Source organism: Ruminococcus sp. RTP21204st1_B2_RTP21204_210225, assembly GCF_040914135.1.
Classification (GTDB): Bacteria; Bacillota; Clostridia; order Oscillospirales; family Ruminococcaceae; genus Hominimerdicola; species Hominimerdicola aceti.
In genome coordinates this window covers 1-57,671 of the sequence record NZ_JBCPGA010000011.1, presented here as the reverse complement: position 1 = coordinate 57,671, position 57,671 = coordinate 1, and the positions used below count along the sequence as shown (strand labels likewise).

The 57,671-nt window shown below is 41.1% G+C and carries 54 protein-coding genes and 2 riboswitches (1 of these 56 running past the window's edge); of the genes, 42 read left to right on the top strand and 12 right to left on the bottom strand.

Annotated elements, in window-relative coordinates; translation table 11 throughout:
• From AB5123_RS06125 to AB5123_RS05985, 29 genes are all read left to right on the top strand, one after another.
• Positions 1 to 2,291: the 3' portion of a PD-(D/E)XK nuclease family protein gene (locus tag AB5123_RS06125; protein ID WP_368364615.1), read on the top strand. 1,066 nt of this gene lie to the left of the window's left edge; 2,291 of the gene's 3,357 nt are visible here — the last part of the coding sequence; the start codon falls outside the window, past its left edge; the stop codon is at positions 2,289 to 2,291.
• Positions 2,292 to 6,002 (top strand): UvrD-helicase domain-containing protein, encoded by a 3,711-nt coding sequence (locus AB5123_RS06120; RefSeq protein WP_368364614.1) that lies wholly within the window; start codon positions 2,292 to 2,294, stop codon positions 6,000 to 6,002.
• Between the two features lie 210 nt (positions 6,003 to 6,212).
• Entirely contained in the window at positions 6,213 to 6,767 is a 555-nt protein-coding gene (infC, locus tag AB5123_RS06115) for a translation initiation factor IF-3 (RefSeq protein WP_368364613.1), read from the top strand.
• Positions 6,768 to 6,789: 22 nt separating this feature from the next.
• Positions 6,790 to 6,987, top strand: a complete 198-nt coding sequence (gene rpmI / locus AB5123_RS06110) for a 50S ribosomal protein L35 (RefSeq protein ID WP_022286867.1) — start codon at positions 6,790 to 6,792, stop codon at positions 6,985 to 6,987.
• Positions 6,988 to 7,035: 48 nt separating this feature from the next.
• Positions 7,036 to 7,389: a 50S ribosomal protein L20 gene (gene rplT / locus AB5123_RS06105; protein ID WP_022286868.1), complete on the top strand. Its 354-nt coding sequence runs from the start codon at positions 7,036 to 7,038 to the stop codon at positions 7,387 to 7,389.
• A gap of 118 nt (positions 7,390 to 7,507) precedes the next feature.
• Positions 7,508 to 8,329, top strand: coding sequence for an RNA methyltransferase (locus tag AB5123_RS06100; protein WP_337811924.1), 822 nt, complete (start codon positions 7,508 to 7,510; stop codon positions 8,327 to 8,329).
• Positions 8,322 to 9,554 (top strand): DNA-processing protein DprA, encoded by a 1,233-nt coding sequence (locus AB5123_RS06095; RefSeq protein WP_195247067.1) that lies wholly within the window; start codon positions 8,322 to 8,324, stop codon positions 9,552 to 9,554. The genes AB5123_RS06100 and AB5123_RS06095 overlap by 8 nt, the downstream gene beginning before the upstream one ends.
• 25 nt (positions 9,555 to 9,579) lie before the next feature.
• Entirely contained in the window at positions 9,580 to 11,670 is a 2,091-nt protein-coding gene (gene topA / locus AB5123_RS06090; protein WP_046439302.1) for a type I DNA topoisomerase, read from the top strand.
• On the top strand, positions 11,660 to 12,976 hold the full coding sequence (gene trmFO, locus AB5123_RS06085; RefSeq protein WP_117923676.1) for a methylenetetrahydrofolate--tRNA-(uracil(54)-C(5))-methyltransferase (FADH(2)-oxidizing) TrmFO: 1,317 nt from the start codon (positions 11,660 to 11,662) through the stop codon (positions 12,974 to 12,976). The genes topA and trmFO overlap by 11 nt, the downstream gene beginning before the upstream one ends.
• 10 nt (positions 12,977 to 12,986) lie before the next feature.
• Positions 12,987 to 13,997 (top strand): phosphate acyltransferase PlsX, encoded by a 1,011-nt coding sequence (plsX, locus tag AB5123_RS06080; RefSeq protein ID WP_022286873.1) that lies wholly within the window; start codon positions 12,987 to 12,989, stop codon positions 13,995 to 13,997.
• A complete protein-coding gene (gene rnc / locus AB5123_RS06075) occupies positions 13,997 to 14,695 on the top strand; it encodes a ribonuclease III (RefSeq protein ID WP_022286874.1) in 699 nt (232 codons plus the stop codon). Before plsX ends, rnc begins: the two co-directional genes overlap by 1 nt.
• The gene (locus tag AB5123_RS06070) at positions 14,682 to 15,707 is read left to right on the top strand and encodes an elongator complex protein 3 (protein ID WP_278945929.1); all 1,026 of its coding nucleotides are present in this window, start codon (positions 14,682 to 14,684) and stop codon (positions 15,705 to 15,707) included. Before rnc ends, AB5123_RS06070 begins: the two co-directional genes overlap by 14 nt.
• Positions 15,707 to 19,273 (top strand): chromosome segregation protein SMC, encoded by a 3,567-nt coding sequence (smc, locus tag AB5123_RS06065; RefSeq protein ID WP_349197599.1) that lies wholly within the window; start codon positions 15,707 to 15,709, stop codon positions 19,271 to 19,273. The genes AB5123_RS06070 and smc overlap by 1 nt, the downstream gene beginning before the upstream one ends.
• A 10-nt stretch (positions 19,274 to 19,283) precedes the next feature.
• Entirely contained in the window at positions 19,284 to 20,189 is a 906-nt protein-coding gene (gene ftsY, locus AB5123_RS06060) for a signal recognition particle-docking protein FtsY (protein WP_038671958.1), read from the top strand.
• 50 nt (positions 20,190 to 20,239) lie between these two features.
• The gene (locus AB5123_RS06055; protein ID WP_022286878.1) at positions 20,240 to 20,740 is read left to right on the top strand and encodes an isochorismatase family protein; all 501 of its coding nucleotides are present in this window, start codon (positions 20,240 to 20,242) and stop codon (positions 20,738 to 20,740) included.
• Between the two features lie 10 nt (positions 20,741 to 20,750).
• Positions 20,751 to 21,329, top strand: coding sequence for an RdgB/HAM1 family non-canonical purine NTP pyrophosphatase (rdgB, locus tag AB5123_RS06050; protein WP_022286879.1), 579 nt, complete (start codon positions 20,751 to 20,753; stop codon positions 21,327 to 21,329).
• Positions 21,330 to 21,347: 18 nt separating this feature from the next.
• Positions 21,348 to 21,644, top strand: coding sequence for a YhbY family RNA-binding protein (locus tag AB5123_RS06045; RefSeq protein ID WP_022286880.1), 297 nt, complete (start codon positions 21,348 to 21,350; stop codon positions 21,642 to 21,644).
• Positions 21,644 to 22,261: a nicotinate (nicotinamide) nucleotide adenylyltransferase gene (gene nadD / locus AB5123_RS06040; RefSeq protein ID WP_022286881.1), complete on the top strand. Its 618-nt coding sequence runs from the start codon at positions 21,644 to 21,646 to the stop codon at positions 22,259 to 22,261. Before AB5123_RS06045 ends, nadD begins: the two co-directional genes overlap by 1 nt.
• On the top strand, positions 22,251 to 22,829 hold the full coding sequence (gene yqeK / locus AB5123_RS06035) for a bis(5'-nucleosyl)-tetraphosphatase (symmetrical) YqeK (protein ID WP_022286882.1): 579 nt from the start codon (positions 22,251 to 22,253) through the stop codon (positions 22,827 to 22,829). The genes nadD and yqeK overlap by 11 nt, the downstream gene beginning before the upstream one ends.
• Before the next feature lie 11 nt (positions 22,830 to 22,840).
• Complete coding sequence (rsfS, locus tag AB5123_RS06030; protein ID WP_117857270.1) at positions 22,841 to 23,218, top strand: ribosome silencing factor; 378 nt, start codon at positions 22,841 to 22,843, stop codon at positions 23,216 to 23,218.
• A gap of 36 nt (positions 23,219 to 23,254) precedes the next feature.
• Positions 23,255 to 25,663 (top strand): leucine--tRNA ligase, encoded by a 2,409-nt coding sequence (leuS, locus tag AB5123_RS06025; RefSeq protein ID WP_022286884.1) that lies wholly within the window; start codon positions 23,255 to 23,257, stop codon positions 25,661 to 25,663.
• A 258-nt stretch (positions 25,664 to 25,921) separates the two neighbouring features.
• A complete protein-coding gene (gene rpsU, locus AB5123_RS06020) occupies positions 25,922 to 26,095 on the top strand; it encodes a 30S ribosomal protein S21 (protein WP_002847085.1) in 174 nt (57 codons plus the stop codon).
• Positions 26,096 to 26,133: 38 nt separating this feature from the next.
• A complete protein-coding gene (locus AB5123_RS06015) occupies positions 26,134 to 26,637 on the top strand; it encodes a YqeG family HAD IIIA-type phosphatase (RefSeq protein WP_278945935.1) in 504 nt (167 codons plus the stop codon).
• Positions 26,638 to 26,661: 24 nt separating this feature from the next.
• Positions 26,662 to 27,516, top strand: coding sequence for a TIM barrel protein (locus AB5123_RS06010; protein WP_117958194.1), 855 nt, complete (start codon positions 26,662 to 26,664; stop codon positions 27,514 to 27,516).
• Positions 27,517 to 27,534: 18 nt separating this feature from the next.
• Positions 27,535 to 27,993: a type II 3-dehydroquinate dehydratase gene (aroQ, locus tag AB5123_RS06005; RefSeq protein WP_022286887.1), complete on the top strand. Its 459-nt coding sequence runs from the start codon at positions 27,535 to 27,537 to the stop codon at positions 27,991 to 27,993.
• Positions 27,986 to 29,050 (top strand): aminopeptidase P family protein, encoded by a 1,065-nt coding sequence (locus tag AB5123_RS06000; RefSeq protein ID WP_337811922.1) that lies wholly within the window; start codon positions 27,986 to 27,988, stop codon positions 29,048 to 29,050. The genes aroQ and AB5123_RS06000 overlap by 8 nt, the downstream gene beginning before the upstream one ends.
• Before the next feature lie 139 nt (positions 29,051 to 29,189).
• A complete protein-coding gene (efp, locus tag AB5123_RS05995) occupies positions 29,190 to 29,747 on the top strand; it encodes an elongation factor P (protein WP_022286889.1) in 558 nt (185 codons plus the stop codon).
• 41 nt (positions 29,748 to 29,788) lie between these two features.
• Entirely contained in the window at positions 29,789 to 30,229 is a 441-nt protein-coding gene (locus AB5123_RS05990; protein WP_117923657.1) for a CD1247 N-terminal domain-containing protein, read from the top strand.
• Between the two features lie 30 nt (positions 30,230 to 30,259).
• Positions 30,260 to 30,392: riboswitch (FMN riboswitch) on the top strand.
• 97 nt (positions 30,393 to 30,489) lie between these two features.
• On the top strand, positions 30,490 to 31,113 hold the full coding sequence (locus AB5123_RS05985; RefSeq protein WP_022286891.1) for an ECF transporter S component: 624 nt from the start codon (positions 30,490 to 30,492) through the stop codon (positions 31,111 to 31,113).
• A 66-nt stretch (positions 31,114 to 31,179) separates the two neighbouring features.
• On the opposite strand, the gene metK is transcribed toward AB5123_RS05985, so the two are convergent.
• Entirely contained in the window at positions 31,180 to 32,352 is a 1,173-nt protein-coding gene (gene metK / locus AB5123_RS05980) for a methionine adenosyltransferase (RefSeq protein ID WP_302845739.1), read from the bottom strand.
• Positions 32,353 to 32,439: 87 nt separating this feature from the next.
• Positions 32,440 to 32,538, bottom strand: a riboswitch (SAM riboswitch).
• Positions 32,539 to 32,704: 166 nt separating this feature from the next.
• Between metK and AB5123_RS05975 the strand changes: the two genes are divergently transcribed.
• Positions 32,705 to 33,289, top strand: coding sequence for a chromate transporter (locus tag AB5123_RS05975; protein WP_337811921.1), 585 nt, complete (start codon positions 32,705 to 32,707; stop codon positions 33,287 to 33,289).
• A complete protein-coding gene (locus tag AB5123_RS05970) occupies positions 33,286 to 33,852 on the top strand; it encodes a chromate transporter (RefSeq protein WP_117923653.1) in 567 nt (188 codons plus the stop codon). The genes AB5123_RS05975 and AB5123_RS05970 overlap by 4 nt, the downstream gene beginning before the upstream one ends.
• 55 nt (positions 33,853 to 33,907) lie before the next feature.
• On the opposite strand, the gene AB5123_RS05965 is transcribed toward AB5123_RS05970, so the two are convergent.
• Both AB5123_RS05965 and AB5123_RS05960 read right to left on the bottom strand, forming a co-directional pair.
• Positions 33,908 to 35,119, bottom strand: a complete 1,212-nt coding sequence (locus AB5123_RS05965) for an NADP-dependent isocitrate dehydrogenase (RefSeq protein WP_117923651.1) — start codon at positions 35,117 to 35,119, stop codon at positions 33,908 to 33,910.
• Between the two features lie 208 nt (positions 35,120 to 35,327).
• Complete coding sequence (locus AB5123_RS05960; protein ID WP_117891981.1) at positions 35,328 to 37,268, bottom strand: aconitate hydratase; 1,941 nt, start codon at positions 37,266 to 37,268, stop codon at positions 35,328 to 35,330.
• A gap of 235 nt (positions 37,269 to 37,503) precedes the next feature.
• Between AB5123_RS05960 and AB5123_RS05955 the strand changes: the two genes are divergently transcribed.
• The 6 genes from AB5123_RS05955 (at position 37,504) to argS (ending at position 43,453) form a co-directional block, all read left to right on the top strand.
• A complete protein-coding gene (locus AB5123_RS05955) occupies positions 37,504 to 38,490 on the top strand; it encodes a transglutaminase domain-containing protein (RefSeq protein WP_368364612.1) in 987 nt (328 codons plus the stop codon).
• A gap of 9 nt (positions 38,491 to 38,499) precedes the next feature.
• Positions 38,500 to 39,273 carry a phosphoribosylformimino-5-aminoimidazole carboxamide ribotide isomerase gene (hisA, locus tag AB5123_RS05950; protein WP_347503850.1) on the top strand — a complete coding sequence of 258 codons (774 nt, stop codon included), beginning with the start codon at positions 38,500 to 38,502 and terminating at the stop codon, positions 39,271 to 39,273.
• A 126-nt stretch (positions 39,274 to 39,399) separates the two neighbouring features.
• On the top strand, positions 39,400 to 40,482 hold the full coding sequence (locus AB5123_RS05945) for a D-alanine--D-alanine ligase family protein (protein WP_117863808.1): 1,083 nt from the start codon (positions 39,400 to 39,402) through the stop codon (positions 40,480 to 40,482).
• Positions 40,475 to 41,284, top strand: a complete 810-nt coding sequence (gene murI, locus AB5123_RS05940; RefSeq protein WP_022286900.1) for a glutamate racemase — start codon at positions 40,475 to 40,477, stop codon at positions 41,282 to 41,284. The genes AB5123_RS05945 and murI overlap by 8 nt, the downstream gene beginning before the upstream one ends.
• Positions 41,285 to 41,299: 15 nt before the next feature.
• A complete protein-coding gene (locus AB5123_RS05935; RefSeq protein WP_022286901.1) occupies positions 41,300 to 41,737 on the top strand; it encodes a DUF1934 domain-containing protein in 438 nt (145 codons plus the stop codon).
• A gap of 27 nt (positions 41,738 to 41,764) precedes the next feature.
• On the top strand, positions 41,765 to 43,453 hold the full coding sequence (gene argS, locus AB5123_RS05930; RefSeq protein ID WP_368364611.1) for an arginine--tRNA ligase: 1,689 nt from the start codon (positions 41,765 to 41,767) through the stop codon (positions 43,451 to 43,453).
• Positions 43,454 to 43,500: 47 nt separating this feature from the next.
• Here the strand turns inward: argS and AB5123_RS05925 are convergent, their stop codons facing one another.
• Positions 43,501 to 44,304, bottom strand: coding sequence for a DNA-3-methyladenine glycosylase (locus AB5123_RS05925; protein ID WP_051706598.1), 804 nt, complete (start codon positions 44,302 to 44,304; stop codon positions 43,501 to 43,503).
• Positions 44,305 to 44,432: 128 nt separating this feature from the next.
• Between AB5123_RS05925 and AB5123_RS05920 the strand changes: the two genes are divergently transcribed.
• The 4 genes from AB5123_RS05920 (at position 44,433) to AB5123_RS05905 (ending at position 49,142) form a co-directional block, all read left to right on the top strand.
• Positions 44,433 to 45,116 carry a DUF6062 family protein gene (locus AB5123_RS05920; protein WP_117923641.1) on the top strand — a complete coding sequence of 228 codons (684 nt, stop codon included), beginning with the start codon at positions 44,433 to 44,435 and terminating at the stop codon, positions 45,114 to 45,116.
• Positions 45,117 to 45,648: 532 nt separating this feature from the next.
• Positions 45,649 to 45,909, top strand: coding sequence for a hypothetical protein (locus AB5123_RS05915; protein ID WP_117863813.1), 261 nt, complete (start codon positions 45,649 to 45,651; stop codon positions 45,907 to 45,909).
• A gap of 132 nt (positions 45,910 to 46,041) precedes the next feature.
• Positions 46,042 to 46,815, top strand: coding sequence for a 23S rRNA (guanosine(2251)-2'-O)-methyltransferase RlmB (rlmB, locus tag AB5123_RS05910; RefSeq protein ID WP_368364610.1), 774 nt, complete (start codon positions 46,042 to 46,044; stop codon positions 46,813 to 46,815).
• A 20-nt stretch (positions 46,816 to 46,835) separates the two neighbouring features.
• Positions 46,836 to 49,142, top strand: coding sequence for a hypothetical protein (locus tag AB5123_RS05905; protein ID WP_347512428.1), 2,307 nt, complete (start codon positions 46,836 to 46,838; stop codon positions 49,140 to 49,142).
• A gap of 44 nt (positions 49,143 to 49,186) precedes the next feature.
• On the opposite strand, the gene AB5123_RS05900 is transcribed toward AB5123_RS05905, so the two are convergent.
• Positions 49,187 to 49,861 carry a uracil-DNA glycosylase gene (locus tag AB5123_RS05900; protein WP_022286908.1) on the bottom strand — a complete coding sequence of 225 codons (675 nt, stop codon included), beginning with the start codon at positions 49,859 to 49,861 and terminating at the stop codon, positions 49,187 to 49,189.
• Between the two features lie 513 nt (positions 49,862 to 50,374).
• On the opposite strand from AB5123_RS05900, the gene AB5123_RS05895 reads away from it, so the two are divergent.
• Positions 50,375 to 51,355 (top strand): tyrosine-type recombinase/integrase, encoded by a 981-nt coding sequence (locus AB5123_RS05895; RefSeq protein WP_038671994.1) that lies wholly within the window; start codon positions 50,375 to 50,377, stop codon positions 51,353 to 51,355.
• Between the two features lie 38 nt (positions 51,356 to 51,393).
• Here the strand turns inward: AB5123_RS05895 and AB5123_RS05890 are convergent, their stop codons facing one another.
• Genes AB5123_RS05890 through thyX form a run of 7 tightly spaced genes read right to left on the bottom strand, consistent with a single transcriptional unit; the run spans position 51,394 to position 57,521 of the window.
• A complete protein-coding gene (locus AB5123_RS05890) occupies positions 51,394 to 52,617 on the bottom strand; it encodes a U32 family peptidase (protein WP_181981574.1) in 1,224 nt (407 codons plus the stop codon).
• 18 nt (positions 52,618 to 52,635) lie between these two features.
• Entirely contained in the window at positions 52,636 to 54,036 is a 1,401-nt protein-coding gene (mltG, locus tag AB5123_RS05885; RefSeq protein ID WP_368364609.1) for an endolytic transglycosylase MltG, read from the bottom strand.
• 3 nt (positions 54,037 to 54,039) lie between these two features.
• A complete protein-coding gene (locus AB5123_RS05880; RefSeq protein ID WP_278946463.1) occupies positions 54,040 to 54,615 on the bottom strand; it encodes a 5-formyltetrahydrofolate cyclo-ligase in 576 nt (191 codons plus the stop codon).
• A complete protein-coding gene (locus tag AB5123_RS05875; RefSeq protein ID WP_337812398.1) occupies positions 54,612 to 55,154 on the bottom strand; it encodes a DJ-1 family glyoxalase III in 543 nt (180 codons plus the stop codon). Before AB5123_RS05875 ends, AB5123_RS05880 begins: the two co-directional genes overlap by 4 nt.
• 19 nt (positions 55,155 to 55,173) lie before the next feature.
• Positions 55,174 to 56,079, bottom strand: a complete 906-nt coding sequence (locus tag AB5123_RS05870; protein WP_337812397.1) for a phosphatidylglycerol lysyltransferase domain-containing protein — start codon at positions 56,077 to 56,079, stop codon at positions 55,174 to 55,176.
• A gap of 10 nt (positions 56,080 to 56,089) precedes the next feature.
• Positions 56,090 to 56,758 carry a thymidylate kinase gene (locus AB5123_RS05865; RefSeq protein ID WP_337812396.1) on the bottom strand — a complete coding sequence of 223 codons (669 nt, stop codon included), beginning with the start codon at positions 56,756 to 56,758 and terminating at the stop codon, positions 56,090 to 56,092.
• Positions 56,748 to 57,521 carry an FAD-dependent thymidylate synthase gene (gene thyX / locus AB5123_RS05860; protein WP_038673278.1) on the bottom strand — a complete coding sequence of 258 codons (774 nt, stop codon included), beginning with the start codon at positions 57,519 to 57,521 and terminating at the stop codon, positions 56,748 to 56,750. The genes AB5123_RS05865 and thyX overlap by 11 nt, the downstream gene beginning before the upstream one ends.
• Between the last annotated feature and the right edge of the window lie 150 nt (positions 57,522 to 57,671).

Sequence of the window (57,671 nt, the reverse complement as noted above, 5' to 3'; positions counted from 1 at the left end):
TACCATATTTTTCAGACTGCAGTGACAGTGTTTCTTCATCATCTCTGGTGAGGTATATGAACTCGCTTTTCAAGTGCTTGCTTTCAAGAAAGTATTCCACGGACAATATTTTGAAATACATAAAATCGCCGCTTTTTCCAATGCTGAATATCGAGATATCAAATCTGGAAGACTATTGCATACGCTGGAGCGTTGAGGGTGATATGTGGCTCAGTGATTTTACTGTTGCAGGTGATCTCAGCGAAAAACAGCTTGAAAAAATAAACTGCTCAAGACGAAAGATAATCGAGCCTTTTGAAGCATTTAAAAGCAAACTTGTTAAAGATGTTACAGCAGGGGAACTGTGCCGTGGGCTTTATGATCTTCTTGGCAGCATTGAGCTTTCTCAGCAGACCTTTTCTGTAGTAAAAAAGGCAGGAACTTCGGATAACGAAACTCAGCTTGAAATGGCAAGAGGATTGAAACAACTTTGGAACTCTGTTCTTTCGGCTATCAAATCCGTCTATGACTGCATGAATGACGAAGTTATCTCCCTCAGACAGTTTTATGAGCTTTTCAAGCTCATGCTTTCGCAAATGAGTGTTTCACGTCCTCCGCAGAAACTTGACTGCGTAAGAATATGCGACCCGAGCCATTCAAGGCTTGAGGGCGTAAAGGCTGTCTTTCTTGTTGAGGTGAACGACGGCATATTTCCTGCGTCTTTAAGCTCTGGTGGACTTATCACAGAAAATGAAAAAATGATATTAGAGGGAAGCGATATTCATATCTCACACAGCGCAAGAAAATCTTTTCAGACAGAGAAACTTGTGTGCTACAACGCTTTTACCCTTGCAGACGAAAAGCTCTATGTGCTTTATTCAGAATCTGACCTTGTAGGAGAAGCTCATCACCCCTCTGCACTTGTTTCCGAGCTTAACGGAATGTTCGGCAAAATCAATACCAAAGCTCAGGATATGGGGCTTGATTTTTACTGCACTTCTTTTAGGACAGCTTACTATAAATATATGGAACATTCCCACGATAAAAACGCTACAATTTCTGCAATTAGGTCTGCGTTGGGGTTATCGCAGGAATATGCCGAGAAACTTATGCGAACAAAGAATCTTCATGAAAACGGTGACTATAAGCTTGAAGAAAAGACCGCAGAAAAACTTTTCATGTCAGAACAGCCTGCAAAGGTCTCGCCTACTCAGCTTGATACATATTATAAATGCCCGTTCAATTATTTCTGCAAGTATGGTCTTGGTCTTAAAACTGTCATAAAGGCAGATATCGACGGGCTTAACAGGGGACTTATCATTCATCAGCTTCTTGAAAAGATAATGCGTAAAGATGATGACGGCACAGGCTTTGACAATGCTTTCCTTACTCTCTCAGATGATGAGATAAAAGAGTATATCCACAAAAACGTTACCGAATATATAAAGGAAAGCCTTGGTGGAATGTTCGGAAAATCTCCGTCATTTGTATTTTTACAGGAGCGTATGGAAAGCAATATTCTGCATATTATTCGTTTTATGCAGAATGAGCTTCTTCACTCAAAATTCAGACCTGCGCTTTTGGAATACAAAATAGACAAGTCCGAGGAAGAAGACCGACTTATCATAGATGTAAACGGCAGAGATAAGATAATCCTTACGGGAATTATCGACAGAGTTGACGTTTTCGAGGACGAGAACGGTGAAAAATATGTGAGGATAATCGACTATAAAACAGGCTCTATTGACCTTAAATATTCAATGCTCTACAATGGCCTTAATTTGCAGATGTTCGTGTATCTTACCGCTTTACTTGAAACCAAAAATCCAGTGAATATAGACGGTGGATTGAAGCAGGCTGGTATCGTATACTACACGCTAGGAAACAAACCTAAAACATACGAGCAGACAGCCGACGCTGACGTAGAAGAAGCCGAGAGCAGATCACGGCTAAACGCTTTCAAGCCTATAGGAAAAGTCGTTGATATAAAAGCTGTCACTGAAGCTTTCAGCTCAGAAGAAAATTACGCCTATGCGCCTTTTAAATATTCTAAAACCAACGGCATTTCAGGCACTATTCCAGACGGCTTTTTTACAAAGCTCAGAGAATTTGCTATTGGCAAAGTAGCGCAATTTGGTGAACAGCTTTGCCAGGGAAACATTCAGGCAAGACCTGTGGCGGAAGCCTGCAAGCACTGTGATTTTCACGATATCTGCGGCAGGATAAACCAAGAGGACGTTACAGACGTGAAAGACAGCGTTTATGAAGAAAAACTTATGGAAGAACTAACTGACAGAAAGGAGAAAAAATAATTGGCTGATACAAAATGGACCAAAGAGCAGGAAAAAGCCATTAGTGACCGTGGCAAGGGCATTATAGTTTCAGCGGCGGCAGGAAGCGGAAAAACCACAGTGCTTATAGAACGAATGATACAACTCCTTTCTGATGAAAAAAATAAAATACCTGCCGACAGACTTCTTGCAGTAACATTCACAAAAGAAGCCGCTTCAAGCATGAAAGAAAAGCTCAGCCGTGCTTTTGATGAACAGCTTCGCCGTGACCCTGAAAACAAGTGGTTGCTTAGTCAGCAAAATCTTATCCAGCTTGCGAGGATATCTACAATAAATTCTTTCTGTCTGGACCTTGTGAAAAGTAATCTACATGAATTTGATTTTCAGGGCGGACTTGATATACTTGATGACAGTGTGCAAAATCTTATTTTGCAGGAAGCTATCACGCAGGCTTATGAAAAGCTTTGTGAAGAAGATTATGAAAGCTACAAACTGCTGAAAAACGCTTTTGCGGATAAAACTCTCAATGAAATCACCGACAATCTTTATAAATTCATGCGTTCACTGCCGTTTCCTAAGCGTTGGATAGCAGAGGTACATAAAAACTTTACTGATGATAAGATTTTTGACAGCTTTATAAAAGATAATATATGTGTAGCTCAAACAAAGCTGAAAGAAGCATTTTCAATGTATGAAGTTTTTGAAGAATATGCCTGCCGTAAAGAGATAGAAGGCATACCTTTTATAAAACATATCAAATTAAATGAAACTGCCGACAGTGACAGAGAACTTCTTCATAGGTTAAGAAAGCTTCTTGAAAGCGGCGATATAGATACTATTGCTAAGTCAGATTGGAAATTCAGTACCATAAAAAGATTTCCCACGAACAAGGCTTTCAATGCATCACTTGACGATGATATTCGCATTAGGTTCAAGGACAATTATGCCTTCTGTGCATCATATAGAAACAAATATAAAGATATCGTAGCTAAAATAACCGATATGTTCAATAACACCAAACTAATCATGAAGGAAAATATGCTTGAATCTGACAGGATATTTACTGTTCTGTGCAGGGTATGCGAAGATATAGACAAGATCTCACAAGAAATGAAGCTTGAACGAAATGGCGTTACTTTTTCTGACGTTGAGATAATGGCGAGAGAATTGCTTGTAAAAGATACCGAGAATGGACCTGTTCGCACGGAGCTTTGCGAGGAAATTCGCAGAAACAGGCTATATGAGCTTATTTTCATAGACGAGTTTCAGGACGTGAATAATCTTCAGGAGCTTGTTTTCCGTTCGCTTTCTGATTCTGATAACTTGGATATCATGGGCAAAAATGTTTTTGTGGTTGGCGATATAAAGCAGGCTATATATCGTTTCAGACTCTCAAATCCTGAACTTTTCAGTAAAACGAGAAATGACGCTTCCGCACCTGAAAACAGCGAACAGCTCGAGGCTATCTTGCTAAGCAAGAATTTCAGAAGTCGTGAGTCTGTGGTTGATTTTGTGAATTTTCTGTTTCACTATCTTATGACACAGCACACAGGTCAGGTGGATTATGATAGAAATGAAGAACTTCGATACGGTGAACTTTATGATGAAAATAACAAGCCTACAGAAATAATGCTCATACCTTTTGATAAGGACTACAAAAAGACAAATGGCTATTCTGTGGAGAACAAAGTAATAGCGCAAAAGATAAAGCACATGCTTGAAAACGGTGAGGAAGTCAAAGATCATGGCTCTCTAAGACCGTGCCGTGCAGGAGATTTTTGTATACTTGTTCAAAAAAATGATGAAATTACCCTTATGGCAAAAGCCCTTGAAGAAGTAGGTCTGAAAGCATATTCTGAGGACACAAACGGATACATGAAGTCAAGAGAGATAACACTTGTGCTGAATATGCTCAGGATAATTGACAATCCTATGAACGACATTGCAATGACAGCTATCATGATGTCGCCTATCATGGGTTTTACGCCTGATGAAATGGCGGAAGTAACAGAAAAGTCAAAGAAGCCTAACAGTAAACTGAAAGACCATATCTATCAGGTGGTAGCGGCGACAGCTTCTGCTGAGGACAGCCACGAAAAGGAAGCTACTCATATAAGCTTTAATAATAAAACATTGCAGGATAAGTGCATAAAACTTAATAAGCTTATTAATTCCCTGCGTTATCTTTCAATGAGCATGGGTCTTGAACGGCTCATAAGAAAAATATACGACATGACCGACCTTATGGGGATCGTTTCGCTGTATCTTGATTCTGATAAAAAGCGAGCAAACCTTCGTCTGCTTCTTGAATATGCTTCATCCTATGAGCAAAATAGTCAGGAGGGCGTAACTGGTTTTCTAAGATATATCGACTCTGTGTCCTCAAATGAAAAAGCCTTTAAGCAGGCAATGACGGTAACAGAGGGCTTAGATTCCGTTTACATAAAGACCTACCATGCTTCAAAAGGTCTTGAATATCCATTTGTATTTTTATGTCAGCTTGACATACCGCTTATAAAGAAAGACAAAGGTTACTGTTCACATAACAAGCTGGGCTTTGCTTTCAGTTTTATGGATAACAGCAAACTTATGAGAAAAACTTCACTTTACTATGATAAGCTTTCAAAAGAATCAAAAGCAGAGGAAAAAAGTGAAAAACTCCGCCTGCTTTATGTTGGATGTACAAGAGCAAAAGAAAGACTTTTTGTAAGCTATGCACCGATTATTTACAGCAATACCACATATGAGAAGGTTATTGAACGTAAGGTGGGAATAGTTGACAGGCTTAGAAACATATACTCAAAGCAGGGAGATTCTCTTGAAAATGTTGTAGCGGACGCTGAAACGATGCTTGATTGGATAACAATCACGCTTGCACTTCACTCCACGGGTGATCAACTCACATCTTGGCTTGGCACTGATAACATAGCTGTCAACGGTGACGGATATCCTGAGCCTGAGATAATATATAATGAATACGGCATTGAAAATACAGAGCAGACACAGGAAGAAGATACAACTATTAGCGAAATAGAAGCTGACAAAACAATGCTTAGAAATCTCCTTGACAAATTTGCGTTTGAGTATGACTGGTCAGGAGTATCGACACCAGCAAAGCTTACTGTTACGGAGATAACTGCGGCTGAAAAAGAGAAGCAGACAGAGAAAACCGAACCTGAGTTTTATCCTAGTCTTCCACGGCTTGATGATGAGTTTGATAAACTATCAGCAGCGGAAAAGGGAACTTTTACCCACAAATTTATGGAGTTATCGGACTATGATAAGGCACATGAAAGCGTAAAAAAAGAGCTTGAACGTCTTGTGAATCAGGGGTACTTCAGCCAGAAAGAAGCTGACGGAGTTTATGTTGAAGCACTTGAAGCATTCTTTAGATCTGATTTTTATGAGCGTGTGAAAAATTCCGATAATGTGATGCGTGAAAAGAAGTTTCTTGTTTCAATGAGCGATCTTGACTTAAGTGAAAATCTTCCTGAATATAATGGTAACAGCGGTATGCTTCAAGGTATCGCCGATTGTATCTTCCACGAGCCTGACGGATATGTTATTGTTGATTATAAAACTGACAGATTTAAAGATGTGTCACAGCTTATGGGCTATAAAACACAGCTTGCACTGTATAAAGCATCGTTTGAGATGATACTCGGAGAGAAAATAAAAAGCTGTTATATTTATTCATTTTGGCTGCGGAAAGGGGTTGAAATCAAGCTCTGAATGTGATATAACGACATATAGAGAGCTTGATAATATTTTTTTGAAATAATTTGAGAAAAGGTATTGACAAGTGGGTAAAAGTGTAGTATAATATCATGGTAAACAAAGCAGAACAATGTCCGTTCTCACCTTAAGCGCAGTTCTCTGTAGTAAAAAGGTCAACATGAATTTGCATATCAATGTGATTTTATGCGGGTACGGATCAGTTCTGTGCCCGTTTTATTTTATTTTTGGAGGTGCTGCGTCATTAGCAACAGGGAACATCAGATCAACGAAGAGATCCGTGATAAAGAACTCAGGGTCATAGACGTTGATGGAAATCAGCTTGGTATTTTAAGCGCTGACGAGGCTCTTAAAATTGCATTTGAGAAAGATCTTGATCTTGTAAAGATCGCTCCTCAGGCAACTCCGCCTGTATGCCGTATCATGGATTATGGCAAGTTCTGTTTTGAACAGACAAAGCGTGCGAAGGAAGCAAAGAAAAATCAGAAAGTTATCGAGATCAAGGAAGTTAGAATGTCATCTACGATCGACACTCATGATTTTAATGTAAAGGTCAATCAGGCTGTTAAATTCCTTAACGGAGGAGATAAGATAAAAGTTTCTGTAAGGTTCAAGAAAAGAACTTTGGCTCATCCACAGTTCGGTGAAGAACTTCTTGCAAAATTCAAAGACGCTATCTCTGAAGCCGGCGTTGTTGACAAGCCATCAAAAATGGAGGGACGCAATCTTGTGATGTTCGTTTCTCCGAAAGTAAACAAGTAAAATAATAAGGAGGATAAATACAATGCCAAAGATCAAAACACATTCTGGTGCTAAGAAGCGTTTCAGTGTTACCGGTAGCGGTAAGGTTAAGTTCCAGCACACAAACAAAAGACACAGACTTACTCAGAAGGATCACAAGCGTAAGAGAATCCTGCGTGGTGCAGCTTATGCAGATGATACTAACATCAAGAACGTAAAGGCTCTTATCCCTTACAAATAAACGAGTTGTAGGGAAAACAAATTTTAAAAATTTCAGGAGGTAATAACTATGGCTCGTGTAAAGGGAGCAATGATGACTCGTAAGAGAAGAAATAAGACTCTGAAGCTTGCTAAGGGATACTTTGGTGCCAAGAGCAAGCACTTCAAAATGGCTAAACAGGCTGTAATGAAGTCAGGTCAGTATGCATACATTGGAAGAAAGCAGAAGAAGAGAGATTTCAGAAAGCTTTGGATCACAAGAATTTCAGCAGCTGCTAAAATGAACGGTATGAATTATTCAACATTCATGAACGGCGTAAACAAGGCTGGTATCAATCTTAACAGAAAGATGCTCTCCGAAATAGCTATCAGCGATCCTGCTGGTTTCACAGCGATTGCAGAAAAGGCGAAGGCTGCTCTTTAATAGTCAAAAACACGCACGTTCTTGTAACCTGCGTGTTTTGTTGTATATTAAGGCAACACCATATATGACGCATTTGGCAATTAAATGATTAAATTTTCAGAATAAGAGGTGACGCAGTTTGCATATTAATAGTAAAGATAACCCTAGAGTGAAGCTTTTCAGAAAGCTTCTGTCGTCAAAAAAAGCTAGGGAAGAACATGGATTGTTTGCTGTTGAAGGTGCAAGAAACTGCGTTGACACCGCTTATGAAGCTGTGTGCGGAAGAATAAAAGTCCATTCTGTTTTCTATACTCAAACGGCCTTGACTAAGTATAAAAATACACTTAAAACTGATAGCCTTTTCTCGTGCGCAAGACCCGAAGATATTTTTGAAATATCTGATGAGCTTGCGAAAAAGATGACAGATGAGGGAAACTCTCAGGGCATTTATATGATCGTTTTTAAGGTTGATTTGCCTTTTGTGACTGAGTATATTGACAAAAACGGGAAGTATCTCGTGCTTGATAATTTACAGGACCCAGGTAATTTGGGTACGCTTCTAAGAACTGCCGATGCCGTAGGCGTTAGTGGAGTAGTTATGACAGATAATTGCGTTGATCTGTATAACCCAAAGGTGGTTCGTTCCGCTATGGGAAGCACTACAAGACTTGATCTTTTTGTAGTGGATAATTTTCTGAACGTCGCAACGCTTTTTGATGAGCTTGGCATCGTTACAAATGCTGCAGTTGTCAGAAACGGTGAAAATATCACAGAATTTGATTTTGATAGACCGTGTGCTGTTGTAATAGGAAACGAGGGCAAAGGTTTGCCTAAAGAACATTCAGACATTTGTAAAAATCGTGTGACTATTTCTATGCACGGCAACATAGAATCACTTAATGCTGCTTGCGCAGGCACAATCATTTTGTGGGAAATGTTTCGAGGTGGCAGTCATGGATAAAGAAAGACTTTTATTGTGGATAAGAGCGGTTCTGATTTTCACTCCATCGAGCAAACGTATATGGGAAGTTTCTGCAAATTATGATGATATAGTTGAGTTCATGACTGCACTCGATGATCATATGGTCAGCGGACTTAATGATAAAGAGCTGCAGAGGATAGGAAAATATAGTCTTAAAGACGCAGAAATCATAAAAAAACGCTGTGAAGAGCTTGGCATAAATATTTATTGTTACGAAAGTGAGGGCTATCCTGACAGACTTAAACGGATCGCAAATCCACCTGCTGTTCTGTATACTTATGGTAACCTTGACTTTTTAAACGATAAATGCGTTATTTCAGTAGTAGGCTCCCGTGAGCCGTCTGAATATTCTGTAAAGATAACGAAGCATATTTGCACAGATCTTATAAGAAGAAACTGTCTGCTTGCTTCGGGGTTTGCAGGAGGTATAGATCAGATCGCTAACAGGGTAGCTATTGAAAATAATAGTAGACCTATAGCTGTGTGTGGCACAGCTCTTGATTGTGATTACCCTAAGGGAAGTAATGAGCTAAAAAAACAGATCGCTGAGAATGGAGTAGTAATATCAGAGTATTTTCCGGGTTATAAACCATTTGGAAGTGCTTTTGTGAATCGCAATAGGATTCTTACAGGACTTTCAAATGCAGTGCTTTTTACTGAGTGTAGCAAGGAAAGTCATGGTCTTGATAATGTCAATCACGCCATATCTCAAGGAAAACAGGTATTTGTAGTACCGCCACATGATATCTATGACAGTCGATATTTCGGACAACGTGATCTCATAAGAAATGAGTGTCAACCTGTGTTCGGCGCAGAGGATATAGTGTATTCGCTTGGCAATGAAAGGTATCAATCTCTTAGACTTGTGGAAAGCCTGGGAGAGTTCACGCTTCCTGCTGAGGATTCTGCTATACTTAACAATGGCAAGCCTAAGACAGTGAAGCACAGAAAAAGCAAAAGAAAAGTGCCTGACAGCAAGACTGTTTCTGAAACAGAAGTGGTAAAGCCAACACCTGAGCCTGATCTGTCAGGGCTTGATGACACACAAAAGAGCATTTGCGAACTGTTAAAAAGCGGAAATATGCTTGCGGACGAGATAGGCGCAAAGCTTGGTATGGATATCTCTGATGTGCTTGCACAGCTAACGGAGCTTGAACTTTATGGCACTGTTAAGTCATATCCGGGCAAAATGTTTGGACTTTAATATATATTAAGAATGGAGAATAGATTTGTCTAATTTGATCATAGTTGAGTCACCAACGAAGATAAAAACAATTAAGCGTTATCTTAGCGATGATTATGAAGTTGTGGCTTCAAAGGGTCATGTCCGTGACCTGCCAAAATCAAAGCTGGGCGTCGATATAGATAATAATTTTGAGCCTAAATATGTCAATATAAAAGACAAAGAGGGCGTTATAAAAGATATAAAAAAGCTTGCAAAGAAAAGCGACCATGTTTATCTTGCAGGAGACCCTGACCGAGAGGGAGAAGCTATTTCATGGCATCTTGCATTGCTTTTGGGTCTTGACCTGAATGATAAAAACCGAGTAACTTTCAACGAACTTACTGAAACTGGTATCAAAGCCGGAATGAGCCACCCACGTTCTATTGATATAAACCTTGTTAATGCACAGCAGGCAAGACGTATCCTTGACAGGCTTGTGGGCTATAAGCTTTCACCTTTTCTTTGGAGAAAGATAAGAAAAGGTCTTTCAGCGGGCAGAGTTCAGTCTGTCGCAGTTAAAATGATATGCGACAGAGAAAACGAGATAAGGGCATTTGTATCTCAGGAATATTGGTCCATTGACGGAAAATTTTCTGCAAACGGTGAAAGAAAGACCTTTGCCGCAAAGCTTAATACAGTTGACGGAGAAAAGCCAGAGTTGAAAAATAAAGAGCAGGCTGACGAGATACTGAAAAGACTTGAGGGCGCCGAATTTGTTATCGACAAGGTAAAAAAGAGCGTTCACAGAAAATCTCCTGCCGCACCATTCACCACCTCGACTTTACAGCAGGAAGCGTCAAGACGTCTCAGCTTTCAGGCGAGAAGAACGATGAAAACCGCTCAGGAGCTTTATGAGGGTGTTGAGATAAACGATATGGGTCAGACAGGTCTTATCACCTATATGCGTACCGACAGCCTTAGAATTTCTGATGAAGCAAGAGCAGCGGCATATGATTTTATCAGAAAAAAATATGGCGATAAGTATATCCCTGACACACCGAAAAAATATAAAACTAAGGGCAACGCTCAGGACGCTCACGAAGCCATCCGACCAACACACCCAGAGGTAACACCTGATATGGTAAAGGCAAGCGGAGTGACGAGTGACCAGTACAAACTTTATAAACTCATTTGGGAGAGATTTATAGCTTCTCAGATGTCAAACTGCCTTATGGACACTGTTTCTGTTGATATCTCTGCAAATGGTTGTAACTTCAAGGCAACAGGCTATTCTGTAAAGTTCGACGGATTTACTGTTCTATATGAAGAGGCTAAAGACGATGAGGGTGAAAAGAAAAACGTGCTTCCTCCAATAAAATCCGGTGACTCAATAAAGGTGCGTAACCTTGAGGGAAATCAGCATTTCACTCAGCCTCCTGCAAGATACACAGAAGCGACCCTTGTAAAGGCGTTTGAGGAAACAGGCATCGGCAGACCTTCGACTTATGTTCCAACTATTACAACCATAATAAACAGGAATTATGTTGAGCGTGACGGAAAACAGCTTAAGCCGACTTCGCTTGGCGAAGTAACAAACCAGCTTATGAGCGAGCATTTTGATAAAATAGTTGATGTTAAGTTTACTGCAAACATGGAGAAATCTCTTGACGAAGTGGAAAATGGCAAGAAAAGTTGGGTAAAAACTTTGCAGGATTTTTATAGTGATTTTGACGAGGAATTGACTGAAGCCGAGGAAGCCATGGACGGGAAGCGTATCAAAGTGCCTGACGAAGAAACAGATCAGGTGTGCGAGCTTTGCGGCAAACCTATGGTAATAAAGATAGGCAGATATGGTAAATTTATGGCTTGCTCAGGTTTTCCTGAGTGCAAGAATACCAAGAAAATTGTTCAGGAAACAGGCGGAATTTGCCCTTACTGCGGAAAGAAAGTGCTTTTGAAAAAGTCCAAAAAGGGCAAAAAGTATTACGGCTGTGAGGACAATCCTGAGTGCAAGTTCATGACATGGGATGTTCCTACCGAAGAGAAATGCCCTAAGTGTGGCAGTACGCTTTTCCAGAAAGGCGGAAAGAACGGAATACTCATTTGCCATAAGCCTGATTGCGGATATGAAAGGAATTTATCTAATGGCGGTTAAGGTAATAGGTGCAGGACTTGCGGGCTGCGAAGCTGCGTGGCAGTTAGCCCAAGCAGGGATAGACGTTGAGCTTTATGAAATGAAGCCGAAAAAGTTTACGCCTGCCCATAAATATAAGGGTTTTGCAGAGCTTGTCTGCTCAAATTCATTGAAAGCGGACAGAATAGATTCAGCCGCAGGTATGCTAAAAGAGGAAATGCGCAGGCTTGGCTCTGTCACAATGGAATGTGCAGCTGAAACTAAGGTATCAGCAGGCGGAGCACTTGCTGTTGACAGGGAAAAGTTTTCCGATATGGTCACGGCAAAGATAATGGAAAATCCTCACATCACTGTTATCGAGGAAGAAGTCACAGATATACCTGATGGCGATGTTATAATCGCAACAGGTCCTCTTACAAGCGATGGGCTTGCAGAGAGTATCGGCAAAATATGCGGTGATTATCTGTATTTTCATGATGCCGCCGCACCTATCGTCACATATGAAAGTCTTGATAAGGATAAGGTGTTTTTTGCTTCGAGATACGGCAAGGGAGAAGCTGATTATATCAACTGCCCTATGAATAAGGAAGAATATCTCAGGTTCTATAATGAACTTATCAATGCGGAATCCGCTCCGCTCCATGATTTTGATAAGGAGCATTTTTCTAAGGACGGGTTCAAGGTGTATGAAGGCTGTATGCCGGTTGAGGTCCTTGCCAAAAGAGGAGAGGACACAATGCGTTTCGGTCCGCTGAAACCTGTAGGTTTGACAGACCCACGAACAGGAAACAGACCTTATGCCGTCGTTCAGCTTCGTGCAGAGAACGCAGAGGGAAGTCTGTATAACCTTGTGGGCTTTCAGACAAACCTTAAATTTGGTGAGCAGAAAAGAGTATTTTCTCTTATCACAGGACTTGAAAATGCAGAATTTATACGCTATGGAGTCATGCATAGAAACACTTTCATCAATTCGCCTAAGCTCTTAAATCCGCAGTTTAATATGCGAGATAGAGAAAACCTTTATTTTGCAGGTCAAATGACAGGCGTTGAGGGATATATCGAATCGGCGGCAAGCGGAATTTTTGCAGGGTTAAGCATGGCAAGACGTTTGCAGGGCAAGCCTGCGGTTACCTTGCCTGATACCACAATGCTGGGTGCGCTTTCAAAGTATATAAGCGATCCTACTGTGGAGAAGTTCCAGCCTATGGGATGTAATATGGGTATCCTGCCTGAGCTGCCTGAACGTATAAGAGATAAGAAATTGAAATATAAGATGATAGCTGAAAGGGGTCTTGCAGACTTTGACAAGGCTATTGAGGAATTTTAAGGAGAATGTTATGAACATAGTAATTGACGCTTTCGGCGGAGATAACGCACCTCTCGAAGTCATAAAAGGTTCAATTGACGCACAGAAAGATTTCGGAGTTGACGTTACTCTTGTTGGTGATGAAGAAAAAATAAAAAAATGTGCACAGGAAAACGGACTTGATATCACAGCTTTACATATCAAGCACGCTGATACTGTTATCGAGATATGTGAAGAGCCTACAGAAGTAATCAAGGGCAAGAAGGATTGTTCAATGGCTGTGGGCATGAAAATGCTTGCAGACGGCGAGGGCGACGCTTTCGTTTCAGCTGGCTCAACAGGCGCACTTGTAGTTGGAGCAACGTTTATCGTAAAGAGAATAAAGGGCATCAAAAGACCAGCTCTTGCAACAATACTTCCTACGGCAACGACGCCTACGATGCTTCTTGACAGCGGTGCAAACGCAGATTGCCGCCCTGAAATGCTTACTCAGTTTGGAATAATGGGTTCGGCTTATATGAACAAGATACTTGGTGTTGAGTCACCAAGAGTAGGTCTTGCAAATATTGGTGCAGAGGAGTCAAAGGGCAGAGAGCTGGAGCTTGAAACTTACAAGCAGTTGAAAAACGCACCTGTAAACTTTGTTGGAAATATCGAAGCAAGACAGCTTCCTATGGGCGATTGTGACGTATGCGTGGCTGACGGCTTCTGCGGAAACCTTATGCTCAAGCTTTACGAGGGCATGGCAAAATTCTTCTCAGGGGAGCTTAAAACGCTTCTGACTAAGGATACAAAGTCAAAGATCGCTGCTCTTATGGTAATGAAGAACGTTAAAGAATTCAAGAAAAAGGTAGACTACTCTGAGTATGGCGGAGCGCCTCTACTTGGTACTGCAAAGCCTGTTATCAAGGCACATGGCTCATCAAATGCAAGAGCATTCTATAACGCTATTAGACAAGCAAAACAATTTACTGAAACTAATGTGATAGACGAGATCACAACTGCTATCGAGCAGTTGAAAAGCAAACAGGAGATGTTATAATGGACGAGCAAAAGGCTCTTAAAGAGTTTCAGGAAAGAATAGGTTATCAATTCAAAGACGAAAAGCTCCTTTACGAAGCTCTTTCCCATTCATCATTTGCAAATGAAAACAAGAAGGCAAGAAATAGCAATGAAAGGCTTGAATTTCTTGGAGATTCAGTGCTTTCTATAGTTGTGTCAGATCACATTTTCGAGCATTACAAGCATATGCCTGAGGGCGAGCTGACAAAAATGAGAGCTTCACTTGTGTGCGAAAAAGCACTGTTTGAGTTCTCAAAGAAAATAGAACTTGGCAAGTATATCTTTCTCGGAAAAGGCGAGGAGATAACAGGGGGCAGAGAAAGACCGTCAATTATTTCAGACGCTTTTGAAGCAGTTATCGCTGCAATTTATCTTGACGGCGGTATCGAGCCTGTTTCAAAATATATACTTTCATTCATACCTGAAAATATCACTCCTGATGGAGTCGTTTTCCATGATTACAAGACTATTCTTCAGGAGATAATCCAGAAAAATCCTGAAGAGAGAATAGAATATCACCTTAAAGGCGAGTCAGGTCCTGACCATAATAAGAAATTTACTGTTCAGGTACTTTTGAATACGAATGTTATCGGCGAGGGTACAGGCAGATCGAAAAAGACCGCTGAACAGTTGGCGGCTAAAGAAGCATTGGAACTAATGGGCTATGGGGCACAGTAATATATCTGTCTTCGTGCCGCATATAGGCTGTCCGCATATGTGTGCGTTCTGCAATCAGCGCACCATAACTGGTACAGAGAAGATACCGCACGCTGATGATGTTAAACGTATCTGCACACAGGCAATGAACGAAGTCAAGGACGTTTCACAGACGGAGATAGCCTTTTTCGGTGGTAGCTTTACAGCAGTGCCGAGAGAATATATGCTCGAACTTCTTTGTGCAGCGCAGGAGTTTATAGGCAACGACAAATTCAAGGGTATCAGGATATCCACCAGACCTGACTATATCAGCACTGAGATACTTGACATCCTCAGAGATAATCACGTTACGGCTATCGAGCTTGGCGCACAGTCTATGTCAGATGTTGTTCTTGAAGCCAACGAGCGTGGACATACTGTTCAGGACGTCGAAAACGCTGCAAAGCTTATAAAAAGCTATGGTTGCTTTGACCTTGGTCTGCAAATGATGATAGGACTTTATAAAAGCAACCATGAAACTGAGCTGGAAACTTGGTCGAAGATAGCGGCGCTGTCTCCTAAAACAGTACGTATTTATCCCGTTGTTATCCTTAATGGTACAAGGCTCGGAGAGCTTTACAAAAGTGGCGAATATAAGCCTATGGAATTTGACGAGGTAGTGAAAATCTGTTCTTATCTTCTCACAGAAGCCGATAAACTTGGTATAGATGTTATAAAGCTTGGTCTGCACGCAAGCGAGGTCGTGGAGGAGCAAATGTTGGGCGGTTTTTATCACCCTGCATTCCGTGAACTTTGCGAAGGCAGAAATTACCGCAGGCTTATAGCAGAGGAGCTTGGAAAGCATGGCAATATAAGCGATATAGCTTCCGTTGTGATATCTGTACCAAAAAGGCAGATAAGCAAGGCAATAGGTCAGAAAAAAGCTAATATAGAATATTTCAAAGATCTTGGTGTCAATATAAAAATTGTAGGTCACGAGGGCAGCGATAAAATAAAGATAAACGAAATCATAATGAGGGGTGGTGAAAAATAATGTATCTTAAATCACTTGAATTGCAGGGCTTTAAGTCTTTTCCGGATAAAATAGAGCTGAAATTCAATAAGGGTATCACCGCAGTTGTCGGTCCAAACGGCTCAGGCAAGAGTAATATCGGTGACGCTATGCGCTGGGTAATGGGCGAGCAATCTTCCAAAGCCCTGAGAGGTGAAAAAATGGCAGGCGTTATTTTTCACGGCACTCAAACTAGACCAAAAGCGCCTTTTGCTCAGGTAACTATCACCATAGACAACGAGGACGGTGCACTTGAATATGACAGCGACACCGTGTCAGTATCACGAAAGCTTTACCGCAATGGCGACAGCTTTTACATGATAAACGGTAAAGAAGTAAATTTAAAGGATATCGTGGAACTGTTTATGGACACCGGTCTTGGCAGGGATGGTTATTCGATAATCGGTCAGGGCAGGATAGCAGATATCGTAAACGGAAAATCCAATGACCGCCGTGAGATATTTGAAGAAGCGGCAGGCATTTCAAAATTCCGTTCAAAGAAAAAAGAAGCCGAAAAAAAGCTTGCGGCGGCTGAGGATAATCTTTCTCGTATCAATGACATCATGGGAGAGATAGAAGGACGAATAGGTCCGCTTAAAGCGCAGGCTGAAAAGGCGGAGAAGTTCAGAGTCCTTGATGAAGAAAAGAGAAAGCTGGAAGTCTCCGTATGGGTGCATAAGCTCAACGAGTATATGAGCCAAATAGCAGGTTATGAGGAGAAGCTTTCTGCTGTAAAAAAAGAGTACGAGGTCATCACGCAGGAGCTTGAAAGCATTGAAGATGATATAAATGACAGCTTTGCAAAGAGCGCTGAAAAATCTGAGCTTGCTGACAGCTACAAAAATCAGATACATCAGGTGGAGCTTGAAAACTCTCAGGCACTGTCAAAGATCGCAGTATATGAGAATGATATTTCTCACCTTGAAGATAATATTTTGAAGCTTAAAGAGCAGATAAGTGAGTCCAACTCATCAAAATACTATCTTGAGGCTGAGCTGAAAACACGCAGACAGGAGCTTGAAGAACTCGACGAGAAAAAAGCAAAGCAGCAGGAAGCTGTAGATTGTAAGGAAAAAGAGCTTTCTGAGCTTATTGATAAAACTGCATTATCTGACAAGTCGGTAAGTGAAGCTGGAAGCTTTATAAATGAGCTTTACATGAAAAAGTCGGAAGTTTCATTCAGACTTGAAAATGCTAAAAACAACCTTTCGGATATTGATGAGCAGATCGAAAATTCTCTTGAAAGAAAAAAACAGCTTGAAGAACATTCAAAACTTTCTTCAAAGGAATTAAAGGAACTGCGTGAATCAAAAGGCAAAGCTGACGAAAACAAGCAGGAGCTTACAAACCGCATGAGCGGACTTGCAAAGCTTCTTGAAACTAGAAACACAAAGCTTTCAGAATGTCGCAAAAATCTCACAGATACGGAAATACAGCTCCGTGACGTTGAGAACAGGATAAAGACTATAGCCGACCTTGAAAACTCCATGGAGGGCTTTCAGTTCAGCGTAAAGCACATAATGAAAGCCTCACAGCAGGGTAGGATAAGCGGCATTTGCGGTACTGTTTCTCAGCTTATATCTGTTGAAACAAAATACTCTGTAGCCATTGAAACTGCGTTGGGTGGGGCACTTCAGAATATTGTTGTAAACAATGAGGACTCTGCTAAGAGAGGTATCAGGCTTCTGAAAGAGAACAGAGCAGGCCGTGCAACATTTCTGCCTGTTACGTCAGTTCGAGGAAACAGGCTAAATATGCCGCAACTTGAAAATGAGGACGGCTTTGTGGCTCTAGGCTGTGAGCTTGTTAAGTATGACAGCCAGTTTGAGGGCGTAATCAACAGCCTTTTAGGCAGGATATGTATAGCAGAGGATATCGACAGTGCAACCCTTATCGCAAAGAAATACGGCTATAAATTCCGCATCGTTACCCTGGACGGACAAGTGATAAACGCGGGCGGCTCATTCACAGGAGGAAGCGTTTCCAAACAGACAGGTCTGCTTACAAGAAAAAATGAAGCGGAAGCACTTGCTAAAAAGAAAACTGCACTTGAAAACTCCTTTACAGAGCTTAAACAGCAGGTTGAGAAGCTAAATCAAGAGGTTTCAAAATACACCGCTGATACCGAGGGATTAAGGGAAAAGCTTTCACAGGTAAACAGCGATATACTCCGTTTTGAAATGGAAATAAAGCGTGTTTCAGAGTATTATTCTGATTATGAAAACAAGCTTGATGAGATAGAAACATTTATCGAAACGCTGAAAAATAAATACAAGATAGTAAGTGGAGATATCGACAAGGCTCAGACAGAACTTTCAGAAATCGAAGCTGAGATATCTGATAATGAAGCCAAGCTTGCCGACTCTCAAAACGAGCAGGCAGAACTTAAAAATAAGCGTGAACAGCTCAGCGAAGAGCTTTCGCAAATGAAGATAATGGCGGCAGAATTATCCAAAGACCTTGATGCCTGCAAGCTTTCAATATCACAGCTTGAAGAAACTATCGGCGACAGTGATACTGACAGCGGCAAGTTGAACGATAATATCTCCGAGTGTGAAAAGAAAATAGCCGAGAAGAAAGAGCTTATTTTTCAGACCAAGCAGGAACTCAGCGGCGCTGACGAAAAGATAGCCGCTGCACAGAAAATGGCGGAGCAGGCTCAACGTGAGCATATTGAGCTTGACAATGCAGCAAACAAACTTCGCACCAAGCAGAAGCACAAAATGGACGAGAAGGAAACACTTTCAGGTCAGATTACAAGAGCGGAGGAACAGAAAAAATCTGTTACTGCAGGCTTTGATAAGCTTGTGGCACAGCTTTGGGACGATTATGAGCTTACAAGAAGCGACGCTGCAGAGATAGCCGAGGATATTGTGGATATAACGGTAGCTAATAGGCGACTCAACGAACTTCGTGGAAAGATAAGAAATCTTGGAAGCGTAAACCTTGGAGCTATAGAGGAATATGCAGAAGTGTCACAGCGACACGAATTTATCACAGGTCAGCTTAATGACGTAAATACGTCAAAAACAGAACTTGAAAAACTTATCGAGGATCTGACAGAAAATATGAAGAATATGTTCACCGACAGCTTTGAACGTATAAATGCGAACTTCAAGAAAATATTCACCGAGCTTTTTGGTGGTGGTCAGTGCGAGCTTATTCTCACAGACCCAAACAATGTACTTGAATGTGGTATTGAGATAAACGTTCAGCCGCCAGGCAAGGTCATAACAAACCTTATGTCCCTTTCAGGCGGAGAGCAGGCTCTGGTGGCTATTGCAATATATTTTGCGATACTGAAAATTTCGCCATCACCTTTCTGTCTTCTCGATGAGATAGAAGCGGCACTTGATGATGTGAACGTAAGTAAATATGCACAATATCTGCACCACCTTACAGATAAAACACAGTTTATCACCATTACTCACAGACGTGGAACAATGGAAGAGGCTGACGTTCTGTATGGCGTAACGATGCAAGAAAAGGGTGTTTCCAAGCTTCTTAAAATGGACGTTTCGGAAACACGTCAAATGAAACTTGAATAGGAGTGAAGAAATGGGATTTTTTGAAAAGCTGAAAAATGGTCTTAAAAAGACTAAAGACTCAATGATGGGCAGAATAGAAAGTCTGCTCCATTCATTCAGCAAAATAGATGAAGATCTTTTTGAGGAGCTTGAAGAAACGCTTATCCTCTGCGATATCGGTGTTACAACTTCTGAAAAGATATGCGATAAGCTCAGACAGAAAGTCAAGCAGGAGGGCGTTAAAGAGCCTGAAAAAATCAAGGATATGCTTAAAGAGATAATCACAGAAATGCTCGGTGAGGATCAGAAGCTCGATATGTCAACAACACCGTCAGTTATACTGGTTATCGGAGTAAACGGTGTTGGCAAAACAACAACTATCGGCAAGCTTGCTTATCAGCTTCATAAACAAGGCAAAAAGGTTATCGTTGCGGCGGCTGATACTTTCAGAGCGGCTGCTATTGACCAGCTCGAAGTGTGGACAGAACGTGCAGGGGTAGACATAATCAAGCACAACGAAGGTTCAGACCCTGCTTCCGTGGTATTTGACGCACTGGCGGCGGCTAAGGCAAGACAGGCTGACGTTGTTATATGCGATACGGCAGGTCGTCTTCACAATAAGAAAAACCTTATGGACGAGCTGAAAAAGATATCCCGTATAGTTCACCAGCAGGCAGAGGGCTGCGCTCTCGAAGTCCTGCTTGCGCTTGACGCTACAACGGGACAGAACGCAGTTAATCAGGCAAGACAGTTCAACGAAGTAGCTGATATAACGGGTATTATTCTTACCAAGCTTGACGGCACAGCCAAGGGTGGAATAATTATCAGCATAACCGACGATCTGCAAGTGCCTGTAAAGCTTGTTACAGTAGGCGAAAAAATAGACGACATACAGCCGTTTTCAGCAAGAGATTTTGTTGAAGCGCTGTTTGAATAATAGAATATTGGATTAGACACTTAAAAGTATAAAATCAGGGGGAATTTTTTATGGATAAGGTTTTGTTTGTAGTTGATATGCAGGAAATGTATGTAGGAAGGGGCAGAGATAAGACCACATACTCATATGATGCCGAATCACTTATCGACGCCATAAACAAGCGTATCTCTGCTTATAAAGCTGAGGAGGTCTTTTATATCGTCAGCTACAAAAAGGGACTTTTGGGTGGAGGAATGCCCAAAGAGGGAACACCTGCGGCTAGCTTTCCAGCAAAGCTGAAAGTTGTATCCAAAAATATTTATTCCAAAAGCAAGCCCGATGCTTTTTCAAACGTTGCTCTTGAAGATTTTATGAGAGCAAGGAATGTGAAAGAGATAGAATTTGTAGGTGTTGATGGTGGTATCTCCGTTATCAACACTGCAATAGGTGCTATTGAATGTGGAATGAAAGTTGTTTTCAACGAAGAATGTATCGGTACAGTTTTCAAAGATAAGGCAAACAAATGCCGTGAAAAATTAAAGAAAAATAAGGTAACTTATATACACAACTAAAGGAGAAAAAATGAAACTTGTTATTGCAAGCAACAATAAAGGCAAGATAAGAGAATATAAACAGATTCTTGAGCCGCTTGGTTATGAGGTGTTCTCGCAATCAGAGGCAGGTCTGATACTTGATGTTGAGGAAACAGGCACTACTTTTGCTGAAAACTCTGCACTAAAAGCAAGAGCTGCATTCAAGCTTTGCGGCTGTGCTGTACTTGCAGACGACAGCGGTCTTGAGATAGACGCCCTGGATGGTGAGCCTGGAGTATATTCAGCAAGATATGGCGGACTCGAAACTGATGATGAGCGTACCGCTCTTGTGCTTAAAAAAATGAAGGAAATACCTGATGATAAAAGGGGAGCACACTTTACCTGTACAATACACTTTATCAAAGCAGACGGTGAAGAGATAGCCGTTGAGGGAAAAGTATTCGGTAAGATAGCTCACGAGCCTGTTGGCGAAAACGGCTTCGGCTATGACCCTATTTTCATGTATGGGAACAAGAGCTTTGCTCAGGTGGACTCAGAAACAAAGAATACCGTTTCCCATAGAGCAAACGCACTGAAAGCTTTGCTTGAACAGCTCACAAAGCAGTAAACTGAAAGGATTTAGATTATGATTACAACTAAACAAAGAGCAGAACTCAAAGGTATGGCTTCGCTTATACAGCCTGCTTTTCAGATAGGCAAGGGCGGAGTTAATGACGCTCAGGTGGCACAGATAGACGATTATCTGAGAGTTCACGAGCTTGTAAAAATAAAGGTGCTTGACAACTCAATGTACACCGCAAGGGAAGCCGCAGAGGAGATCGCTGAAAAGATATCTGCTGAAGTCGTTCAGGTAATAGGCTCAAAGGCGGTACTTTATAAACGCAATGAGAAGCAGCCTGTTATAAAATTAAAGTCAAAGTAATGAAAATAGGTGTTTTCGGCGGCACGTTCAATCCTGTTCACTTAGGGCATTTAAATTGCCTTAAAAGCGTAGCGGAGCAGGCGAGTCTTGACAAGATGATCGTCATGCCTGACAGAATACCTCCACATAAGCAAGCGGAGGACTTAGCTTCCTCTGAGGATAGGTTGAATATGTGCAGACTTGCTTTTGCAGATATCCCATGTGTGGAAATATCCGATTGGGAACTTAAGCAAGAGGGCAAAAGCTATTCAGTGATAACACTCAGACATCTAAAAGAGATATATCCACATGATAAGCTGTTTTTTATAATGGGCAGTGATATGTTGCTTTCATTTGAAGAATGGTATCAGTATAAGGAGATATTATCACTTTCGGCACTTATCTGCGTTGCACGCTCGCATGAGGACATTGACCACATAGAGGTGAAAGCCAAACAGCTCAAAGCCGAGGGTGGAGAGATAATCATAGTAAAAACTGACCCATTTGAGGTGTCTTCAACTGAGATACGTCAAATGCTCAAAAAAAATGTTGATTGCTCTTGCTATTTGAGTGAAAATGTTGTACAATATATAGTGGACAAAAATTTGTATAACCGAGGTTTTCTAAGTGGCAGATAAAAAAACAATAGGCATTTATAAAGCATACCTAAAAGAACATTTATCAAAAAAGAGATACACACACTCTATGAACGTGGCAAATTCCGCTGTGGAGCTTGCAAAAAGATATGGTGCTGACGCAGACAAGGCTTATATCGCAGGACTTTTGCATGATGTTGCAAAAGAGATACCAGCATTGGAGCTTGCGGCTATAGTTTCTAAATCTTCACTTGATGTGTGCGATATAGAGAAAAAGGCTGTTCCTCTGTTTCACGGTATTGCAGGGGCAGAGCTTGTGCAGACGCTTTTTGATATTCATGATCCTGAGATAATCTCAGCTATACGCTATCATACAGTTGCCTGTGGCAATATGCCCAAGCTTAGCCAGATAGTATATCTTGCAGACCTTATTTCTGCGGACAGGGATTATAAAGACGTAAAGAAAATGAGAAAGTATGCCGAACAAAGCTTGGAGAAAGCAATGTTTGAGGCTTTGAAATTCTCAATAAAAGACTCAGTGGAAAAGGGTAATACTATCCCTGTTTCCACACTTGAAGCATATAATGATTTTGCCGATAATTCAAAATAAAGGAGATTTTTATGGATAATATTTCACAGAATGAAAAGCTGTCAACTATTGTTAAAGCTCTTGATTCAAAAAGAGCAGAGGACATCAGGATAATAGAGATCGGTGACCTGACTATAGTTGCGGATTATTTTGTTATAGCAAATGGTACTTCAAGCACTCAGACAAAGGCCCTTGCGGAGGAAGTTGAGTTCAAAATGAGCCAGCTTGGCATTGAACCTAACAGAACAGAGGGCTATCAGGGTGCAACTTGGGTCGTACTTGATTACGGCGATATCATAGTTCATGTTTTCTATAAGGAAACAAGAGATCATTACAATCTCGAAAGACTATGGTCTGACGGCAAGGATATCGACGTAAAGCAGTTCTTACCAGACGAGCCACAGGATTAATTTTGACAATTATAATTTAACAAAGGATTGATAAAGATGAAAGAATACAATTTTTCGGCCATAGAAAGCAAATGGCAGAAATACTGGGACGAGCATAAGACCTTTGAGGCAAGCAATGACTTTTCAAAGAAGAAATTTTACGGACTTGTAGAGTTTCCTTATCCGTCAGGTCATGGAATGCATGTTGGACACATCAAGGCATATTCCGGTCTAGAAGTTGTAAGCCGTAAAAGACGTATGCAGGGCTATAATGTTCTTTTCCCTATAGGCTTTGACGCTTACGGTCTGCCTACAGAGAACACAGCTATTAAAACAGGTGTTCACCCAAGAAAAGTAACTGACGACAACATTAAGAAGTTCACGGGGCAGCTCAAAAGAGTAGGTTTTTCATTCGATTGGTCAAGAGTTATTGATACGACCGACGAAAACTACTATAAGTGGACACAGTGGATATTCCTTAAAATGTTTGAGAATGGTCTTGTATTCAGAGATAAGACCCTTGTAAATTATTGCCCAAGCTGTAAGGTCGTTCTTTCAAATGAGGACTCACAGGGCGGTCACTGCGATGTTTGCCACAGCGAGATAGTTCAGAAAACTAAAGAAGTATGGTATCTGAGGATCACAGAATACGCTGACAAGCTTCTTCAGGGACTTGAAGAAGTTGACTATCTGCCTAATATCAAACTCCAGCAGCAGAATTGGATAGGAAAATCAACAGGTGCATTTGTAAACTTCAAGATCAAAGAGCAGGACGAGCAGCTCAAGATCTACACTACACGTCCTGACACACTTTACGGCGTTACATTCATGGTAATCGCTCCTGAACATCCTATCATCCAGAAATACAGAAATAGTATTGCAAACATTGCTGATCTTGACGCTTATAAGACAGAGTGTGCAAAGAAGAGCGAATTTGAGAGAACTCAGCTCGTTAAGGATAAAACAGGCGTTAAGATAGACGGTCTGACAGCTATCAATCCTATCACAGGCAAAGAGATACCTATCTACATCTCAGACTATGTTATGATGGGATACGGCACAGGCGCTATCATGGCTGTGCCTGCTCACGATACAAGGGACTATGATTTTGCAAAGAAGTTCGGCATTGACATAATCGAAGTCATCAAGGGCGGCGACATTTCTAAGGAAGCCTACACAGGCGACGGCGAAATGGTCAACTCAGGTGAGCTTAACGGCATAACAAACAAGAAAGAAGCTATTGAAAAGATGCTTACTGTTCTTGAAAAACTGGGCTGCGGTGAAAAGGGCGTTCAGTATAAGATGAAAGACTGGGCTTTCAATCGTCAGAGATATTGGGGCGAGCCTATACCGATAGTACATTGCCCTCACTGCGGAATGGTCGCTGTGCCATATGATGAGCTTCCACTCAAGCTGCCACCAGTTGAAAACTTTGAACCGGGCACAGACGGCGAAAGTCCTCTGGCTAAGATAGACTCTTTCGTACACTGCAAATGTCCTAAGTGTGGCTGTGACGCAAAGAGAGAAACAGATACAATGCCACAGTGGGCTGGTTCTTCGTGGTACTTCCTGCGTTATTGCGATCCTAACAACAATGATGAGTTTGCTTCACAGGAAGCACTGAAATATTGGATGCCTGTTGATTGGTATAACGGTGGTATGGAGCACGTTACACGTCATATGATCTATTCACGTTTCTGGCACAAGTTCCTCTACGACCTCGGTCTTGTACCAACTTCAGAGCCTTATGCAAAGAGAACAGCTCAGGGTCTTATCCTTGGACCTGACGGTGAGAAGATGAGTAAGTCAAGAGGAAACGTTGTTGACCCTAACGATGTTGTTGACGAATACGGTGCAGATGTTCTCAGACTTTATGTTCTGTTCATGGGTGACTATGAAAAGGCAGCTCCATGGAGCGAGAGCAGTGTTAAGGGCTGTAAGAGATTTGTGGACAGAATTTGGGCTTTGCAGGATAAGGTAGTTGACAGCGACGAGTACAGCGACAAGCTGAGATCGCTCATGCACAAGACTATCAAGAAGGTATCCGATGATATTGAGTCAATGAAGTTCAATACTGCTATTGCCGCAATGATGACGCTTCTTAATGAGATATATAATGTTGGCTCTATCACAAAGAAAGAGTTCAGAGATCTTCTTATCATACTCAATCCTTTTGCACCTCATGTTACAGAAGAACTTTATCAGATGATCGGTTGCGAGGGAGTTCTTGACGAGCAGGAGTGGGTAACATATGATGAAGCACTCTGCAAGGACGATACTATCGAGATCGTTTGTCAGATAAACGGCAAGGTAAAATCTAAGCTCACAATACCTACAGACGCAGCTAAGGACGACGTTATTGCACTCGCTAAGGCTGACGAAGCTATCGTTAAGGCAACGGAAGGCAAAAATATAGTCAAGGAAATCTATGTTCCTAACAAGCTTGTAAATCTGGTTGTAAAGTAAGCGAAAATTTCCTCAGAAAAATCAAAAAAAGAGCCAGAAAGCTATTGACTTTTTGGTGGAAATATAGTATAATTAAATTTGTAATTATATCGGTTTTATAAATTCCGCAGATTAAAGACAGAGCGGTCCGAAAGAGTAGGACTGGGGGAACGTAAAGCGTTTCAGTTTGCTTTTGCAGACACCTTCACTATCACCGTTGATTTTCGGAAATTCCGATAGAATTGCCTCTGTCACAGGTGGCAAAGGGAGGGAATAATTTTGGCAGAAATCCGTGTTGGAAAGAACGAAACTTTGGATACAGCACTTAAGCGTTTCAAGAGATCATGTGCAAGAGACGGCGTTATCGCAGAGGTTCGTAAAAGAGAACACTACGAAAAGCCTTCGGTAAAGCGTAAGAAGAAGTCCGAAGCTGCTCGTAAGCGTAAATACTAATATGTAATTAAAGGCGGGCATTTTTATGTCCGCTTTTTATTTTATACAACAGGAGTTTTTTTATGTTCAAACCAACTTATGTTTTTGACAAGGTAGGAGAGATAACCCCCGATTTTCTTGATAAAAAGCATATCAAGGGGCTGCTCCTCGATCTTGATAATACGCTGACAACACATAACAATCCCGTTCCCCCGCAGTCGAGTCTTGATTGGCTTGCTAAGATGAAAGCGGCAGGGATAAAGCTTATGATCGTTTCAAACAATCATGCTCCAAGGGTAAAGCCTTTTGCAGAGCAGTTGGAGCTTGACTTTGTACCTGAAGGCAAAAAACCGCTGACCTTTGGATATACCAAAGCTATAGCTAAGCTGGGGCTTAATAAGAAAAATGTTGCGGCTGTGGGTGATCAGATATTCACTGACGTGCTTGGCTCAAATCTGAAAGGTATACGCTCCATATTCGTGTTCCCAATAGAGCCTGAAACGAGCTTGCCATTTCGATTTAAAAGAGCCTGTGAAAAGCCGTTTTTACCAAAGCTTAAATAGCATAAAACGAAAGGAATGATACTAATGTCGGCAAAATTCGGACCTGCGGGAAACAGCGAGGCTTTTTCCATTAAATATAAAACAACACTTCAAGCTCCGGGATATCTCGAAGCAATGGGGCTTGACCACTATGAATATCAGTGTGGCAGGGGAGTTAAGGTCTCCGATAAAATAGCTTTTGCCTTGAAAGATAAGGCTAAAGAGCATAATATCACGCTTTCGCTCCATGCACCGTATTTTATTTCGCTTTCAAGCCTTGAAGCTGAAAAGCGTGACAACAGCATAAATTATATTCTGCAATCCTGTGACGCTGCAAGCAGAATGGGTGCTGATAGAATAGTTATCCATTCAGGAAGCTGTGCGAAAATAAGCAGAGAGGACGCTTTGGAACTTGCTAAAGATACTCTCACAAGGGCAAGAAAAACAGCTGTTGAGCAGGGCTTTGAGCATATCGTTTTTTGCCCTGAAACTATGGGTAAGGTAAATCAGCTTGGTAACTTAACAGAAGTGCTGGAGCTTTGCAAGCTTGATGATACGTTCCTGCCGACAATAGATTTCGGACATCTCAACGCAAGAGAGTTCGGCTATATAAAAGGTAAGGCAGAGTATGAGAAAATGCTTGATGAAGTGGAAAATGCTATCGGTCACGACAGGCTGAAAATATTCCACAGCCATTTTTCTAAGATAATGTTTACAAATCCAGGCGGCGAGAAAAAGCACCTGACTTTTGACGATAATCAAGGCTTTGGACCTGACTATGAGCCGCTTATGGAGATAGTCGCAAAGAAAGATCTTTCACCTATATTCGTCTGTGAAAGTGCAGGCACTCAGGACAAAGACGCACTGACAATGAAGAATTATTATTTGTCGGTGAAATAAAGATAGGAGAGTATTGATATGAAAAAAATACTTGTTATACATGGTCCTAACCTTAATCTTCTGGGCGAGCGTGAGCCTGGAGTTTACGGTACAGATACATTCGAGAGCATAAACAACGAGATAATCGAGCATGCAATGAAATATGAGTTTCACTGCGACGTTTATCAGTCAAACCATGAGGGTGAAATAATCGACAAGCTTCACCTTGCTAGAAAAAATTATGACGGCGTTATACTTAACGCAGGCGCTTATACACACTATAGCTATGCTATCAGAGACGCCATCGCCGCAATAAAGATTCCTGTCGTTGAGGTACATTTGAGCAATATACACTCCCGTGACGAATTCAGACACACTTCTGTTATCGCACCTGTATGCGTGGGTCAGATAAGCGGGTTCGGAAAGTATTCATACTACATGGCTGTTGACGCTTTGTATTACAAATGGAAAAATGAAAGCGGTGCAGACAATGACTGATCTTGAAAAACTTTGTTCACGAGTAACAGAAGCGGCAGATTGTGCTGTTATCACTGACGATGTGAACAGAAGATATTTCACCGCAATGAAATCAAGTGCAGGAACACTAGTGGTTTTTCCAGAAAAAGCGTATTTTATCATAGATTTCAGATATATTGAAAAGGCAAAGAAAACTGTCACAGCTTGCGAGGTCATTTTGCAGGACAAGCTCTATGAGCAGATAAACAGTCTTATTGAAAAGCATGGTGCAAAAACAGTTTCTGTTAATGCCGATACCTGCACACTTTCCGAGCTTATCGCATATCAGCAAAAGCTTAATGCTGAGGTCATCGCGGACACAAAGCTTGCGGAAATAATAAGAGAGATCAGAACAATTAAATCCCAAGAGCAGATAGACAAGATAATCAAAGCACAGCGTATCGCTGAAAAGGGTTTTGCACATATGCTTGACTTTATCAAGGTCGGCAGAACTGAAAAAGAAATTCAGCTGGAGCTTGACTATTATATGCTTAAAAATGGTGCTGAAGCTCTGTCTTTTGACACTATTGCACTTTCAGGCTCTAATACTTCGCTTCCACATGGTGTACCATCTAACAAAAAAGTTGAGAGCGGTGAGTTCGTGCTTATGGATTTCGGAGCAACTTATGATGGCTGGCACAGCGATATGACTAGAACTGTATGCGTAGGCAAACCTAGTGACAAGATGAAGTCTGTATACGAAACTGTTCTTACTGCACAGCTTACAGCCCTTGACGCAGTAAAGGCAGGTATGTCAGGAAAAGCACTTGACAAAATAGCAAGGGATATCATAACTGAAGCAGGCTATGGAGATAATTTCGGCCATTCTCTCGGACATGGTGTGGGAGTTGAGATACATGAAAGCCCTTATGCTTCGCCTAGCAGGGAAGATATATTGCCTGAAAATTCGATCGTAACAGTAGAGCCAGGTATTTATCTTGAGGGCAAGTTTGGTGTAAGAATAGAAGATTTTGTTGTTGTTACAGAAAACGGCTGTATCAATATGACAAAAGCCCCTAAAGAGCTTATTTGCTTGTAATTTTTTTTGATTTTTTGGTAAAAAAGTTTTCAAAAGCTATTGCAATAAACAAATAAATATGGTAAAATAAATATAGAGGTATGCGGACATCTTGAACTGTGTACACATTAATTAAGAATGTTTATGGAGGTACTAAATAATGGTAACTGCTGGTGATTTCAGAAACGGCGTGACTTTTGAAGAGGACGGCAACGTAATGCAGATCGTTGAGTTTCAGCACGTTAAACCTGGTAAGGGTGCAGCGTTCGTCAGAGCAAAGGTTAGAAATGTAATTTCAGGTTCTGTTGTTGAAAAGACATACAATCCAACAGCTAAATTCCCAACAGCATATGTTGAGAGAAAGGATATGGAGTATTCTTACAATGACGGTGATCTTTATTATTTCATGGATCCAGAGAGCTATGAGCTTGTTCCAGTAAACAAGGCTGAGCTTTCAGATAACTTTAAGTTCGTAAAGGAAAACATGGTATGTAAGATCCTTTCTTACAAGGGTACAGTATTCGGCGTAGAGCCTCCATACTTTGTTGATCTTGAAGTAACAGAGACAGAGCCTGGTATCAAGGGCGATACAGCTACAAATGCTACAAAGCCTGCAACAGTTGAAACTGGTGCTGAGATCAGAGTTCCTCTGTTCATCAACACAGGCGACAGAATAAGAATCGATACTCGTACATGTGAGTACATGGAAAGAGCATAAGTTTTAGCCTTTACGGTTTTTTTAGAAACGGAGGGAATATTATGGAGCTGTCAAAGAAGGTTGCATATTTAAAGGGACTTATGGAAGGTCTTAAGATTGACGATTCCACAAACGAAGGAAAGATATTGACAATTATGGCTGATATTCTTGATGAGATGTCTGCTACAGTTGAAGATATTGCCGAAGAAGTTGACGAAACAGTTGAGCTTGTAGATACTCTTGACGAGGATCTCGGCGAGATAGAAGATCTAATTTATGGTGATGATGATGACGACGATTGTTGTTGCAACGATGATTGTTGTTGTGATGATGACGATGATGATGATGATGACGCTATGTACGAGTGTGTGTGCCCTAACTGTGGTGACACAATAATGCTTGGCGAGAACATTATCGCTGACGGTTCTGTTGACTGTCCAAACTGTGGAGAGAGCCTTGAGTTTGATTTCTCAGAAATTGAGGACGAGGACAACGAGGATTGATCTCATAAAAAGTGTTCAGCAAAATTTAATAATGTGTTTCAGGGGTGGTGAAATTCCACACCGGAGGTGATCGAATAGTATTCGTAAGTCCTCGACCGCAGAAATGCGCTGATTCGGTGAAAATCCGAAACCGACGGTAAAGTCCGGATGGAAGAAACGACAGATCAATAACGCATAAATTGCACCCTGATTTTATTTTCAGGGTGCTTTTGCTTTTGCTGCTGTTTCTCCCGATAATTTTATTATTTGGAGGAATTAAAATGACAAGTGATAACACTATGCCAAGAAATAAAACTTTTACAACAAGAAAAATGGTAACGGTGGCAATGCTCAGCGCCATAGCTACTGTAATATATTACCTTGATTTTCCTGTGCCACTTATGCCAGGATTTATCAAGCTTGACCTTTCAAATGTTATATCCCTGCTGGCAGGTTTCTCAATGGGACCTATTGCGGGCGTGATCGTTTGCCTTATCAAGAACGTTATCCAGTTGATTATAAAGGGACTAGGCACAACAATGGGTATCGGCAACATCTTTGACTTTGTAACAAGCGCAGCTTTTGTGCTGACGGCTTCTGTTATATACCACAAGAAAAAAACCAGAAAGAATGCTATCATAAGCTGTATCATTGGCACTTTGGTTTTCACAGTAATAAGCTTGCCGTTGAATTATTTTATCGTTTATCCTATATACTTTAAAGCATTCGGCGGAGAAGCTGCTATACTCGGTATGTACCAGCAGATAATGGGTAGCGTAAAGAATATTTTCTCTGCACTGTGTATTTTCAATCTGCCTTTTACTTTTGTGAAGGGTATTATTTGTGCATTGGTCACAATTCTTATTTATAAGCCTTTGTCGCCTATTCTTAAAGGCAAAGACTAAAACAAAATTAATGCTGAACACAAAAAAGCCTTGGCAGGCACATTCCTGTCAAGGCTTTGATATTTATTATTTAACTGCTTCAAGAAGATTATTGATCTTGTCTGTCTTTTCCCAAGCTACATCAAGATCCTCACGTCCCATATGACCATAAGCTGCAAGCTGCTTGTACTGTGGCTTTCTAAGGTCAAGGCTCTTGATTATTGCAGCAGGGCGAAGGTCAAATACCTTTTCTACAGCTGCCTCTATCTTTTCATCAGAAACCTTTCCTGTGCCGTATGTGTCGACCATGATTGAAACAGGGTGAGCAACACCGATAGCATACGCAAGCTCAACCTCGCACTTCTTGGCAAGACCTGCTGCAACGATATTCTTTGCAACGTATCTTGCAGCATATGTTGCGCTTCTGTCAACCTTTGTAGGATCTTTTCCAGAGAAAGCACCACCACCGTGACGAGCATATCCACCGTATGTGTCAACAATTATCTTTCTTCCTGTCAGACCACTGTCGCCCTGAGGACCGCCGACTACAAATCTTCCTGTTGGGTTTACAAAATAAGTAGTGTTCTCATCAAGAAGTTCAGCAGGGATAACTGTCTTTATAACGTTCTCGATAATATCTTCTCTTATCTGCTCCAGTGTTACAGCGTCATCATGCTGTGAAGAAACTACAACTGCGTCAACTCTTGTTGGCTTGCCATCATCATATTCAACTGTTACCTGAGTTTTTCCGTCCGGTCTGAGATATGGCAAAGTGCCGTTCTTTCTAACTTCTGTAAGTTTAAGAGCAAGCTTGTGAGCAAGTGATATAGGCATTGGCATAAGTTCAGGTGTTTCGTCGCAAGCAAAACCGAACATGATACCCTGATCGCCTGCACCTGTATCGAATGCGTTTTCAGCTCTGCCTTCGAGAGCGTTGTCAACACCCATTGCAATATCAGGCGACTGCTTGTCTATAGTTGTGAGAACTGAACAGGTGTGTCCGTCAAAACCATACTTGGCTCTGTCATAGCCTATACCGACAACTGTATCTCTAACGATCTGTGGTATGTCGATTATAGCCTTTGTTGTTATCTCGCCCATGCACATTACTACACCTGTTGTAGTGACCGTTTCGCAGGCAACTCTTGACATAGGATCCTGCTCCAGCAGAGCGTCAAGTATAGCGTCAGAGATCTGATCGCATATTTTGTCAGGATGTCCCTCAGTAACCGACTCAGATGTAAATAAATACTTTGACATAAAAATACCTCTTTTCTGAATATTTGTTAATCTAAAAACAGCCACAAAAAAAGCGCTTCATTCCGAAACGCTTGAAATTACTCAATTTCCTCATCTTTCGGAAATAACCGCAGGATTTAGCACCTTAACTAACGCTAGGTTGCTGGGCTTCACAGGACCTGTTTCCTCCACCACTCTTGATAAGGCTATTTAATTTTAACAAAATATATTATACACCATATATCGACTATTGTCAACCGTTTTACACATAATTATAGATTATTTTAATGTTTCGTAATAAATCAGCAAATGCTAATAAAAGCATTGACTTACTAGGACAAGTTCGTTATAATATACAAAGAGGTGAGTTTTTTTGAAAAATGACAATTCAAATATAAAAACATTGTTTCTGACCTTTCTTAAGATAGGCGTTTTTACCTTTGGCGGAGGATATGCAATGATAGCCTTGCTTGAAACAGAATTTTGTGTGCGCAAAAATTGGCTTGATAAAAAAGAATTTCTCGATATGACAGCTATATCAGAGTCCACCCCCGGACCAACTGCTGTAAACAGTGCTACATATATCGGCTACAAAATAGGCGGTGTGCTGGGTGCTATTGCGGCAACTGTCGGTGTGTGCATACCGTCGTTTTTTATAATCTACATAATATCACTTTTCTTTGACAAATTTCTGTCTTTAAAAGTAGTCTACGCTGGATTCCGTGGCATTCAGGTGGGCGTAATATATCTCATACTTACTGCAGGACTAAGAATGTTGAAAGCACTTGATAACACATTGCTTGACAAAATTATAATTCTTGGAGTTTTCATAATGATGATACTTTTCACACTTTTTTCTGTGAAGTTTTCATCTGTATTTTATATTATCATAAGTGGCGCTGTGGGCATTGCCGTGTATCTGATTAAAACCCTCAGAAAGGGAAGTACAATAAAATGATATATCTCAAACTTTTTCTCATTTTTCTTGAAATAGGCGCAGTGTCATTCGGTGGAGGATATGGAATGATATCCATTATCCGTGAAAAAGTTCTTACCTTTGGCTGGCTCAGTGAGGACGAATTTGTGAACTTTATTGCCGTATCTGAGTCCACCCCTGGACCACTTGCAGTGAACATGGCGACCTTCGTAGGCTCATCGCAGGCAGGCTTCGCAGGCGGATTGATAGCCACCCTTGGCGTTGTGTTGCCTTCGTTCGTGATAATATTTATCATAGCTTCGATCATGAAGGATTTGCTGAAATACTCAGGGGTAAAAGCAATGCTTTCAGGCATTCGTCCTTGCGTTGTTGCTATGATACTCGCCACTGGCATTACAATGGCTTTATCTTCACTGCTAAATATCACCACCATAAATTCAAAGCCTGCTTTTGACTATAAAGCGTTGATAATATTCCTGCTCATAGCCTTGGCAGATGTGCTTATTTTGAAACTGAAGAAATTCAAGCTTTCACCGATCACAATTATCGTAAGCTCCGCCTTTCTCGGCATAATATTCTATTAAAAAAAAGCTGTAACACCGCAAAGTGCTACAGCTTTTAATATTTGTGATATGAAAATTAACCCAGAAACTTTTTAAGTCTCTCGTCAACAGCCTTAAGGAAGTCCACTGTATTTACTTTCTTCTTATTTTCAAGTGTAGAAAGCAGATAAAGATCACCTGTCATAACACCGTCTTCAATAGTTTCGATAGTTGCCTTTTCAAGACAATCAGCAAAGTTCATAAGCTCAGGCAGGTTATCGAGTTCGCCTCTTTTTCTCAGAGCGCCTGTCCATGCGAACAGTGTGGCAACTGAGTTTGTAGAGGTTTCTTCGCCCTTGAGGTGCCTGTAATAGTGTCTCTGAACAGTGCCATGTGCAGCTTCGTACTCATAAATTCCGTCAGGTGAAACAAGGACAGAAGTCATCATAGCCAGTGAGCCATACGCTGTAGCTACCATGTCAGACATTACGTCACCGTCATAGTTCTTGCAGGCCCAGATATAACCGCCATTTGAGCGAATAACTCTTGCAACAGCGTCGTCGATAAGAGTATAGAAATACTCGATACCAGCCGCTTCAAATTTAGCCTTGTACTCGTTATCGTATATCTCCTGAAAAATATCCTTGAATGTGTGGTCATACTTCTTTGAAATAGTATCCTTTGTAGCAAACCAAACATCCTGCTTCTTATCAAGTGCAAAATTAAAGCAAGCTCTTGCGAATGAAGCGATAGAAGTTGACTTGTTGTGCTGACCCTGAATGATTCCGTCGCACTCAAAGTTGTAAATTGTTTCTCTAGTTTCCTTGCCGTCCTTGTCAGTGCAAACAAGCTCTGCCTTTGAGCCAGCAGGGCACTTCATTTCAACGTTCTTATAAACGTCGCCGTATGCGTGACGAGCGATAGTGATAGGCTTTGTCCATGTAGGAATGTAAGGAGTGATACCCTTAACAAGGATAGGAGTTCTGAAAACAGTTCCGTCAAGGATAGCTCTGATAGTGCCGTTAGGGGATTTCCACATTTCCTTGAGGTTGTATTCAGGCATTCTCGCAGCGTTAGGTGTGATAGTTGCACACTTAACAGCAACGCCGTATTTCTTTGTAGCATTTGCAGAATCAACAGTTACCTGATCGTCGGTCTCATTTCTATGAACAAGACCAAGATCATAGTATTCTGTTTTAAGGTCAATATATGGAGTAAGAAGAATATCCTTTATATCCTGCCAGATAATTCTGGTCATTTCGTCGCCGTCCATTTCAACGAGCGGTGTTTTCATCTGAATTTTTGCCATTGGTAAGACCTCCTATAAAGTAATAATGGAATATCCGTTGTTTTTAGCTATCGCAGATATCTTTTTGTAAACGTCAAGACTTGCAATAATAAGCTCATAGCTGTCGCTGTCAATATCTATCATACATATGCAAGCACCTTTGAGAGTGCTGTCCTTTGTGCCGAAAAGTTTCGAGAAAATCCCATAGGGACCTCCATATCAGACTTTATTATTTTGAGAGCTGTTCTCTTGTGTAGTCAAGCAGACCACCTGCAAGGATAATATCCTTTGTTCTGCCTGTAAGCTCGCAGAGAACTGGTATCTCAACACCTGTTGTCTTATTCACAACAGTAAGCTTAGACATATCAGCCTCAACGTCTGCACGAACGTCAGCAAGAACGATCTCATCGCCCTGATTTATCTTGTCATAGTCAGCTTCATTTACAAATGTGAGCGGAAGGATACCTGCGTTGATAAGATTAGCTCTGTGTATTCTTGCAAAGCTCTTAACAAGAACAGCCTTTATGCCAAGATAGAGAGGAGCAAGTGCTGCGTGCTCTCTTGATGAGCCCTGACCATAGTTTGATCCGCCAACGATTATTGACTTGCCCATGTTCTTTGCACGTCTTGGGAAGTCCTCATCACATACTGTAAAGCAATGCTGTGATATAGCAGGGATATTTGAACGCAATGGAAGTATCTTCGCACCGGCAGGCATGATGTGGTCGGTTGTGATGTTGTCACCCACCTTAAGTGATACCTGACAATCAATGCTGTCATCAAGCGGTGAAGTCTGTGGGAAAGGCTTGATATTTGGTCCTCTAAGAACCTCAACGCTGTCCATATCAGCCTCGTCAGCTGGCGGAACAACCATATTGTCGTTTATCTTGAAATGTTCAGGAAGCTTGAACTCAGGCATATCTCCAAGTGTTCTTGGGTCAGTGAGGTAGCCTGTGAGAGCTGAAACAGCAGCCATTTCAGGTGATACCAGATAGATCTGACCATCCTTTGTGCCTGAACGTCCCTCGAAGTTTCTGTTGAATGTTCTAAGTGAAACACCCTTTGAGTTAGGTGACTGACCCATACCGATACATGGGCCGCAAGCGGATTCAAGTATTCTTGCGCCTGCTGCTATCATATCAGCAAGTGCGCCGTTCTCAGCGATCATGTTAAGTACCTGCTTTGAGCCTGGAGCGATCGCAAGTGAAACGCTAGGGTCAACTGTCTTGCCCTTAAGAATGTGAGCTACTTTCATCATGTCAACATAAGAAGAGTTTGTGCATGAGCCGATACAAACCTGATCTATCTTAAGCTTTCCGATCTCATTTACGCTCTTAACGTTGTCAGGAGAATGAGGACAGGCAGCCAGTGGTATGAGCTGTGAAAGATCGATGTCTATCTGTTCGTCATAAACAGCGTCATCATCAGCCTTTAGTTCGCTCCATACGTCAGCTCTGTCCTGAGCCTTCAGAAATGCAAGTGTTGTTTCGTCAGAAGGGAAGATAGATGTAGTTGCACCAAGCTCAGCACCCATATTTGTGATAGTTGCTCTCTCAGGGACTGTAAGTGTCTTTACGCCCTCGCCGCAGTATTCTATAACTTTGCCTACGCCGCCCTTTACAGACATTCTTCTTAGAACTTCAAGGATAACGTCCTTAGCTGATACCCATGGAGAAAGCTTGCCTGTGAGATTTACCTTTACTATCTTAGGATATGTGATGTAATAAGCTCCACCACCCATTGCAACTGCAACATCAAGTCCACCTGCACCTATAGCGATCATTCCGATACCACCGCCTGTTGGAGTGTGGCTGTCAGAGCCTATAAGGGTCTTACCTGGTATACCGAAACGCTCAAGATGTACCTGATGACAGATACCGTTTCCGGGACGTGAAAAATAAATGCCGTGCTTCTTGCAGACAGAACCGATAAATCTGTGGTCGTCGGCATTCTCAAAGCCTGACTGAAGCGTGTTGTGGTCGATATAAGCTACAGACTTTTCCGTTCTGACACGAGGAACGCCCATTGCCTCATATTCAAGATAAGCCATTGTACCTGTTGCGTCCTGAGTAAGTGTCTGGTCGATACGGATACCGATCTCCTGACCCTTAACAAATTCGCCGTCAACAAGATGTGCTTTAAGTATTTTTTCTGTTAAAGTAAGTCCCATTGTAACAACAATCCTTTCAAAAATAACTGATATTAATATTTTATAACAAATTGCGATTTTTGTCAAGGTAAATATAAACATTTGCTTGATTTTATAGCGTTTTAGTGCATATTTTTGCATGGTATACGTCAATTTACTGTATAAATTTTCATTTCTTACGATATCCTTACTTGACACGGCAAAGCGTATATTATATAATAGTTGTGTTATCAGAGAAAACAAGGCGGTGAAAAGCATGAAAGCAAAAACTGTTTTGATATTATTATCGGCGGTGATACTATGTCTGACAGGCTGTACAGAGTCACAAAAGCCCACAACAGTTGTGGATAATTCCTCTGCCGTGACTACGTCATCAAGTGCTGACAGCGACAGCACAAATTCCTACTATGACAGCACGCCTATATCTCAGGCTTATCTCTCAGGCAATACAGCAAATCTTGATGATAAACAGCTTGAAATATACAACAAAGCCGTTTCAGCCATTGAAAAACTTATTACCCTTGACATGAACGATTACGAAAAAGAGCTTGCGGTACATGATTATATAGTCGGCTGTTCAAGCTATGACGAAGCACATCTCAATGCGCTTGGTATTGGCCTGCCAAACTCTGATAATCCATATGGCTGTCTTATAAACGGAAAAGCAATATGCTCAGGCTATTCCACAACGTTTCAGCTTTTTATGGATATGCTGGAAATACCCTGCAAGACCATATACGCCACAGATTTTGAGGGCGACGATCACTCATGGAACATAGTTCAAATAGGAGAAAGCTGGTATTATGTTGATGCCTGCTGGGACGACCCTATCCCTGACTTTACGGATAGACCAGTAAGGCACAAGTATTTTAACGTCTCAAAAGAATACATGAAAACAAAACACGTCTGGGACGATACAGAGCTTCCTGATACAGATAGTACAAAGTTCAGCTATATTACGCAGACAGTTACGCATATAAACTCAGTAAATGAGATAGAGAGTCTTATGGAAAAGGCTTTGGATAATATGCAGGACAGCGTGGCGGTAACGTCAGATATGAGCGATTTTCAATTCAGTGAAACTGACCAGATAGACACGAACTTCAATGAGGAAAATATCAAAGGGCTTAGCAAAGTTTTTGACAGCTTCTGCGAAAAGCATACAGATCATCAAGTATACTGTCAACGCGTTAAAAACGGAAATGATATAGTTTTGGTGATGTACATGAGAAAATTCAGATAGGAGAGAGCAATGAAATTCAGACCTTGCATAGATATCCATAACGGTAATGTAAAACAGATAGTGGGCGGAAGCCTTTCTGACAAAAATAATTATGCTGTGGATAACTTCGTTTCAGAATATGACGGAGCTTATTATGGCAAGCTTTATAAGTCATACGGACTGACGGGGGGACATATTATTATACTGAACCCTGTCGGCAGCGAATTTTACAACGCAGACCTCGAACAAGCCTACAGTGCATTATCCGCATTTGAGGGCGGATTGCAGATAGGCGGCGGAATAAATGATGAAAACGCCGCACAATTTCTTGAAAAGGGCGCAAGTCACGTTATCGTGACGAGCTTTGTTTTCAAAAACGGTGTTGTTAATTTCGATAATCTGAACAGACTGGTGAAGTCCGTTGGCAAAAGCAGACTTGTTCTTGACCTTTCCTGCCGCAAAAGGGACGGGAAGTATTACGTTGTGACCGACCGTTGGCAGAAATTCACCGATATTGAAATGAACAGCCAGACCTTAGAAATGTTCTCAAAATATTGTGATGAATTTCTTATCCATGCTGTTGACACAGAGGGCAAAGCAAAGGGCATTGAGCCGCAGATAGCAAAGATAATGGGAGAATACTGCACCATTCCATCGACCTATGCCGGAGGAATTTCATCATTTGAGGATCTCGATAACCTGAAAGAACTTGGAAAAGGGAAGATAGACTTCACTATTGGCTCTGCCCTTGACATTTTTGGTGGAAATATGAACTTTGAAAAAGTCGCTGCCTACGGCAAATAGTCCTGCCTTATGCAATAAACACAATATTCAAGGCAGTTTTGCGTATATTTTGGCACAAAAAGATTTGCAATTTTAGCGGAAATATGTTATAATATTATGATACTAATTCAGAAAGGACGAATTTTTATGTCTAAGATCCGAGTTGCCGTTATTTTCGGCGGAAAATCAAACGAGCACGACGTATCTGTTGTTTCTGCAACTCACGTTATAAAGAGTATACCAAAGGACAAATATGATGTTATTTGTATCGGAATAACAAAAAAAGGTCACTGGATGAAATATATAGGAGATGTTGACGATATTGCGTCAAACAAATGGGAACAGCACCCTGATAATGTTCCATGCGTTCTCAGCCCTGACCCTCTTCACAAGGGCTTTATCGCTCTTGGCGAAAACGGCGAATATCAGAATGTAAAAGTTGACGTTATTTTCCCAGTCCTTCACGGAAAGAACGGTGAAGACGGCACTATTCAGGGACTTTTTCAGCTTGCTGAGATACCATTTGTAGGCTGTGACTGCATATCCTCTGCAAACTGCATGGATAAGGGACTTACACACACTGTTCTTGACGCAAACGGCATAAAGACAGCAAAGTGGGTAGGCATTATAACCTCAGAGCTTTCACATCTTGACAAAAAGTGTGACGAAATGGAAAGCAAGCTTGGCTATCCAATGTTTGTCAAGCCTGCAAACTGCGGTTCTTCTGTGGGCGTTTCAAAAGCTAAAAACAGAGACGAGCTTAAAGCTGCTATCAAGCTTGCATTTGCTCATGACAGCAAGGTCATTGTAGAAGAAACTATAGTTGGTATGGAGTGCGAGTGTGCGGTAATGGGCAATGACGAGCCTTTTGCATCAACTGTCGGTGAAGTATGCTCCGCAAATGACGAGTTTTACGATTTTGACGCAAAATATAATGACGCCGCTTCCAAAACGCTTATCCCTGCAAGAATGAGCGAGGAAAGCATTGAAGAAATAAGAAAGACGGCTGTCAAGGCATACAGAGCAATGGGCTGCAGCGGACTTTCAAGAGTAGACTTCTTCCTTATGAAAGACGGCACTGTTATTCTTAACGAGATAAATACTCTCCCAGGTCACACGCCTATAAGTATGTATCCACAGCTTATGCAGTACGAGGGAATGACCCCTGCACAGCAGGAAGATAAGCTTATCAAGCTGGCACTTGATAAGGCGGAGGTTGATTATGAATAACGCCGCCATTGGAGTTTTCGACTCAGGAGTTGGCGGGCTTACCTGTGTGAAAGAGCTTATAAAGCTTCTGCCAAATGAAAATATCGTTTATCTTGGCGACACGGCAAGAGTGCCATACGGCTCAAAAAGCAGAGAGACTATAATGAGCTATGCCAGACAGGATATAGAGTTTCTTAAACAGCATAACGTTAAAATGATACTCGTTGCTTGCGGTACAGTTTCTTCTGTATTGCCTGCAATGGATATAAAGTCAGATATCTCCATAAGCGGAGTTGTTGAGCCTGCTGTAAAGGCTGCCTGCTCTGCTACAAAGAATAACAGGATAGGCGTTATAGCCACAAGTGCGACCATAAAGAGCGGCATTTACGGCAAAGCTATAAGAAGCATTAACCCTAACATCAAGGTGGTCGGCAAGGCTTGTCCTATGTTCGTGCCACTGGTAGAGAATGGCTATACTGCCCCTGATTGTGTGCCTGCAAGGTATATCGCACAGGAGTATCTTGAAATAATGAAAAAAGAAGACGTTGATACGCTTATTCTCGGCTGTACTCACTATCCACACCTCACTGAACTAATTTCAGATATAATGGGCGAGGGCGTAACACTTGTTTCATCAGGTGCGGAGCTTGCGAAATATGCACTCAACTCCCTTTCATACAGCGATGATACGGCTGAAAGAGAAGAGCGTGAGAGCCTTGAGCTTTACTGTACCGACAGCGTTGAGCTGTTTTCTGAGAATGTTGAACGCTTTCTCGGAAACAATATCAATGCACAAATATCAAAATGCAGCCTAAAGCTGTAAACTGGAGGATTTTATTTGACCAGCAAGGAAGTATCAATAAAACTTGTTAGCCGTCAAAGCGACGGTAATACAAAAGAAGAAACAGAGCTTATCTCAGCAGGACTTTATGAAGCAACCGAAAAAGGATATCGCATATCGTATGAGGAGTCTGAGGCAACAGGATTTGAAGGAAGCGTTACAACGCTAGAAACCGAAGGCTGCCGCAAGGTGACTATGAACAGAACCGGAACGGTTGAAGCGAATCTTGTTGTTGATATAGGCGAAAAGCAGCATTGCGTTTATGGCACTCCATACGGTGATTTTATGATAGGCATAACCGCTAAAACCATAAGATCAGATCTTGACGAAAACGGTGGAATGCTTTTCTTTCACTATGTTTTAGATGTCAATTCAAGCTATATCGGTGATTTTGAGATAGCTATAGAAGTAAAAGCGGCAAATGTTGTCGCATAATTATATTTGGAAGGACGGAAAAATAATATGACTAATCTCATAAGCGACGCATTTATTCAGGCTAAGGAGCTTGTAATGAAGGCTATGGGCGAGCTTGTTGCAGACGGAACCTTTCCAGCAGAGCCTGTTCCTGCATTTAATACGGAGATACCTGCCGACTCAAAAAACGGTGACGTTTCCACTAATGCCGCAATGGTATGTGCAAGACCTTTCAGAAACAATCCAAGAAAAATAGCAGAAGCTATCGTATCAAAGATAGACCTTAACGGCTCATACTTCGCAAGATGTGAAGTGGCAGGTCCTGGGTTCATAAACTTTTTCTATTCTACTGAATGGTATGCAACTGTAGTTGCCACTGTTTTGGAGCAGAAAGAGAAATACGGTGAAACTGACCTTGGCGCAGGGAAGAGCGTTCTTGTGGAATTTGTTTCTGCAAATCCAACAGGTCCTATGCACATAGGCAACGCAAGAGGCGGAGCTATAGGCGATTGTCTTGCGTCTGTTCTTGAAAAGGCAGGCTATGAGGTAGCAAGAGAGTTCTATATCAATGACGCAGGCAATCAGATAGAGAAGTTCAAGACTTCACTCGAAGTTAGATATCTTCAGATATACAAGCCTGAAACTGAACTTCCTGAGGACGCTTATCAGGGTCAGGACATAATTGACCATGCAAACGCATTCAATGAGATATACGGCGACAAGTATGTGAACGCTGACAGTGAAGAACGCCGTCAGGCACTTTGCGATTTTGCTCTGCCAAAGAACATTCAGAAGCTTCACGATGATCTTGGCAAATATAGAATACAGTATGACAAGTGGTTCAACGAGAGCACACTTCATAAGGACGGCTCAGTTCAGCGAGTTATCGAACAGCTCAAAGCAAGCGGTCATACCTATGAAAAAGACGGTGCCCTTTGGTTTAAAACAACAGAGTTCGGTGACGAAAAGGATAGAGTTCTCGTTCGTGAAAACGGTGTGCCAACATATCTTGTACCTGATATAGCATATCACTACAACAAGCTTGCAGTAAGAAAGTTCGATAAGGCTGTAGATATTTTCGGTGCGGACCACCACGGATATATAGCTCGTATTAAAGCTTCTATGACAGCACTTGGCGTTGACGCTGACAGACTTGACATTGTTATCATGCAAATGGTAAACCTCGTCCGTAATGGTGAAAAGTATAAGCTTTCCAAGCGTTCAGGCAAAGCTATCACTCTGTCAACTCTTCTTGACGAAATACCGATAGACGCAGCAAGATTTTTCTTCAATCTCCGTGAGCCTAATTCTCATTTTGATTTTGACCTTGACCTTGCTGTATCTCAGACAAGCCAGAATCCAGTTTACTATGTACAGTATGCACACGCAAGAATTTGCTCTGTCCTTAAAAAGATGAACGAAGAGGGCATTGAAGTTAAGAGCCTCGACAAGGCGGCTCTCAGCGTCCTCACAGCGCCTGAGGAGCAGGAGATGATAAAACACCTTGCTACTCTGCCAAACGTTATAAACGAGGCTGCAAAGGCTTATGACCCAGCTAAGGTAACAAAGTATGTTATAGACCTTGCTACAATGTATCACAAGTTCTATAACAACTGCCGTATCATGGGAGAAGACGAGAGCGTTATGCAGGCAAGACTTTCACTTTCACTTGCAGTTAAGCAGGTAATAAAGAATATTCTTGATATGCTCAAGATAACTCGCCCAGAGTCTATGTAATAAAATATCAGACCCGACCGTGGAAAACTCCACGGTCGGGTCTTTTGTTATTTCTGGGTATTTCTTATGTAGTGGAATAGATATTGCTGTGCAATGCCCTCAACACCCTTCACACAAGAGGGAAGTCCGTTCGGATACCACTGTGCAAGCACTCGCTTCACCCACACGTCTTTTGGGAAAGCGTCCGTTTTGTAAAAGCCGAAAAGCAGTGTACAATCAGCAACTTTCGGACCAACGCCCTTGATCTTCATAAGCTCGTTTCGTGCATCGTCAAGGGGCATTTCTTTTATCTTTTGGTAGTCTATCTCACCGCTCAAAACCTTTTCAATGGCGTCAACAAGATATTTTGCTCTGAACCCTGAACGCAGATACGCAAGGCTGTCTATAGTTTCATCTGCCATATCTTCAGCAGAAGGGTAGCCGCTATAATGCTCACACAGACGTCCTATAATACCCTTTATCCTTGGGATATTGTTATTCTGACTTATTATAAAGGAAGATAACGCCTCCCAACTGTCCTGCCTGAGTATTCTTATGCCGCCTGCAAATGAGCAGGCTTTTGACAGAGTTTCGTTCTCAGAGAAGCGGCGTTTAAGCTCCCCATAATCAGTATTCAGGTCAAAATAATCGATCCAAATGTTTTCAAAGTTCTGCACAGTAGTGTCATGAAGCCTAAACACGCCGTTTTCGGGTTCCTCGCTTATGGTAAGTTTGTTGTTAAGGAAAGCTCCGCTGTAAGTTTTTTTATCTATCTTCTCCCAGCGAAAAGCCTGTCCGCAATCAAGTGTGTCATCTAGTCCAAAATCAGGCTGTTTCAGCAAAATGTCACTGCCGCTTTGTGTATAATCCATAAAATTCAGCTCCTATTTATCATAAAATCATCGAATCTACTTGCAAAATTCTACAAAAAATATTATACTATAAATATTAGTATTTTTCAAGCGGATAAAATAAACATATCTAAGAAAGGATAGATCATATGAGAGAAAGCATTCTGACAATACCTGTCACAGATATATTTGAGCCGAAATGCGGCTGTCCAATATGCCGCCTGCGTGATACGTTGGAGCAGAGAACTGTTGAGTACATAATGGGAGCGGCTATGATGGAGCCAGACGTGCGTATGGAGACCAATAAGCTCGGTTTCTGCAAAACACATTTTGAACAGATGAGAGCCTGCAAAAATAGACTGTCACTTGCGCTTATGCTTCAATCACATTTGCAGGATATGCAAAAGCATATTTTCACACGAAAGAAAATGTTCGAGGGCAAGACAGCAAAGCAAAAGAAAGTCAGCGCAGTAAATAACGAATGTTTTGTATGCAGCAAGGTGGATTGGGGAATGTCAAGGATACTCGTTACGCTGTTTGAGATGTATGTTCAACAGCGTGATTTCAGAGATCTTTTTGCTCAGCAGGAAATGCTTTGCCTGCCTCACTATGACCTTTTAGTGTCTATGTGTACTGAAAATATGGATAAGAAATATCAGAAGCAGTTTATTGACGCTTGCGGCGAGCTGACAAGCAAATATCTTGACACTCTTGAAGCGGACGTATCACACTACTGCAAGATGTATGACTACCGTAACACAGGAGCAAATGCCGATTGGGGAAACTCAAAAGACTCCATAGAGCGAGCTATAAAATTTCTTACCACAAGATAAGAAATTTTCGTTACTTTTCGTTACAATGGTTACAGCTTAGATTTTATGCAGAAGATTGTAAAAGTACAATTATATGTACAGAAGATCAGATTATATCATTTAATAGGTCATTGTTCTTTGATCGGGTCATTTTTTTGTACTATGGATCTAGCATTGTAAATTTATTCTCAAACAAATTCAAAAATTATGTAGAGCGCGGTCATTCCACTGCTAACAAATAACCTTCAACAGACAAGTTTGTATGTTAATATATTCGTAACATTCTCGTGTGTATTTGTTCCCAAAAGTTAGCGTTTTTTCGCTTGAATGGTCGATTTTCGTTGTAATATGAAGTTTTCAACAGCCTGCAAATACCGATAAAACCATGAGTTTTCAACGTTTTCAACATGGTTTTCAACAGAAAATGCCCCTACGAATGTTGAAAACTTTTCATATTCAACATTTTTGCGTTGAAATGTTGAATATTGCACTTTTTAAATGCCAACAATCAGTAATATAATCAAGTAATTGGTATTCAGAGGAGTTGACTGTCATGCTTAAAGGAATTAATAAACAAATCATCGAAATAAAGTGTACAGAAAATGAATGTTTTGATAAGATTCTATTATTTGTAAACGCAAATAAAAATCATCTACACCCTGATATTTTAAGAAAAAATGCTGTTGATATCGCAAGTGCGATAACGGGGGACAAAATGTTTTCGACAAACAGAAAATTCAACTTTGCGGCTGTGATATCAACTATAATGGGTGTGGCAATGCTTGTTCTGCTGCTTATCGCATTGTGTATGTGATAAGCATAAATATCATTGATAAAATTTGTGTAAATCGTCGAAAGTCTATATAAAAAGCCTGTTTACTATTGGCATTATGTTTTTTTTGTGGTATAATTACGAGTAGTATATTTTTTTGAAAAGGAAAATTCAATGAGTAATTATCAAGATAAAAAGAATAATTTAGACGAAGAAAATGAACTGCAGCTTATAATTGGCAGAAACCCTGTTATTGAGGCTTTAAAAGCAAATAAGCTGATCGACACTATCTGTATTAACCCTGAGGCTAAAGGCTCTATAACACTTATTTGTAGACTTGCAAAGGAAAAAGGCATAAATGTCAAGCGTGTTACCGAAACAAAACTCAACAATATGAGCAGAGGAGCTTCACATCAGGGTGTTATTGCTATGGGTGCGTGTGCGGAGTATGTGTCTCCGGAGGATATTCTCAGCATCGCAAATGAAAAGGGAGAGGATCCTTTCATTATCATTTGCGATGAGATAGAAGATCCGCACAATCTTGGTGCAATAATCAGAACGGCTGAGGCGGCAGGTGCTCACGGCGTTATCATTCCAAAGAGAAGAAGTGCATCATTGAACGCAACTGTTTTCAAAACGTCCGCAGGTGCAGCAAGCTGGTTGCCTGTTGCAAGAGTTTCAAATCTTGCAGCAACTATTGATATGCTTAAAGAAAACGGTGTGTGGATATACGGAACTGACGGCGAGGGACAGAGCTATACTGAAGTTAAGCTAACTGGTCCTATAGGGCTGATAGTCGGCTCTGAGGGCTTTGGCATGGGACGTTTAATAAAAGATAAATGTGATTTTTTGCTTAGTTTGCCTATGGCAGGCAAAGTCAATTCTTTGAATGCTTCCGTTGCGGCGGGCATTTTTATGTATGAAGCCGTAAGACAGAGAAATCTATAAGGAACAGGGAGGTTAAAGCTTTGGCTGATAAATTCTCAATAGACGATATAATTTCAGAATACAGCGAAAAAGTTGAAAACGATTTAAAAACTGATGAGTCACAGGAAAACGATGAAATTTTAAATGAAGATACTAATGAAGATACTAATATTGATGAGAGTATTGAAAAAGATAATGATATCAGCGATATAGATAGTGACGGCTATGATCCAATAAAAGCAACAGATTTTGATGATGAATTGGCGTCAGATCATACGAACGAAAAAAAACGTAACGAGGAAAATGCTGCACTTATAAATAATCTCACCAAACATAAAAAAGGCAAGGCTGCAAAGCAGAGCATTCCGCCTGTGAACAGGGCAAGCCTTAAAGATATCAAAATGGGACTGACGGGAAAAATAATCCCGAAAACAGAGGAGTTTGACAAGGCACTTATCCCTGATGACGCCACCTATGAGGAAAAATCCTCTATATTGTCACAGCACAGAAAGAAGAAAGTTGACAGCTTTGTTCTTAAAACTAACGAGCAGGAAAGCGAGCCTGACAGTGATGATACAAACGATAAAGACAAGGCAGGGCAGACGGAGTTTAAGAAGTTTGATGACGCCGAAAAGGTCTTTGGCTCTATCCGTCATGTGAAGAGCAACCTTGTTCTAAGGCTTTGTGTACTTCTGTTTACGGGCATTTTCAGCACATTCATAACGGTTGCAAATGACCTGGAACTGCCTCTTATAAAGACATTTGACAGAACTATAACCCCTGCGGCATATCTGTTTGCAAACACTATTTTGGGTCTTATTTCTATAGCGGTGTGCTATAACGTGCTTCTTGCAGGAATAAAAAGCCTATTTAAAAAAGAGGCAGATAATGATACAATAGCAGCGATAGGTATTTTTATTACAGTCATTGCAGGAATAATAAATCTATTTGACCCTGAGTCTATTCGTGACAATGTTTACCATGTTTACATATCAGTTGCAATCGTGGGTCTGATATTCAATACTCTTGGAAAACTTATGGTGGTAAAACGTACTGAGCGTAATTTTAGGTACGTTGCAGGAGATTTTGAGAGATATGCAGTTACATCCGTTGAAGATGAGGAAATAGCAGAAAACTTCACAAGAGGTGCTGTTGCAGAGCCAAAGATAGCAGCTATGCGCAAAACCGAGTTTGTGGACGATTTTATGAAGAACAGCTACACTTCTGATATCTCAGATGAGTATTCAAAGAAAATAAGTCCTTATATCCTCATTGCAGGCGTTGTTATAGCACTTTTGTCACTTATATTTGATAAGGGTGCGTCAAACATGAAAGAACGTTTGTTTATAGCACTTGCGGCTTTCTCAGGCACTGTTACCATGTGTTCTTCGTTTGCGGTAATGCTTATAGTAAATGTACCTTTGGCAAGAGCTACAAAGAAGTATTTGCAGTATTCAGCGGTAATGCTGGGATATTCTTCTGTTGATGAATTTGCTGACACAAATTCACTTCTTGTTGACGCTGAACAGCTTTTCCCTAAAGGAAGCATTGAGCTTGCAAACCTTAAGCTACTCTCAGCTATTTCTATTGAAGACTGCATTTTAATGGCGGCAAGCCTTAGCTGTCAATCGGGAAGTGTTCTTAAGTCTACATTCTACAAAATGCTCAGAGGCAAGACTGAGTTGCTTTATCCTGTTGAAAGCTACATTTATGAGGACGGTCTTGGACTATCGGGCTGGATAGAAAACAAACGTGTACTTCTTGGTACAAGAGAGCTTATGGAAAACCACTCTATTGATGGTCTGCCGTCAGAAGCAAAAGAGAAGGAGTATACAAATGGGAATGTTGCTGTCTATCTTTCTATTTCTGGAATAACAGCAGCAATGTTCGTTATTCAGGTATCGCCTAATCTGTCCGTTACACGTTGGCTTCAGGAGCTTGAACTTGAAGGTATCACAACAGTAATAAGAACAGTTGACGGCTTTCTTTCACAGCGTTTTCTCTCTGATCTCTTTGATATTGAAAGCGACAGCGTTAAGCTTCTCAGCTTCAGATATCACAAGGATTACGAAAGCGAAACCGAGTACGTTCCACGTCAGGCTTCATCAATGCTTTGCAGCGGACATTTTCCGTCATTTGCAATGCTTGTGATAGGCGCAAAAAGGCTCAAATTTACCGCAGAACTTGGTGCGTCAGTGATGTATGGTGCAACGATACTTGCGGCGCTCATAGCCCTTATAATGATGCTGGCAGGTTCATTTGTTCAGCTTACTCCAACGCTAGTTATCGTCTACAACCTCATTGTAATGGGAGTAGCGTTGCTTATACAGCACATCAAAAAACTATAAAAATAAAACCTCGGTCTGTAATGATACAAACCGAGGTTATTTTTTTACTTATTGCTTATTGTCCAATCTATTGGCTGAATATTGTTGCTTACAAGGAAATCGTTAACCTTAGAAAAATGCCTGCATCCGAAAAAACCATTATACGCAGACAATGGAGATGGATGAGCCGCCTTGAATACTGCATGAATAGGGTTCGTTATAAGTGGTGCCTTAGCCTTAGCATTGCCACCCCAAAGGATAAATGCAGTAGGCACATTACGCTCATTAAGCTTTTTTATTACAGCGTCAGTAAGCTGCTCCCAGCCTTTACCCTTATGAGAATTAGGCTGACCCTGACGAACAGTAAGAACAGTGTTCATCATCAGCACGCCCTGCTTAGCCCAATCGGTAAGCTCGCCATTATTAGGGATAGAGATACCAAGATCAGCATTAAGTTCTTTAAAAATATTCTGCAAAGAAGGTGGTGGATTAACACCAGCTTTAACGGAAAAACAAAGACCATGAGCCTGTCCCGGACCATGGTAAGGATCCTGTCCAATGATAACAGCCTTGACGTTTTCATAAGGCGTGTACTTCAATGAATTGAAGATATCATGCATATCAGGATAAACAGTGAAGTGTGAATATTCGTATTTCAAAAATTCACGGAGTTTCAAATAATATTCCTTTTTAAACTCATCAGCCAGAATATCGTCCCAGCTATTTCCGATATGCACCATTATACAGCACTAATGACAGTTCCGACGATCAGACCGAGTATAAGTGCGGCAACCAAAGCGAGAACGAGTATTCTCATGACCATAGGTTTCTTGTCGTTCATTAACTATCGTTCCTTTCATAAAATATACTACTATGATTTTATCATATTTTCGCTGTAAAATCAACTGTTTGGAGGAAATTTATAAAATAATTTGTTCAAAAATAATGAAGTGGCTCACAAAGGTTCGTAAGTAAGCCACTTCTATACACAAAAAAATATCATATGAGCAAGGTTTTAACCTCGCCTTGCTTTATATGATATAATAAATTTTGTTGTCAAGGGATTACCGCAAATGTAGTATAGCTTGACAGCCCACAAAGTAGGGTGTATACTTAAAGCAGTGCACAACGGAGAGAGCCGACAAAGCATAAAAGAGCCACAAACAGCCCCTCGCACAGCGTGTACAGAAAGTTTCACTAAATAAAAATTTAGTGAAACTTAGAGAAGTGATAAATAAGGAGAATAGATATAAATGAAACAAGCATATGTAGATGATTGCCCATATTATCTTGACGATTTTCTAACTAACATGAAGGTTGTCAAAGACCGTTCTGACCGCACTGAAGAAGCTTATTTTATTGATATCCGAACATTTCTGCGATATCTTAATGTCAAACACCATGCAGTTCCAGCCGAAACGCCTTTCAATAAAATAAAAATAAAAGAAACGCCAATAGAATGGCTCGAATGCTTTTCACTAAACGATGCTTATGTTTATTTAAAGTATCTCAAAGATGAGCGCAATAATTCCACAAAAACCCGTGCGAGAAAATGTTCAGCTTTGAAACAATTCTATGTTTATCTTTGCCAAAAAGCCAAGCTCATTTCAAACAATCCGCTTGATGATCTTGAATTGCCACATATAAATCAAGCCTTGCCTAAATATCTGTCCCTTGAACAAAGCCTTGAGCTTCTGCGTAATATCGACTCTAAAAACCAGGTGCGTGATTATTGTATCATTACTCTGTTCCTTAACTGCGGTATGCGTCTGAGCGAGCTTGTGGGCTTGAATTTAAGCGATTACAGCCGAGATAACAGAACTCTGCGTGTCCTCGGCAAAGGCCGCAAGGAGCGCATTATTTACCTTAACGACGCTTGTGTTTCTGCACTTGATGAGTATATTGACACTACCCGCCCCCACGTGGAACAAACTGCCATTTTTTTGTCGGCTAACAAAACAAGGATAAACAAGCGACGTGTTCAACAAATAGTAGATGAACAGCTCCAGCGTGCAGGACTTAGCAATTTGGGTATTACCACCCACAAGCTCAGGCATACAGCCGCAACCCTAATGTACCAACACGGCGGTGTAGATACTCTTGTACTGAAAGATATACTCGGTCACAAAAGCATTGCGACCACTGAGATATACACACATTTATCTGATGAAAACATCAAAAAGGCCATGGAGTCGAATCCATTGTCTGAAGAAATTGAAAAGAAAAAGAAGTAAACAAAAAGCCATGTGAGGAAAATCACATGGCTTTTTTGCTATTTTTTCATACGAATTATAGAATGTTCTGGGAACGTCAGATCTGATCTTATCGACATCTTCATAGCTGCATGATTTGCAGTATCTATGGAGTTGTCGTATTCATCAAACATTTCCTCCACGGTGAACTTCACAGGGCTACCAACAGGTGAAAGCACTTCAATCTCGTCGCCCTTGTTGAATTTGTTTTTTTGAGTACAGTATATTCTTCCACCGCTACAACCGTCAACCACAGCCACAACATCATATTCACGAATATACCCGCCGTTTTCGTAATACTGGCTCTCCTTTGGGTGTCCAAAGAAAAATCCTGTGCAGTATGCTCTGTGGCTTACCTTGAAAACTTCATCCTTAAGCCACTGTGGCAACTCAAAATGCTCAGGATCAGACTTATAGATATCCATAGCCTTTCTGTAGGCATTTGTGATAACGGACACATAATACGAAGATTTAGCCCTGCCCTCGATCTTAAAGCTGTTCACGCCTGCCTCTGCAAGCTTATCAATGTGGTTGAGCATACACATATCCTTGGCGTTGAGGATATAAGTTCCTTTTTCGTCCTCAAAAACAGGATAAAACTCATTGGTGCGCTTTTCTTCCATAAGGTGATATCCCCAGCGACAAGGCTGTGCGCACTCGCCACGATTTGCGTCACGGTTTACAAGGTACTGGGAAAGCAAACATCTGCCTGAAAAACTTACGCACATTGCACCATGTACAAAGCACTCAATTTCAAGATCTTTAGGGGTCTTTGCTCTTATTTCGGCGATCTCCTCGAGAGAAAGCTCTCTTGCAAGCACTACCCTCTTAGCACCCATGTTATAAAATTCATTTGCAGTAACATAATTTACTATACCAGCCTGTGTGGAAACATGGATCTCCATATCAGGTGCATATTTTTTTATCAGTGAGAAAACACCGATATCGTTGGCTATCATAGCGTCAACGCCTGCCGCAAGAGCGTCATTCACAAACTGCTCTAAATGCACTATCTCGTCATTATGAGGAAGCGTATTGCAGGTCAGATACACACGCTTACCCCTGCTGTGAGCCTCGTCACAGGCTTTTTTCAGAAGTTCAGCGTCAAAGCTTGCAGAGGCGGCTCTCATTCCGAAAGCCGTACCTCCAAGATAAACTGCATCAGCACCAAAATCCAGCGCCGCATACAGACGTTCCATATCTCCCACAGGAGCAAGAACTTCAAGCAAATTATTTTCAGTCATTAAAAATTCAATCCTTTATTACTTTTTCTTTGCAAGTCCAGCCTTAACAAGATTTTCCTCATGCTCGTCAAGTGTCTTTGCATAGAATGTTTCGCCCGTCTTAAGATTATTACAGAAGTAATAGTAATCAGTCTTCTTAGGCTCAAGAACAGCGTTTATTGCAGCCATACCAGGGTTGCATATTGGTCCTGCCGGCAAGCCCTTGCACTTATAGGTATCATAACACTCGGTATAATGCTCGATAGAAGCTGTGTTGTCAGCCTCGGTTTTTATAACATTCTTAATATAATTTGTTGTTGTATCAGACTGGAGCATAGGATAGGTGTCAGGGTCGTCAAGTCTGTTCAGAAATACCGAAGCTACCTTTGGCATTTCGTCCTCAGAAGCGGCTTCAAGCTGAACGATAGAAGCAAGGGTCATAACTTCGTTAAGTGACATACCGGAATTTTTGATCTTAGCTTTGACAGTTTCGTATTTCTTTTCAAACTGCTCTCTAAGCTTCTTGGTAACGTTTCCTGCACTGTCATTCACATAAAACTCATATGTATCAGGATAGAAATAGCCTTCCATGCGATAGAACATATCGCCGTTATCATCAACATCATTTTCAAAGTCAAAGCCTTGATTTTTATTGAATTCAAACAGGAAGTCGTCAGCAGTGCAGACCTCATTATCTTCAAGCTTTTTAGCTATGTCAAGAAGATTTTCTCCCTCTGTGAATGTAATGCTTACAGTCTTGTATGACTCTCTCATTTGTGAAAGTTTTTCGATTATTTCAGAATATCCGCTTGATGGCTGAAGTGTGATATCACCAGGATATATAGCTGCAGGCTTTTCAAATTTCAAAGCAAGCATAAACAGCTTTTTGTTCTTTATAACTCCCTCATTTACAAGTATATCAGCTATCTCACTGTTTGTTGAGCCTGCAGGGATATTAAATTTGATATCCTCGTCAGTTTTTCCGATACCATAATACTCCATGCCAATAGAAATGCCGCCCACTGCAAGCACTAAAGAGACTGTAAGAATTACTATAACAAGTATAATTCCGCCAAACACCGAATTATTCACCTTGCTTTTCTTTCTTTTTTTCTTTTTCTTCTTGCTGCTTTTTGGCTTTTTTTCTTGCTTTTCGGGCTTCTCAGGCTCTTTATCCTCGTCTTCTTCGCTTTTGTCTTCCTCTGACTTGTCCTCGTGAAAAGCTAGGATAGGTTCAGGCTTGTCATCGGTCGCTTCTGGAGTTTCCTGTGGTTTCTCGTCAGTATTATCTGCCTGTTCACAGGCTTCGGAACTGTTCTCAGTGTCAGCGATAGGCTCTGCTTCAACGCTTTCTTCGTCCGCTTCATTTTTCTCGGCAGACTTTATCTTTGCGTTGACATCATTTATTATATCGTCAACATTAAAATTCAGATCGTCCATTATTTACTTCCTTTCCTTTGTGTTTATAGTATACATATCCTTATCAGTAAATACCTTGTCTACAGAGATATCATAGCCGTCATGACAAAAACTTTCTGACATACAGTTATCATAACATAAACCTAGCTTCATACCATTATAATCAGCCAAAAATCTGTCATAAAAGCCCATACCAAAGCCAAGCCTGTATCCGTCTTTATCATACGAAAGCGCAGGCACGATACACAAGGCATTGTCAAAAACGCAGTATTTCTCACAACGTTCATCAGGCTCAAAAATGCCAAACCTACCCTTTTTGAGATCATAGGTGCTGTTTATTCTGTAAAAATACATAATATTGCCGTTTTTTTCACATCTCGGGCATAGCACTATCTTGCTCTTTAGCGCCTTTCTTACTATCTCCGCCGTAGACACTTCAATATCAGAGGAAACATATGCAAGCACAGTTGTGCAGCTTTTATACTCCTCGCTGTCAAGGAAAGCTTGCTGAACAGCTACATCTGCCTGTTTTCTTTCTTCCGCAGACATACTAAGACGTATCTCTTTGAAATGCTTTCTTAAAGCTTTTTTATCTGTCATTTGCTCTGCATACCTGATTCAAGGGCTTCTGCCTTTTCTTTTGAAACAAGAAGCTCTACAAGCTTGAGTGCAAACTTCATGCTGCAGCCTGCGCCCTTTGCAGTGATGAACACACCGTCAACAGCCACAAGTCTGGCAGAATGTATCGCACCTTTAAGATCTTTCTCATAGCCTGGAAAACAAGTTGCATATCTGCCGTCAAGAAGACCTTTATGACCGATTATGGACGGAGCGGCACATATTGCGGCAATGTATCTGTTATTATCAGCACAGTAATCAACTGCACCAAGCACATCAGGGCTTGCTTCAAGATTTAAAGTACCCGGCATACCACCTGGGAGAACTATCATTTCGAGCTCGTCATTAAGAACTATCTTATCCACTGTTGTATCGGTCTTGACAGGAATGTTGTGTGAGCTGACTATCATATCAGAGCCTACACCTACAGTAAAAACTTCAACGCCTGCTCGTCTGAGCAGATCCACAGGGGCAAGAGCCTCCATTTCCTCAAAACCATTGGCAAGAAATACATAAACCATAACAAATGACTCCTTTCGATCATCTGAAAGTAATTACATTTTTATTCAAAAGAAAAGCAGGATTATAAGAAAGTTTTGACTTTCTAAGGCCCTCTATTCCTAGATCCTCTTCCCTGTTGATGAAGCTGAGACCCTTTGCGTTATGCGATGCAAACTGACTACACAGCATAGGATATGCACCCTGAACGTCAGCGAGTGCTTTTTCTATATGCACCACAAAGGTATCCGAATTTATTTGTTCACCAACCGTAAAGCCTGTCATTTTATCATTTCTGTAAAGTACAGCGCCTTTAAGTCCGAGCCTATCCATATTCGTAAGAAAAAGATCAATAGCATATTGCTCAACCACCGCCGAAGGATCGTCAGCGTTGTCATTCTTATTATAAAACTCAGCCGAAAATTCAATACAGCTGTCTATTTCCTTATCAGTAAGCACTCTGTATTCCCAAGGCTCGTCCATGAAACGCTTTATGTGGTTACGTTTGCCGTGATACTTTTTGCCTTTAAGCTCGATAAGGTCGGAAGCATTGTAAATATAGTCTGAACTGTCCCTATCATACTCGCAGATGATTTTATCACCATAATATTCTTTTATCCAGCTTAGGTTATCATCTGTTACAGAAGATACGATAAGCGGTTTTCCCTGGGCGGAAACATATTCTTTAAGTTCATCAAAAAGCCTGATATATTTTTCTTTGCCCTCAACGTCTATTTTAACGCCCGCAGGAAATGTAAAATACGGCTGACCGTCCTCAAAGGAACAGCTTATATAAAAATCACCATGATGTGTTATTACAGTGTCATTAAGTCTTTGCCACGCCATATTATTTGCAAAGCAATATTCTGCTCCTCTGAAATCTGATACTGCAAGACACTTGGTTATCCATTCTTTGTCCTCAAAACTTATTTTTCTGAAATCAAACATTAAACACACATTACTTTCTATTGATTAACCCCAGAACATCTCCGAAAATCTTATCTTTTGTATAAGGCTCGCTGCCGTCGCTGCAAGGAATAATATCCCAACCCTGTTTCTCTGCGGTAAACAAAGCGGCTTCACGGCATTTTTTCAGATACTCCACATTTGCTTCATGGATATCCTTTTTGCTTTCATCTCCGCCGTATCTTCCCGACATCAGCTTTTGAGATATCTCTATTGGCATATCCAAGAATATCACCTTGTCAGGTCTTGGAAGCCCAAGCTTATCATACTCGTAATCTTCAAGCCAGCCTATAAAATCTTCCCACTGCTCTTTCGGCAGTTTTGTCATCTGATAAATGCAGTTTGACGTAACATATCTCGCTGCAAGTACAAGACTTCCCTCTTTATAGTCATGCTCCCAAAATTGTTTGTAGCAAGCGTATCTGTCAACAGCGTAAAAGCTTGAAGCTGCGTAGGCATTTACGTCAGCAGGCGTTTTGCCTATCTCACCATTAAGATACATTTTTACCAACGCAGACGACGGATTATCATAGTCAGGAAAGCTTATAGCCTTATGCTTTATGTCATTTTCACTGAAATAAGCAGAAAGCCTTTCAAACTGAGTTGATTTTCCACTTCCATCAAGTCCCTCAAGAACTATAAGTCCAGATCTACTCAACATTATTCATTTCTCCGTAAATTTTCTTTACTTCAGCCATTTTTCCACAGCTCATTGCGCCCTCTGGACACTTGCCTTTCATTACACATGACGGACCTGCGTTCTTGAAAAGCTCAGGAGCGGCCTGCTTGCAAAGTCTGAGCATTTCATCAGCCACAGCCTTTATCTCCCATTGTGCTCTGTTACAGCATCTATGCTGGAAGAAATTAAACAGTGTTCTGACGTTCATTGTCACAACTATCTTTGTTTCACAAGCGTTTGGAAGAACAAATCTTGCGTCCTCATAGGCTTTTTTCTTAGCCTTGTTAAGTGCGTCTTTTTCAGACATACCCTGCTCTAAAAATGCCTTCTCATGAGTTTTGGTAAGTATGTCAGCAATCTTATTATAACACTCAAGGAGCTGATCCATTTGCTTGTCAAATTCAGCCTTTGCTTCTGGCACAGCCTCTATTGATGGTGGCGTGATAAACTCAAAGCCGCTTTCATTTACATAACGCTGGCTTTTTTGAGAATAAGACGCAATTCTGTGTCTTACCAACTGATGAGAGCAGGCACGGGATATCCCCTCTATGCCAAAAGTAAAAGAAACGTGTTCCATAGGGCTTTCGTGACCAATAGATACGAGCCTTTCAATAAAGCTCTTTGTTTTTTCTTCCGTAAGGCCCTCTCTAAGCGAGGCGATATCACTGCTTGAATAGCAAAGTTTTGCAGCAGTAGCAACCACCTTTTCAGGCTCAGGTGTATGGGTAATAAGCTCAACTCTCATCATATATGATCCTTTCCACATATTTTTTATATTATACCATTAAAAAGCCTACAAGTCAACATTTTATTTTAAATGGCTATTTCAACTTCCGTGTTGATGTTAACAAGCATTTAACAATCAACTTATGTAAAATGAAATAATTTAGAACGC

Bases quoted from the DNA above. Each gene is read 5' to 3' on its own strand.
- rpmI (WP_022286867.1), top strand. From the start codon at position 6,790: ATGCCAAAGATCAAAACACATTCTGGTGCTAAGAAGCGTTTCAGTGTT.
- rplT (WP_022286868.1), top strand. From the start codon at position 7,036: ATGGCTCGTGTAAAGGGAGCAATGATGACTCGTAAGAGAAGAAATAAG.
- AB5123_RS06095 (WP_195247067.1), top strand. From the start codon at position 8,322: ATGGATAAAGAAAGACTTTTATTGTGGATAAGAGCGGTTCTGATTTTC.
- trmFO (WP_117923676.1), top strand. From the start codon at position 11,660: ATGGCGGTTAAGGTAATAGGTGCAGGACTTGCGGGCTGCGAAGCTGCG.
- plsX (WP_022286873.1), top strand. From the start codon at position 12,987: ATGAACATAGTAATTGACGCTTTCGGCGGAGATAACGCACCTCTCGAA.
- rnc (WP_022286874.1), top strand. From the start codon at position 13,997: ATGGACGAGCAAAAGGCTCTTAAAGAGTTTCAGGAAAGAATAGGTTAT.
- AB5123_RS06070 (WP_278945929.1), top strand. From the start codon at position 14,682: ATGGGGCACAGTAATATATCTGTCTTCGTGCCGCATATAGGCTGTCCG.
- smc (WP_349197599.1), top strand. From the start codon at position 15,707: ATGTATCTTAAATCACTTGAATTGCAGGGCTTTAAGTCTTTTCCGGAT.
- ftsY (WP_038671958.1), top strand. From the start codon at position 19,284: ATGGGATTTTTTGAAAAGCTGAAAAATGGTCTTAAAAAGACTAAAGAC.
- AB5123_RS06055 (WP_022286878.1), top strand. From the start codon at position 20,240: ATGGATAAGGTTTTGTTTGTAGTTGATATGCAGGAAATGTATGTAGGA.
- rdgB (WP_022286879.1), top strand. From the start codon at position 20,751: ATGAAACTTGTTATTGCAAGCAACAATAAAGGCAAGATAAGAGAATAT.
- AB5123_RS06045 (WP_022286880.1), top strand. From the start codon at position 21,348: ATGATTACAACTAAACAAAGAGCAGAACTCAAAGGTATGGCTTCGCTT.
- nadD (WP_022286881.1), top strand. From the start codon at position 21,644: ATGAAAATAGGTGTTTTCGGCGGCACGTTCAATCCTGTTCACTTAGGG.
- rsfS (WP_117857270.1), top strand. From the start codon at position 22,841: ATGGATAATATTTCACAGAATGAAAAGCTGTCAACTATTGTTAAAGCT.
- leuS (WP_022286884.1), top strand. From the start codon at position 23,255: ATGAAAGAATACAATTTTTCGGCCATAGAAAGCAAATGGCAGAAATAC.
- AB5123_RS06010 (WP_117958194.1), top strand. From the start codon at position 26,662: ATGTCGGCAAAATTCGGACCTGCGGGAAACAGCGAGGCTTTTTCCATT.
- aroQ (WP_022286887.1), top strand. From the start codon at position 27,535: ATGAAAAAAATACTTGTTATACATGGTCCTAACCTTAATCTTCTGGGC.
- AB5123_RS06000 (WP_337811922.1), top strand. From the start codon at position 27,986: ATGACTGATCTTGAAAAACTTTGTTCACGAGTAACAGAAGCGGCAGAT.
- efp (WP_022286889.1), top strand. From the start codon at position 29,190: ATGGTAACTGCTGGTGATTTCAGAAACGGCGTGACTTTTGAAGAGGAC.
- AB5123_RS05990 (WP_117923657.1), top strand. From the start codon at position 29,789: ATGGAGCTGTCAAAGAAGGTTGCATATTTAAAGGGACTTATGGAAGGT.
- AB5123_RS05985 (WP_022286891.1), top strand. From the start codon at position 30,490: ATGACAAGTGATAACACTATGCCAAGAAATAAAACTTTTACAACAAGA.
- metK (WP_302845739.1), bottom strand. From the start codon at position 32,352: ATGTCAAAGTATTTATTTACATCTGAGTCGGTTACTGAGGGACATCCT.
- AB5123_RS05970 (WP_117923653.1), top strand. From the start codon at position 33,286: ATGATATATCTCAAACTTTTTCTCATTTTTCTTGAAATAGGCGCAGTG.
- AB5123_RS05965 (WP_117923651.1), bottom strand. From the start codon at position 35,119: ATGGCAAAAATTCAGATGAAAACACCGCTCGTTGAAATGGACGGCGAC.
- AB5123_RS05960 (WP_117891981.1), bottom strand. From the start codon at position 37,268: ATGGGACTTACTTTAACAGAAAAAATACTTAAAGCACATCTTGTTGAC.
- AB5123_RS05955 (WP_368364612.1), top strand. From the start codon at position 37,504: ATGAAAGCAAAAACTGTTTTGATATTATTATCGGCGGTGATACTATGT.
- hisA (WP_347503850.1), top strand. From the start codon at position 38,500: ATGAAATTCAGACCTTGCATAGATATCCATAACGGTAATGTAAAACAG.
- AB5123_RS05945 (WP_117863808.1), top strand. From the start codon at position 39,400: ATGTCTAAGATCCGAGTTGCCGTTATTTTCGGCGGAAAATCAAACGAG.
- murI (WP_022286900.1), top strand. From the start codon at position 40,475: ATGAATAACGCCGCCATTGGAGTTTTCGACTCAGGAGTTGGCGGGCTT.
- argS (WP_368364611.1), top strand. From the start codon at position 41,765: ATGACTAATCTCATAAGCGACGCATTTATTCAGGCTAAGGAGCTTGTA.
- AB5123_RS05925 (WP_051706598.1), bottom strand. From the start codon at position 44,304: ATGGATTATACACAAAGCGGCAGTGACATTTTGCTGAAACAGCCTGAT.
- AB5123_RS05920 (WP_117923641.1), top strand. From the start codon at position 44,433: ATGAGAGAAAGCATTCTGACAATACCTGTCACAGATATATTTGAGCCG.
- AB5123_RS05915 (WP_117863813.1), top strand. From the start codon at position 45,649: ATGCTTAAAGGAATTAATAAACAAATCATCGAAATAAAGTGTACAGAA.
- rlmB (WP_368364610.1), top strand. From the start codon at position 46,042: ATGAGTAATTATCAAGATAAAAAGAATAATTTAGACGAAGAAAATGAA.
- AB5123_RS05900 (WP_022286908.1), bottom strand. From the start codon at position 49,861: ATGGTGCATATCGGAAATAGCTGGGACGATATTCTGGCTGATGAGTTT.
- AB5123_RS05895 (WP_038671994.1), top strand. From the start codon at position 50,375: ATGAAACAAGCATATGTAGATGATTGCCCATATTATCTTGACGATTTT.
- AB5123_RS05890 (WP_181981574.1), bottom strand. From the start codon at position 52,617: ATGACTGAAAATAATTTGCTTGAAGTTCTTGCTCCTGTGGGAGATATG.
- mltG (WP_368364609.1), bottom strand. From the start codon at position 54,036: ATGGACGATCTGAATTTTAATGTTGACGATATAATAAATGATGTCAAC.
- AB5123_RS05880 (WP_278946463.1), bottom strand. From the start codon at position 54,615: ATGACAGATAAAAAAGCTTTAAGAAAGCATTTCAAAGAGATACGTCTT.
- AB5123_RS05875 (WP_337812398.1), bottom strand. From the start codon at position 55,154: ATGGTTTATGTATTTCTTGCCAATGGTTTTGAGGAAATGGAGGCTCTT.
- AB5123_RS05870 (WP_337812397.1), bottom strand. From the start codon at position 56,079: ATGTTTGATTTCAGAAAAATAAGTTTTGAGGACAAAGAATGGATAACC.
- AB5123_RS05865 (WP_337812396.1), bottom strand. From the start codon at position 56,758: ATGTTGAGTAGATCTGGACTTATAGTTCTTGAGGGACTTGATGGAAGT.
- thyX (WP_038673278.1), bottom strand. From the start codon at position 57,521: ATGAGAGTTGAGCTTATTACCCATACACCTGAGCCTGAAAAGGTGGTT.